76 protein-coding genes (1 of these 76 running past the window's edge) are annotated in these 54,002 nt (G+C 53.7%); 71 read left to right on the top strand and 5 right to left on the bottom strand.

Going from position 1 to position 54,002, the window contains the following annotated elements; all coding sequences use genetic code 11:
• The first annotated feature begins 223 nt into the window (after positions 1–223).
• The 38 genes from P5706_RS36055 to P5706_RS35870 all read left to right on the top strand — a co-directional run bounded on the left by P5706_RS36055 (position 224) and on the right by P5706_RS35870 (position 26,090).
• A complete protein-coding gene (locus tag P5706_RS36055) occupies positions 224–733 on the top strand; it encodes a hypothetical protein (RefSeq protein WP_078465987.1) in 510 nt (169 codons plus the stop codon).
• 157 nt (positions 734–890) lie between these two features.
• On the top strand, positions 891–1,154 hold the full coding sequence (locus P5706_RS36050) for a hypothetical protein (protein ID WP_078465986.1): 264 nt from the start codon (positions 891–893) through the stop codon (positions 1,152–1,154).
• A gap of 66 nt (positions 1,155–1,220) precedes the next feature.
• Positions 1,221–1,553, top strand: a complete 333-nt coding sequence (locus P5706_RS36045) for a hypothetical protein (RefSeq protein WP_078465985.1) — start codon at positions 1,221–1,223, stop codon at positions 1,551–1,553.
• Between the two features lie 60 nt (positions 1,554–1,613).
• Positions 1,614–2,261 carry a hypothetical protein gene (locus tag P5706_RS36040; RefSeq protein ID WP_078465984.1) on the top strand — a complete coding sequence of 216 codons (648 nt, stop codon included), beginning with the start codon at positions 1,614–1,616 and terminating at the stop codon, positions 2,259–2,261.
• A gap of 77 nt (positions 2,262–2,338) precedes the next feature.
• A complete protein-coding gene (locus P5706_RS36035; protein WP_078465983.1) occupies positions 2,339–2,695 on the top strand; it encodes a hypothetical protein in 357 nt (118 codons plus the stop codon).
• Positions 2,696–2,820: 125 nt separating this feature from the next.
• Positions 2,821–3,099, top strand: a complete 279-nt coding sequence (locus tag P5706_RS36030; protein WP_078465982.1) for a hypothetical protein — start codon at positions 2,821–2,823, stop codon at positions 3,097–3,099.
• A 264-nt stretch (positions 3,100–3,363) separates the two neighbouring features.
• Positions 3,364–3,774 carry a YoqU family phage-derived protein gene (locus P5706_RS36025; protein ID WP_078465981.1) on the top strand — a complete coding sequence of 137 codons (411 nt, stop codon included), beginning with the start codon at positions 3,364–3,366 and terminating at the stop codon, positions 3,772–3,774.
• Positions 3,775–3,866: 92 nt separating this feature from the next.
• Positions 3,867–4,808 carry a hypothetical protein gene (locus tag P5706_RS36020; protein WP_078465980.1) on the top strand — a complete coding sequence of 314 codons (942 nt, stop codon included), beginning with the start codon at positions 3,867–3,869 and terminating at the stop codon, positions 4,806–4,808.
• 114 nt (positions 4,809–4,922) lie between these two features.
• Positions 4,923–5,708 carry a hypothetical protein gene (locus P5706_RS36015; RefSeq protein WP_078465979.1) on the top strand — a complete coding sequence of 262 codons (786 nt, stop codon included), beginning with the start codon at positions 4,923–4,925 and terminating at the stop codon, positions 5,706–5,708.
• Positions 5,709–5,795: 87 nt separating this feature from the next.
• Positions 5,796–6,395: a hypothetical protein gene (locus P5706_RS36010; RefSeq protein ID WP_078465978.1), complete on the top strand. Its 600-nt coding sequence runs from the start codon at positions 5,796–5,798 to the stop codon at positions 6,393–6,395.
• A 272-nt stretch (positions 6,396–6,667) separates the two neighbouring features.
• A complete protein-coding gene (locus tag P5706_RS36005) occupies positions 6,668–6,997 on the top strand; it encodes a hypothetical protein (protein WP_078465977.1) in 330 nt (109 codons plus the stop codon).
• A gap of 136 nt (positions 6,998–7,133) precedes the next feature.
• Entirely contained in the window at positions 7,134–8,051 is a 918-nt protein-coding gene (locus P5706_RS36000) for a hypothetical protein (protein WP_011923144.1), read from the top strand.
• Between the two features lie 50 nt (positions 8,052–8,101).
• On the top strand, positions 8,102–8,428 hold the full coding sequence (locus tag P5706_RS35995) for a hypothetical protein (RefSeq protein ID WP_011923145.1): 327 nt from the start codon (positions 8,102–8,104) through the stop codon (positions 8,426–8,428).
• 67 nt (positions 8,429–8,495) lie between these two features.
• Positions 8,496–9,185, top strand: a complete 690-nt coding sequence (locus P5706_RS35990; RefSeq protein ID WP_011923146.1) for a hypothetical protein — start codon at positions 8,496–8,498, stop codon at positions 9,183–9,185.
• 344 nt (positions 9,186–9,529) lie between these two features.
• Complete coding sequence (locus tag P5706_RS35985; protein WP_078465975.1) at positions 9,530–10,012, top strand: hypothetical protein; 483 nt, start codon at positions 9,530–9,532, stop codon at positions 10,010–10,012.
• 20 nt (positions 10,013–10,032) lie between these two features.
• Positions 10,033–10,344 (top strand): hypothetical protein, encoded by a 312-nt coding sequence (locus tag P5706_RS35980; protein WP_078465974.1) that lies wholly within the window; start codon positions 10,033–10,035, stop codon positions 10,342–10,344.
• 955 nt (positions 10,345–11,299) lie between these two features.
• Entirely contained in the window at positions 11,300–11,656 is a 357-nt protein-coding gene (locus P5706_RS35975) for a hypothetical protein (protein WP_078465972.1), read from the top strand.
• Between the two features lie 396 nt (positions 11,657–12,052).
• Positions 12,053–12,385: an Arc family DNA-binding protein gene (locus tag P5706_RS35970; RefSeq protein WP_011923151.1), complete on the top strand. Its 333-nt coding sequence runs from the start codon at positions 12,053–12,055 to the stop codon at positions 12,383–12,385.
• Positions 12,386–12,927: 542 nt separating this feature from the next.
• Complete coding sequence (locus tag P5706_RS35965) at positions 12,928–13,563, top strand: hypothetical protein (RefSeq protein WP_078465970.1); 636 nt, start codon at positions 12,928–12,930, stop codon at positions 13,561–13,563.
• 46 nt (positions 13,564–13,609) lie between these two features.
• Complete coding sequence (locus P5706_RS35960) at positions 13,610–13,963, top strand: hypothetical protein (protein WP_078465969.1); 354 nt, start codon at positions 13,610–13,612, stop codon at positions 13,961–13,963.
• Between the two features lie 90 nt (positions 13,964–14,053).
• On the top strand, positions 14,054–14,629 hold the full coding sequence (locus P5706_RS35955) for a hypothetical protein (RefSeq protein ID WP_078465968.1): 576 nt from the start codon (positions 14,054–14,056) through the stop codon (positions 14,627–14,629).
• Between the two features lie 76 nt (positions 14,630–14,705).
• On the top strand, positions 14,706–14,972 hold the full coding sequence (locus P5706_RS35950) for a hypothetical protein (protein WP_078465967.1): 267 nt from the start codon (positions 14,706–14,708) through the stop codon (positions 14,970–14,972).
• A gap of 298 nt (positions 14,973–15,270) precedes the next feature.
• A complete protein-coding gene (locus tag P5706_RS35945; protein WP_161952149.1) occupies positions 15,271–15,423 on the top strand; it encodes a hypothetical protein in 153 nt (50 codons plus the stop codon).
• A 101-nt stretch (positions 15,424–15,524) separates the two neighbouring features.
• Complete coding sequence (locus tag P5706_RS35940) at positions 15,525–15,794, top strand: hypothetical protein (RefSeq protein WP_078465966.1); 270 nt, start codon at positions 15,525–15,527, stop codon at positions 15,792–15,794.
• Between the two features lie 31 nt (positions 15,795–15,825).
• Positions 15,826–16,014 carry a hypothetical protein gene (locus tag P5706_RS35935; protein WP_078465965.1) on the top strand — a complete coding sequence of 63 codons (189 nt, stop codon included), beginning with the start codon at positions 15,826–15,828 and terminating at the stop codon, positions 16,012–16,014.
• Positions 16,015–16,065: 51 nt separating this feature from the next.
• A complete protein-coding gene (gene rpoH / locus P5706_RS35930; RefSeq protein ID WP_078465964.1) occupies positions 16,066–16,935 on the top strand; it encodes an RNA polymerase sigma factor RpoH in 870 nt (289 codons plus the stop codon).
• 361 nt (positions 16,936–17,296) lie between these two features.
• On the top strand, positions 17,297–17,452 hold the full coding sequence (locus tag P5706_RS35925) for a hypothetical protein (protein WP_161952148.1): 156 nt from the start codon (positions 17,297–17,299) through the stop codon (positions 17,450–17,452).
• Positions 17,453–18,132: 680 nt separating this feature from the next.
• Positions 18,133–18,453 (top strand): hypothetical protein, encoded by a 321-nt coding sequence (locus P5706_RS35920; protein ID WP_078465963.1) that lies wholly within the window; start codon positions 18,133–18,135, stop codon positions 18,451–18,453.
• Between the two features lie 25 nt (positions 18,454–18,478).
• Entirely contained in the window at positions 18,479–18,922 is a 444-nt protein-coding gene (locus P5706_RS35915) for a hypothetical protein (protein ID WP_078465962.1), read from the top strand.
• A gap of 154 nt (positions 18,923–19,076) precedes the next feature.
• Positions 19,077–19,451, top strand: coding sequence for a hypothetical protein (locus tag P5706_RS35910; protein WP_153045977.1), 375 nt, complete (start codon positions 19,077–19,079; stop codon positions 19,449–19,451).
• 586 nt (positions 19,452–20,037) lie between these two features.
• Positions 20,038–20,283 carry a hypothetical protein gene (locus tag P5706_RS35905; RefSeq protein WP_078465959.1) on the top strand — a complete coding sequence of 82 codons (246 nt, stop codon included), beginning with the start codon at positions 20,038–20,040 and terminating at the stop codon, positions 20,281–20,283.
• Positions 20,284–20,313: 30 nt separating this feature from the next.
• The gene (locus P5706_RS35900) at positions 20,314–20,853 is read left to right on the top strand and encodes a hypothetical protein (protein WP_078465958.1); all 540 of its coding nucleotides are present in this window, start codon (positions 20,314–20,316) and stop codon (positions 20,851–20,853) included.
• A gap of 86 nt (positions 20,854–20,939) precedes the next feature.
• Positions 20,940–21,422, top strand: a complete 483-nt coding sequence (locus P5706_RS35895; protein ID WP_078465957.1) for a DUF2968 domain-containing protein — start codon at positions 20,940–20,942, stop codon at positions 21,420–21,422.
• A gap of 2 nt (positions 21,423–21,424) precedes the next feature.
• Complete coding sequence (locus P5706_RS35890; RefSeq protein ID WP_078465956.1) at positions 21,425–21,796, top strand: hypothetical protein; 372 nt, start codon at positions 21,425–21,427, stop codon at positions 21,794–21,796.
• Between the two features lie 83 nt (positions 21,797–21,879).
• Positions 21,880–22,296, top strand: a complete 417-nt coding sequence (locus P5706_RS35885; RefSeq protein WP_153045976.1) for a hypothetical protein — start codon at positions 21,880–21,882, stop codon at positions 22,294–22,296.
• Positions 22,293–24,233, top strand: coding sequence for an AAA family ATPase (locus tag P5706_RS35880; protein ID WP_078465955.1), 1,941 nt, complete (start codon positions 22,293–22,295; stop codon positions 24,231–24,233). Before P5706_RS35885 ends, P5706_RS35880 begins: the two co-directional genes overlap by 4 nt.
• 67 nt (positions 24,234–24,300) lie before the next feature.
• Positions 24,301–24,861, top strand: a complete 561-nt coding sequence (locus P5706_RS35875) for a hypothetical protein (protein ID WP_078465954.1) — start codon at positions 24,301–24,303, stop codon at positions 24,859–24,861.
• A 254-nt stretch (positions 24,862–25,115) separates the two neighbouring features.
• Positions 25,116–26,090: a hypothetical protein gene (locus tag P5706_RS35870; RefSeq protein WP_078465953.1), complete on the top strand. Its 975-nt coding sequence runs from the start codon at positions 25,116–25,118 to the stop codon at positions 26,088–26,090.
• Between the two features lie 162 nt (positions 26,091–26,252).
• Here P5706_RS35870 and P5706_RS35865 read toward each other — a convergent pair whose 3' ends face one another.
• The gene (locus P5706_RS35865) at positions 26,253–27,059 is read right to left on the bottom strand and encodes a cold-shock protein (RefSeq protein WP_078465952.1); all 807 of its coding nucleotides are present in this window, start codon (positions 27,057–27,059) and stop codon (positions 26,253–26,255) included.
• Positions 27,060–27,206: 147 nt separating this feature from the next.
• On the opposite strand from P5706_RS35865, the gene P5706_RS35860 reads away from it, so the two are divergent.
• The 14 genes from P5706_RS35860 to P5706_RS35795 all read left to right on the top strand — a co-directional run bounded on the left by P5706_RS35860 (position 27,207) and on the right by P5706_RS35795 (position 37,146).
• Positions 27,207–27,671 (top strand): hypothetical protein, encoded by a 465-nt coding sequence (locus tag P5706_RS35860; RefSeq protein ID WP_078465951.1) that lies wholly within the window; start codon positions 27,207–27,209, stop codon positions 27,669–27,671.
• Positions 27,672–27,716: 45 nt separating this feature from the next.
• Positions 27,717–28,094: a hypothetical protein gene (locus tag P5706_RS35855; RefSeq protein WP_078465950.1), complete on the top strand. Its 378-nt coding sequence runs from the start codon at positions 27,717–27,719 to the stop codon at positions 28,092–28,094.
• Between the two features lie 170 nt (positions 28,095–28,264).
• Positions 28,265–28,519, top strand: a complete 255-nt coding sequence (locus P5706_RS35850; RefSeq protein WP_078465949.1) for a hypothetical protein — start codon at positions 28,265–28,267, stop codon at positions 28,517–28,519.
• Between the two features lie 35 nt (positions 28,520–28,554).
• On the top strand, positions 28,555–29,055 hold the full coding sequence (locus tag P5706_RS35845) for a J domain-containing protein (RefSeq protein ID WP_161952147.1): 501 nt from the start codon (positions 28,555–28,557) through the stop codon (positions 29,053–29,055).
• A 68-nt stretch (positions 29,056–29,123) separates the two neighbouring features.
• Positions 29,124–30,107 (top strand): hypothetical protein, encoded by a 984-nt coding sequence (locus P5706_RS35840; RefSeq protein WP_078465947.1) that lies wholly within the window; start codon positions 29,124–29,126, stop codon positions 30,105–30,107.
• 70 nt (positions 30,108–30,177) lie between these two features.
• The gene (locus tag P5706_RS35835) at positions 30,178–30,597 is read left to right on the top strand and encodes a hypothetical protein (protein ID WP_153045974.1); all 420 of its coding nucleotides are present in this window, start codon (positions 30,178–30,180) and stop codon (positions 30,595–30,597) included.
• A 170-nt stretch (positions 30,598–30,767) separates the two neighbouring features.
• The gene (locus P5706_RS35830; protein ID WP_153045973.1) at positions 30,768–31,124 is read left to right on the top strand and encodes a hypothetical protein; all 357 of its coding nucleotides are present in this window, start codon (positions 30,768–30,770) and stop codon (positions 31,122–31,124) included.
• Positions 31,121–32,785 carry an SNF2-related protein gene (locus P5706_RS35825; RefSeq protein ID WP_285685465.1) on the top strand — a complete coding sequence of 555 codons (1,665 nt, stop codon included), beginning with the start codon at positions 31,121–31,123 and terminating at the stop codon, positions 32,783–32,785. The genes P5706_RS35830 and P5706_RS35825 overlap by 4 nt, the downstream gene beginning before the upstream one ends.
• A gap of 59 nt (positions 32,786–32,844) precedes the next feature.
• Positions 32,845–33,372, top strand: a complete 528-nt coding sequence (locus tag P5706_RS35820; protein WP_078465944.1) for a hypothetical protein — start codon at positions 32,845–32,847, stop codon at positions 33,370–33,372.
• Positions 33,373–33,462: 90 nt separating this feature from the next.
• On the top strand, positions 33,463–34,197 hold the full coding sequence (locus P5706_RS35815; protein WP_011923180.1) for a hypothetical protein: 735 nt from the start codon (positions 33,463–33,465) through the stop codon (positions 34,195–34,197).
• A gap of 238 nt (positions 34,198–34,435) precedes the next feature.
• Positions 34,436–34,759: a hypothetical protein gene (locus P5706_RS35810; protein WP_078465943.1), complete on the top strand. Its 324-nt coding sequence runs from the start codon at positions 34,436–34,438 to the stop codon at positions 34,757–34,759.
• Positions 34,760–34,819: 60 nt separating this feature from the next.
• Positions 34,820–35,347 carry a DUF262 domain-containing protein gene (locus P5706_RS35805; protein ID WP_078465942.1) on the top strand — a complete coding sequence of 176 codons (528 nt, stop codon included), beginning with the start codon at positions 34,820–34,822 and terminating at the stop codon, positions 35,345–35,347.
• 648 nt (positions 35,348–35,995) lie between these two features.
• The gene (locus P5706_RS35800) at positions 35,996–36,493 is read left to right on the top strand and encodes a hypothetical protein (RefSeq protein WP_153045972.1); all 498 of its coding nucleotides are present in this window, start codon (positions 35,996–35,998) and stop codon (positions 36,491–36,493) included.
• 164 nt (positions 36,494–36,657) lie between these two features.
• On the top strand, positions 36,658–37,146 hold the full coding sequence (locus P5706_RS35795) for an Arc family DNA-binding protein (protein ID WP_078465940.1): 489 nt from the start codon (positions 36,658–36,660) through the stop codon (positions 37,144–37,146).
• Positions 37,147–37,366: 220 nt separating this feature from the next.
• Here P5706_RS35795 and P5706_RS35790 read toward each other — a convergent pair whose 3' ends face one another.
• Positions 37,367–37,747, bottom strand: coding sequence for a hypothetical protein (locus tag P5706_RS35790; RefSeq protein WP_078466155.1), 381 nt, complete (start codon positions 37,745–37,747; stop codon positions 37,367–37,369).
• A gap of 193 nt (positions 37,748–37,940) precedes the next feature.
• Between P5706_RS35790 and P5706_RS35785 the strand changes: the two genes are divergently transcribed.
• Both P5706_RS35785 and P5706_RS35780 read left to right on the top strand, forming a co-directional pair.
• Complete coding sequence (locus P5706_RS35785) at positions 37,941–38,747, top strand: N-6 DNA methylase (RefSeq protein ID WP_011923186.1); 807 nt, start codon at positions 37,941–37,943, stop codon at positions 38,745–38,747.
• Between the two features lie 69 nt (positions 38,748–38,816).
• Positions 38,817–39,077, top strand: a complete 261-nt coding sequence (locus P5706_RS35780) for a YebG family protein (RefSeq protein WP_078465939.1) — start codon at positions 38,817–38,819, stop codon at positions 39,075–39,077.
• 38 nt (positions 39,078–39,115) lie between these two features.
• Here P5706_RS35780 and P5706_RS35775 read toward each other — a convergent pair whose 3' ends face one another.
• Positions 39,116–39,379: a sulfurtransferase TusA family protein gene (locus P5706_RS35775; protein ID WP_078465938.1), complete on the bottom strand. Its 264-nt coding sequence runs from the start codon at positions 39,377–39,379 to the stop codon at positions 39,116–39,118.
• Positions 39,380–39,773: 394 nt separating this feature from the next.
• Between P5706_RS35775 and P5706_RS35770 the strand changes: the two genes are divergently transcribed.
• Positions 39,774–40,031 (top strand): hypothetical protein, encoded by a 258-nt coding sequence (locus tag P5706_RS35770; protein WP_078465937.1) that lies wholly within the window; start codon positions 39,774–39,776, stop codon positions 40,029–40,031.
• A 19-nt stretch (positions 40,032–40,050) separates the two neighbouring features.
• Positions 40,051–40,449 carry a hypothetical protein gene (locus tag P5706_RS35765; RefSeq protein WP_011923188.1) on the top strand — a complete coding sequence of 133 codons (399 nt, stop codon included), beginning with the start codon at positions 40,051–40,053 and terminating at the stop codon, positions 40,447–40,449.
• Between the two features lie 1,485 nt (positions 40,450–41,934).
• Here the strand turns inward: P5706_RS35765 and P5706_RS35760 are convergent.
• Positions 41,935–43,092 carry a replication protein gene (locus tag P5706_RS35760; RefSeq protein WP_078465936.1) on the bottom strand — a complete coding sequence of 386 codons (1,158 nt, stop codon included), beginning with the start codon at positions 43,090–43,092 and terminating at the stop codon, positions 41,935–41,937.
• Between the two features lie 219 nt (positions 43,093–43,311).
• Here P5706_RS35760 and P5706_RS35755 point away from each other — a divergent pair, with 219 nt between their 5' ends.
• From P5706_RS35755 to P5706_RS35720, 8 genes are all read left to right on the top strand, one after another.
• Entirely contained in the window at positions 43,312–43,602 is a 291-nt protein-coding gene (locus P5706_RS35755; protein WP_078465935.1) for a hypothetical protein, read from the top strand.
• Complete coding sequence (locus tag P5706_RS35750; protein WP_078465934.1) at positions 43,590–43,979, top strand: hypothetical protein; 390 nt, start codon at positions 43,590–43,592, stop codon at positions 43,977–43,979. The genes P5706_RS35755 and P5706_RS35750 overlap by 13 nt, the downstream gene beginning before the upstream one ends.
• A gap of 76 nt (positions 43,980–44,055) precedes the next feature.
• Complete coding sequence (locus tag P5706_RS35745; protein ID WP_011923192.1) at positions 44,056–44,811, top strand: hypothetical protein; 756 nt, start codon at positions 44,056–44,058, stop codon at positions 44,809–44,811.
• Positions 44,812–45,061: 250 nt separating this feature from the next.
• Positions 45,062–45,430 carry a hypothetical protein gene (locus P5706_RS35740; RefSeq protein ID WP_078465933.1) on the top strand — a complete coding sequence of 123 codons (369 nt, stop codon included), beginning with the start codon at positions 45,062–45,064 and terminating at the stop codon, positions 45,428–45,430.
• Between the two features lie 182 nt (positions 45,431–45,612).
• Complete coding sequence (locus P5706_RS35735; RefSeq protein ID WP_078465932.1) at positions 45,613–46,776, top strand: phosphoadenosine phosphosulfate reductase domain-containing protein; 1,164 nt, start codon at positions 45,613–45,615, stop codon at positions 46,774–46,776.
• Between the two features lie 11 nt (positions 46,777–46,787).
• On the top strand, positions 46,788–47,297 hold the full coding sequence (locus P5706_RS35730; protein WP_285685452.1) for a hypothetical protein: 510 nt from the start codon (positions 46,788–46,790) through the stop codon (positions 47,295–47,297).
• 462 nt (positions 47,298–47,759) lie between these two features.
• Positions 47,760–48,074: a hypothetical protein gene (locus P5706_RS35725; RefSeq protein ID WP_011923197.1), complete on the top strand. Its 315-nt coding sequence runs from the start codon at positions 47,760–47,762 to the stop codon at positions 48,072–48,074.
• Positions 48,071–49,159 (top strand): COG3904 family protein, encoded by a 1,089-nt coding sequence (locus tag P5706_RS35720; protein WP_078465931.1) that lies wholly within the window; start codon positions 48,071–48,073, stop codon positions 49,157–49,159. The genes P5706_RS35725 and P5706_RS35720 overlap by 4 nt, the downstream gene beginning before the upstream one ends.
• Positions 49,160–49,239: 80 nt before the next feature.
• Here P5706_RS35720 and P5706_RS35715 read toward each other — a convergent pair whose 3' ends face one another.
• Positions 49,240–49,695 carry a type 2 periplasmic-binding domain-containing protein gene (locus P5706_RS35715; RefSeq protein ID WP_153045971.1) on the bottom strand — a complete coding sequence of 152 codons (456 nt, stop codon included), beginning with the start codon at positions 49,693–49,695 and terminating at the stop codon, positions 49,240–49,242.
• Positions 49,696–50,679: 984 nt separating this feature from the next.
• On the opposite strand from P5706_RS35715, the gene P5706_RS35705 reads away from it, so the two are divergent.
• The 7 genes from P5706_RS35705 to P5706_RS35675 form a co-directional block, all read left to right on the top strand.
• Complete coding sequence (locus tag P5706_RS35705; RefSeq protein WP_078465927.1) at positions 50,680–50,871, top strand: hypothetical protein; 192 nt, start codon at positions 50,680–50,682, stop codon at positions 50,869–50,871.
• Between the two features lie 67 nt (positions 50,872–50,938).
• Positions 50,939–51,271, top strand: a complete 333-nt coding sequence (locus P5706_RS35700) for a hypothetical protein (protein ID WP_078465926.1) — start codon at positions 50,939–50,941, stop codon at positions 51,269–51,271.
• 63 nt (positions 51,272–51,334) lie between these two features.
• Entirely contained in the window at positions 51,335–51,943 is a 609-nt protein-coding gene (locus P5706_RS35695; RefSeq protein ID WP_078466153.1) for a hypothetical protein, read from the top strand.
• Between the two features lie 12 nt (positions 51,944–51,955).
• The gene (locus tag P5706_RS35690) at positions 51,956–52,780 is read left to right on the top strand and encodes a hypothetical protein (protein WP_011923203.1); all 825 of its coding nucleotides are present in this window, start codon (positions 51,956–51,958) and stop codon (positions 52,778–52,780) included.
• Between the two features lie 108 nt (positions 52,781–52,888).
• Positions 52,889–53,176, top strand: coding sequence for a hypothetical protein (locus tag P5706_RS35685; protein WP_234288206.1), 288 nt, complete (start codon positions 52,889–52,891; stop codon positions 53,174–53,176).
• Positions 53,154–53,804, top strand: coding sequence for a hypothetical protein (locus P5706_RS35680; RefSeq protein ID WP_177345122.1), 651 nt, complete (start codon positions 53,154–53,156; stop codon positions 53,802–53,804). Before P5706_RS35685 ends, P5706_RS35680 begins: the two co-directional genes overlap by 23 nt.
• A gap of 52 nt (positions 53,805–53,856) precedes the next feature.
• A protein-coding gene (locus tag P5706_RS35675) for a hypothetical protein (protein ID WP_078465925.1) crosses the window boundary here: on the top strand, positions 53,857–54,002 show its beginning. 229 nt of this gene lie beyond the right edge of the window; 146 of the gene's 375 nt are visible here — the first part of the coding sequence; it begins with the start codon at positions 53,857–53,859; the stop codon falls past the right edge of the window.

Genomic DNA, 54,002 nt, shown 5'->3' with positions numbered 1-54,002 from the left:
GGTTCGACCACCGTAGCTGACTGGGCCCTTTTCCGCGAGAAGGTACTTGAGTGGTGGGGGCTGGACATACCCGCCGACGCTATCTCTCCGGAATATTTGAAGCCTGAGACGTCGCCTGCACTTTGAGTGGAACTGCAATTCCTCTCTAACATTCATTCCTCGCCTGGTTCTGGCACACGGTTAAGCCAAGCATCCTGGGATCCTCAAAATCAGGAGGTGCCAAATGTCAGAACCAACGCCAGAAGCAACAACAGTGATGATGGCCCACGCTCTCATCAACACCCTCAAGATCGCAGGCTGGACCCTTAAAGCAGTCTGCAACTACTCTCACGACCGCCACCCGGTTCAAACTGCAGAGGAACTTGAGCCACTGCTTGAATGTTTCGATGTCTGCATTCTCGAGTTCTCACACACCACGTCAAGCGAAATACTGAGCAGGGTGCGGTTCGACAATTTTGCTGAACCCAAAGATCAGGTCTATGGCTGGGCGGAAACCGGGGCCCCTGGTTTTGCTTCCCTGCTTGAGGGTTTCGTCGCAGGTATCCCCACCCTGTTGCTGCAACGGAAACCAGACATTGGACTGGATGCTTTGCAAGTGTCGACGAAGTATTCAGCAGCAGGTGAGCATGGCCTGTATACGAAGGAAGACTGGAGATACGAGGTCTTGAATTGTGACACCTTGCAGGGCTACTGGAACTGGGTCGCTTCGAAAATTGAGTGTGCTCAATCCTAATTCAGCAACCACGTGCGGTCAGGCCCCCGGCATTCCGATCCGACCCTGAGATTCGTAGAGTTGAGGGTCTATCGGTCGCTCACTGAATTTCTGAGCGGGAGGGTTCTGGCACCCTTAATTTCGACGGAATATAGCTCATAAAATCAGGGAGCTAACCGTGAATAATCCTACCTCTACCGCCACATTCGCCCCGAACAAATCCACAGCTGAGGTGTACACCAATACCGGCTCACTCCCTTACGACTACGAGGATTTCGGGCTATCTCGCAGCGAGCTCGTGGCCAAGTTCCTTGAGGCTGGCGAGCACGAGCACTACCTGCGCTCGGACTGGAGCGCAGCAAACCCCGTTGGTGAACAAACAGTCCCCGACTATTGGGACTGGGTAATGGCTCAAATCGCTCAGGACGACGAAGACTACTAAGGCGCATCCACCCCTATAGTAACGGCCAGCCCTGCCGGCCCCTTATCGAATAGCTGGGAAAAGAGCATGAGCTTCAACCGGGAAAACATTTGTTGGCAGTCCAAGGATGGCAAGTGGTCGCTGGCGTTCTATGAGTGCTGGCCTATCAACGATGATGACGATGACCACGATTCTGAATGGGACGTCGAGTACGGGGACCAGTTTGAGTGGGTCTCAACCGGTCACGCCACTGAGGAAGCCGCTCAAAATAGCTGGCATGGCGCGAATCCGGGTGGTGGCTCAGTCATGGAATGGGGCGACGGGAGTGCGAAGGCATGCGAGCAGCTGGATGTTAAAGCGAAGTCCTTTCTGGCCAACCAAATGGAGCAGACCAAGCTGAATAGAAATCGCGGCTGGTGAGGCTTCTGCCACATCCAATCCAGACGGACTATGGGTCATCAACTTCAACTGGTGACCCATATGCAACTCCAGAATCTCAAAGGCAACCTGCTCAGCCTCTACCTCGCTATTGCACTTGAGCCCTCGAAGAAAGGCCTTATTCGCGCCCCGTGGGATGATTGGCAGTGCGACATAATTTTCAATCGCCGCGAGTTTGGACCTTTCGACACCCCAAAAGCTGTCAGTAACCCTAACACCCTCCTCGCCATCATGCCCTTGGTAGCTCAGTGGCAGCTGTCTAGCCGTCCAATCGGCACTGGCCGTTGGTTGGTCGAGACACCTGACGGTCAATCTTACATGGGCTCCAGCCTCGTTCACGCTTACACCTTGGCGGTGATTGGCACCAGCTTGGGGCAGGATCTTCCGGACTGGTATGAGGACCCGAACCTCCACGTTTCCGTCTTCCTGCCACCGTTTAACGTTGAGTACGGCACAGAGGGTCCGAACGCTTCGACCCCTACAGTATTGACTTTCAAGTCCGACAGCCATGAGTGGGCTACCTACGATGAGGCGCTCGCTAAGGCCAAGGCAATGACGGCCGAAGCGCTAGCCTTCAATTACACATGCGATGGGCACTCGTGGGTTCAGGTGCAACTTATGGATGGCACCGTGCACACTTTGTATCAAGGGGCCAGCACCCTTGGACTACCGGCCTGCACGCCCCCTTGAAAGCATTGCGGTACACTTCAACCACGCTGGCGTCGGCAAGACCGTCGCCGGCACGACAAGATTGTGAGGATAAATCAGTGACTCAAACGCTCAAGGCACATCTCTTCAGCAACAAGGCGAACCTGTTTTCCAAGGGTGGCGCTGGTAAGTCATCGGTGGCCGGCATGGTCGCTGCGGAATTCGCCCGCCCGAAAGGGCAATGGAAGCAATACTGGACACGCCACCTGCTCAACCTGTCGCCAGCAAGCCGATTGCCACGTGGTTTCAATCCCAGGCTGGTGGACCAAGTTACGCTGCAAATCGATGCTGACCCTGCTCCTGAATCTAGCTGGATCGACCAGAACAAGTCTGCAATCAGCGAAGCGGTTCAAAAGCTCGCACCGGCCGAGCCTGTGAAGAAACCCACCCGCAAGAAAGCAAAGCCAGCTGAGTAACCAACCCAGTAATTGTGGGGGTGCCTGTCCTTTGAGATAGGCACCCAATTGACTCGCTTTAGCCGCTTCTGCCACACCCCGTAGGGGCTGATGATGACCTCATCGAAACCTAACGGAGAAACACCATGGCAGCGCTCTATGACTTTCGCTTTCTGATCCGAAAAGTCAGCTTCGTCGGGAACCTGGTCATCGCCGCCAGCGGCAGCGATTCAGTCCTCTTCGAGGAATGCAAACAAATGACCTACCGCGACGCCCAGACCCACCTGGCGCATCTGAGCAAAGGTCAGTCCCAAAGCCACTCGGCAATCCTCAGCCTCAAATACCGGGATGACAAAAAGCCCCGCGGCTGGAATGGCAACACTCAGAACAGAATTGACTACGAAGCAACAAGCGCAGCAGCTTGAGGCGTGATTTTAGGCACCTCGGTTTTCGCTGGGGGGCCTTCCCTATAAGGGATAATGTCCTTTCCGCAACTACTGGGGGCTTTCCCTGCTCACCGATGCCGCGCCTGGTCAGACGCCCAGTCACTGATACCCCAGCGGCTTTTGGCCCGCACACGCGCTGCGGAGAATGCAGCCGGACGAGAGTTCGAGGCCATAGATGTTCTGCCAGAAATGCTGCCTTTCAGCTGATCTTGCCCTTTACCACATACAGTATAGGAGTCCGCCGTGACAACCTCCTCAGAGACTCAAGAGCATCGTCTCGCCATCGCCAACTCATTTCTAAACGCAATTGCCAGTCATGGCCGGCAGTTCTTCCTGCACAAAGCCAGCGGACGGATTGCAGAACTGAGCCTACACAACGAACGCGTACTGATCCTGGACGAGTACACCCAGAAAGTCGTTGATACGCACAGCGATGGAAGCTGGCCAGACTTCTGCCATGGGGGCGGATTGAGGGACTTCGTGCGGGCGATCCGTGACTTTGTTCTGTCGGGGGATCAGATCCGACATCAGTATTTTAAAACAGTCCCACCAGGTGAACGCGAGTTCAATTATTGGGGGTATGACAACGCTTCACTCGACCTAGTCCGAGAGGCTGGCCAACAGCTTGGAATTGTTACTGCAGGATCTTCCTGACCCGGTTCTGGCACGAGTGCATCTCGGCATATTGTTTTCGAAGGGCTGACTTAACGATCAGCCACCCCATCCTTTAAAACCGAGTTGAGCCAATGACTTCAGCAACTACGTCCGTAGACAGCAACGACAGCGACCATTCACTGAATACACTCCAGGCCCTAAAGCTGCTGTGGCCTTCACTGAAGCAGACAGTGGAGCCTTTTCTCATTGCCTCACCGGAAGTCGATAGAAGCGCCGCCGAAAGCTTCCTCGCTATGCTGAACTCAACTCACATTGCGGAGCCCTCCAGCCCGGCCGCATGGGATATCGAGGGCTTCAATCACTGCATCAGTCAGGGTTCCAAGGCGATACGCCAGCTGCTGAATGATGGGCCCTCTGCAGGCGGATGTCAGTCCTTCAACGCGGAGCACTGCATTCAGATCGCAAATGAGTTAGTGCATCAGGTGGATATCAACCGAAAGGCATGCACCTCAGGTAATCGGGCTGGCGTTACTATCCGTCCCGTTCAGGACAGCTCGAATTCAACTGAGCAGGGCCGCTCTGTCCCTGCTTACAAGTTCGATCGTCTGGTTCAGCATGCGAAAGCGCAGGATAAAACGATCGCCCGACTGCAGGCTGAGCTCAACCTATACCGCCTGTACCAGAGTGATGAGCCTTCCATCTGGGTCTGGCAAGGTGATGGAGAAGACCACCCCGAATCACTGGGCTGCCCAATTCTGATCCAGCCGGCCGACCTCAAGGCCATCATTGATGCCCCTTCAGACGAAGGCTTTGTGCTGCGAGCTGCAATGCACCAGGGCCGCCTTGGACGTGTGCCACTTAATTCGCGCTACTACCTGGCAGAGTGCGAGAAATGCGGGTGGCTTGGCAGTTCACAAGAGTGTGCTTCCTCGCCATCTGCATCGGGAGACGATGGAATTCCATGCCCCTGCTGTTTCCGAGACGAGCTGAGCGAGATCGATACGGCACGGGCTTTGGAGCTTCTTCAACTTGTCGTTTTCGGTGCCAAATCGAGCATCGGGTGTCCTTCCTGATCCGTAGTCGTCATTAGCATGGAATTTGATCCGGAATTCCATAACATGGTTTTGGGTTGCAGAGAGGGCGCTATTCTTCAAAATGAGGCATCACTAGTTCATTGAGATCCTCACATGGAAAGCAACCCAACAATATTTGCAGCGGCATCTGATATCACTGTCGATGCGAGCGAGCGTGGGCCGATAAGACTTTTGGCTCCGGGTTTTGCTGTTGAGATCGCAAGCGGCTATGGCAGCCTCAGCTACTCACTCCGCTCTCTGGACGAGGTAGATACCCGCCAAGGGTACGAGCAACCTCTCTCTTACGTGGTTGCCGACCACTCCGGCTCGAAAACAGTTGCTCATTTCACTACCCGTGAAGAAGCAGACAAGCTGATCGAAATGATATCTGTAGCTCGCGACCTGGGTGCAAAACGCAAAGCCGAGGATGAAGCCGAAGCTCGCAAAAAGCTGAACCCTTTCCGGAGAACCCTGTTCAATATCGCTGAAATGTTAAGCGCAGCAGTGCTGATAGGCTTCATCGGTTCTGGTGCAGCAAACATAGGTTGGAACGTCGCGTCGCCATTTGTCTCCCGAATCACCGGCGTTCCAACACCAGCCGAGCAATACTCCATAGATCGGACAGACTCCCTCGACCAGATCAAAGCTGCCGTTCAAGCAGTACCGTTGATTATGAAGGAAGTCAGGAACGCCCGAGTGAATGAGCAATTTCAGAACCTCGTTGATACATCCGACGCGCAGGTCAGAAGTGAGTTGATCCGAATGCAGATGTTGCCGTCTACAGAGGCTGATCGAGAAACTCACGACCGCAAGCAGATGCTCGAGCACATCCCACCTTACGCTCGTACGCAAGAGCAAGCGGCTGAGCTGGATGCTGCGCAACCTGCAACCGAGCAATAGGTTTGGGGGGCCGGCGATTCAGCCTCGCTGGCTTTTGGCACGACCGAATCACGATGAACATAAGGTCTCACTGATTCAGGAGGCCCTATGAAGCCAATTCAACTGCTCGTTATGAAACTCTGCACTGGCCCCAAAGCGTTGATCATTGAGCTTCCTGCGGAGCAAGAAGCCTCGTGCCTTCAAGCAAGCTTCCTCACTGTCGCCCTGAACATCTTGGCCGAGACCGGGCAAGCAGTCGCTGTCGTTGAAAACGGTGAAATGCGCCACTGCGCCCTTCTCAGTCCAAAAAACAATCTTGTGTTGGACTCCACGGGGATTCGCCCGCTCGAGCAGTTCAACGAGTATTGGCAGCGTATGACTGTCGGCAAAGCGACCATTCAGCAAATGACCATTGCAGACCTTGTATCGCTTTGCCCTCCCGAATCTGGTTTTTTCGCCCGCGCGCTGTCGAGCTTCGAGAAGGTCGTCGTGAAGCACTTGCCAATTACGGCGCTGGCACCGGCGATCGTTGGCTATCAAGTTCACAGCCGTGACCAAGAGCATTGGGCTGATCGACCCAGCTTTGAGATCCTCTCAATGGAAATGGCTCATCAAGATTTGGTCGAGGCCCGGGGGTCGCAACCCGACGCGGGCTGGTTGATGGTAGCGATCCTTGATGGAGACATTGAGGCCCCAACTTTTGCCTGACATAACTGATCGTTCGCGTTCCTCCCCTGATTAACTCCTTCAAGCACGATTCACCATATGCCACCTAAACAACCGACTGCCGATTCTGTGCCTCAAGCAGACGACATCAGCACTTTGATGTCCAGGTTTGGGCCAGACACATTCCAACGATCGGGATACTGGATCACAGGACGGCACCGACTTGCGTAGCTGAAGTGATCAATTTTTGGGGGTTCTGGCACACCATGACATGACTGAAGATGACTTATCACTCAACTACAGGAAGTCCACACATGGCTAACTCTCTCACCATCATCCTCACCGAATTCAAGACCCTCGGTACTACCGAGACCCACTGCGGCTACATGGCCATGGACGATGGAGTCGAAGCTTGCTGCCGGGTTTCCGATACGTGGGAAGGCTTCAAGAGCAACTACCCCACCCTTGAGTCACTGATTGATCAAGTGATGGGGGAGCAAGTCTTTGAGCACCTGCAGGTGTCGTACACGGTTCAGGGCCTGGATATCGAGGTAGATGGAAATCACGGAATGTGCGAGCTGAAAGGAATCAGTGTGGTGGGGGCCGAGTTTCTTTACGGCCCGAACGCTGCGCTGGCCGCCTGACCGCTTGAATTGAATGAGCCCTCCCAACGTGGAGGGCTTTTGCTTTCTCGAAGGAAAATTTCATATGTTGCCGCTTCTGGCACACCTTAGGTGACAGGAAAATGAGCCCATTCTGAAATTCAACGGAGACTCATTTATGAAACCCACCTACACCTGGACTAATCAAGCTCTCGCGCTCCTCGGTACTGATACTGATCGCGCTGTAGCCGCAAAGCTTGGGATTACCATTGGTGTCGTCTCCAGCAAGCGTACTCGGCTCAACATCAAGCCATCCCGGTCCAAGGGTGCCCCGGAGCATGGGGCGCTTCCAGCCGCGCCTAAGGCTGCTCCCAAAGAACAATCTACACCCAAGGTCAAGTTCTGGACGGTTGATCGAATCAAACTCCTCGGCACTAAAAGTGACTATGAACTCGGCAGGATCTGGGGCGTGAGCAATAAGCGTGTCACTAAAAAACGGGCTCAGCTGCAAATCTCGGCTTTCAACACCCACGCCCGCATTGAGTGGACTGAAGACAAAATTAAGATGCTCGGCACCATGCCGGACAAGACGCTGGCCAAACTACTTGGGGTCAGCCGGAGCTGCGTAACCCTTCGTAGAAGTGAACTTAAAATCCCTGCCCTGGTAACTCAACAAGAAGTGGTATGGACTGAGGAAGGCCTCAGGTTGCTCGGGACGATGTCCGATAAAGACGTCTCTTCAGCGATAGGCATCTCGAGCAGCTCCGTTGCCTACAAGCGCCAGCAACTTCAGATCGGCGCTTTCGTTGGTGGTCGGGCCAGTAGCTGGACACCCGAACGTGATGCAATCCTCGGCACGATGACCGATCGGGAAGCTGCAGATCAACTGGGCGTAACCCTACAGACAGTAATGTTGCGGAGGAACGCATTGAGCATCGAAGCTCAGACCCCAAAACCTAGGCATCAGTGGACTGAAGCACAGGTGCAAAGACTAGGTACCGTTCGAGACTCCGTGCTGGCCACAGAGATTGGGGTTTCGCTCAACGTGATTGGCAACAAGCGCAATCAACTCGGCATTGAACGCTTTGCCGCTTGAGCCCCTCGACAATCTCAATAAGCTGCCCGCTGGCGCACCAAGGAAATGAAATGGCACCCTCGACCGAGGAACTCCTCAAGACTCTTCAGGAAATGCACCCGGAATTGAAGTGGGGCACTTACCCTCTCAGTGATTACGACATGTACGCAGAACTGGATGCGCCCGAAGTGCTCGTGTGCTTCGGCAGCGAAGACTTAGATCTGGAGTACGGACTGGTTGACCCCTGCTCGACCTTCACTGGAAAACGCTGCCTCCCGGCACACTGGGGGATCTCTGGCGAAGCCGCCGAAATGATCCAGGCCCACAACAAGGTGTTTGTTTCCAAATACCCGAACTTTGACGGACCAAGGGCCAGCGGCGAAATTCGCGAATCTTAATTTTCAAGAGCTTCTGCCACGCGCAACACACTATGACAATGATGACCATCAACTAAGAGGGCGCATCATGCGAAATCAACCAGATTCAGCACAAACACTGAGAGGGGCGAAGGATGTTGGATCACTTGCCCCCCTGGATCGCATCCGCTTGCGCGCTCAACTGGGGATGGCCGACGATGTCACTGCATCTAACATCCGTCGAGCCACAGCACTGCTGATTCAGCGCATTGCCGACTACTACACAGTCATCCAGTACACGGGCCCTTCCTACGTTTACGGTAGGGTCAATAGCGATTACCCCTCAGCTCTCAAGGCTACCGCCAGTCACAACTACATGGATGGCTCTTGGAGTTATCGAGAGATGACTCCTGCTCATCCGACCTGCACGAATGAGTCACTCTTCAATGAGGCTGGCTGGATGTGCATCGACACAGCATGCCGCCTGGCCGCCTGGGAGATGTCTGAAGAGGTACCAGAGGCTCGCCCGATCCTCGACCAAGCCCGATATGCGGTGAAATCCCTTTGCGAGGCACGTGAAGTCTCAGAGTTGAACTGGCAATCATCGCGCCGGCGGTTGGGGACACCGGGCATTCAAAAGGTCATCAAGCGCATCACCGCAAAGCTCCGATTCGTCCGAATTGGCAAGGGTGCAGTCAGGCCGGTCGTCATCCCACAAGAGTTGATCTCAATGGTCAACTCTTACCGGAATATCACTGATTGGTCTGCTGAAGATCAACAAGTCGCACTCGCCGGGTAACGGCATTTTATTCACCCACTTAACGCAGGTATCAAACATGAGCAGGATTTGGACGGTAGTTCGTTTCCCAAATGGCAGCTGGAGCTATGGCGGGTCGCCAAGCGATCCTGACTATTCGGAGTGCGATATCTACTCAATTGAAGCTGTCAGCCCTGAGGCGGCAGTCAAGTCGGCTCAGTCAAAACGCTCTGCGAGCCTTCGCAAGGCAAAACGGCAGGCCGATAAGGATGCATCACCGCCGGCAGCACCTATCTGCTAATTCTGCGGGATTGTGGCACACAGAACATGGCCACAGAATTACTCCATCAAGCAATGACTTGGTAACAACTGAGGAGGCAGAGACCATGCTGAAGAGCGTCAAGAGAGTGTTGGCCAGGGCGTTAGACCGAGCAGGCCTTGCCGTGGCATCTGCGGAGCACGCGTATAGCCACTTCGGTGACGATTTCACACGCTGGACGGTGTGCACGCATTGGGCGGAAGGTTTCTTTGAAGGTCTGGCCATGGGAATGAAAGAAGTGCGCTCCCACCAGCCCTCCTTCAATCCCGATTACCAGCCAAGCGTACGATTCAAAGTGGCAGGCAACAATCTGCTGGTTGAAGTGGACTTGTCCACCGCCGACGGCACCGTTAAGCCGGTTCTGAGCACCCTGAGCTACGGCGAGGCAATGGCTGCCGCATCGGGACTGAAAACGCTGCGCGGTACCGGTGTATTTGCACTAAATGACGAACAAGCTGCCGCCTTCATTCGCGCCACAGAAGAGCTCAAGGCTGCCCGTATCTACGAACCACCAAGGTCGCACAGCACTACTCGCCCGGCCACTCGATAACTGACACAGAGGAACACAATATGATCCAGGCACCAACCATCAACACTCAAGCGGCTCAAACCAACCTGACAGCCATCGCAGCCTGCATGGACGAAATGGCAATTCAGATGATTGAATCTGCCGACGTCCTGCGCACATCGGCAATGACCAGCGTCATCGGTAACTCGATTGCAGTGACCGTGAGCGGCATGAAGGATCGTGCACATCAGATCCAGGGTATGACTGCCGAATTCCGCCTCTCCGGTGACATGGCAGCTTTCGATGCAGCCTGCCAGCTGGCAGGCTGGCATCCAGATCCACAGGCACTCGAAAACCTTCATGGCGGTCATTGACTGTGTGGCGTGAGCCCGCGCAGTCCGTATTACTCGCTGCTAACCCGTGGGTGAAGGTATGCGCCCTGGCTTTGACTTGGCAATTTGGTGGGTTGGCCGCTTGAAACAAGCCTGCGAGAACCTGCTCGATTGCCAATATTAGAATTCAATTTCCGGTGGCATCGCCGCCATCTTTTAGATATACCTGTTCCTAACGCAGCCACCAGGATTGGCTGGGGGCATCCGCCTCCCGGCAAAAAAAATGAGTAAAACCGGAATTCTCGACAGCAAGGACTTAGCTAGAGGGGTCGATATCGCTTCATCTCTGGACTTGAGATTCGAATCCAGGCGAGAGAGGCGAAAAGCGCGGATCCACCTGACCCTAATCATCGCAACAGCTGCAGTGACCGCAGTTAATCTGCTACCCGGGTTCCAGGCACCACTGATCTGGGCCGGCTGCGCAGTCTCAGCTTTACTCCTCGCTCGCAGACTCCCCACGGTACGATCCTCACTTCGCAGGACGGCGGCCACCAAAGAATCAGCTCTTCAGATCCAGTCTCTCCTGATTGAGTCTGGCCATGACGAGCAAGCTTTCGCATTCAAGGTCTCCAAGTTTCAACCCAAAATGCGTGTTCGGGTTGTTACGGTCACCAAGGACAACTGCTTATCACTACGTACCTACAGCGTGATGCCGGGCTCAACCGCAACGCTGGAAATTGAGAACCGCCAGGTCTACGTCAAGAGCTGGCTGGGTAAGACCTTTGGAGATAAGTGGACCCAGCTGGCACAGGACCGCGGTATCTCCACTCCGAGGGCTCGATCTCCTCAGCTCAGATTTAAAAGCCACCCAGCAAACACCCCTGGAATGACTCATTAATCATGGACTAATGCTTCCTGAATTATTCCCACTAGGTGGTTCTGGCACATGCTGGGAGACCTGATGATGGCTCCATCAACTTACAGATGGAGTCATCACTTGAACCAGCTAATCAATCTCGCCACCCGCGAAGGCATAAGCTCTGCTGAGCTATTCGCTACCTTTGACTCCGACATCGCCGGCGAGACCTTCACCTTCGCGATTCATCGTCACCTCTCCTCCAGCACTCACATCAAGGTATCTGAGCTGCACACCGGTATGGGTGTTGCTGAGATCCCCTTTGAAGCCCTGGTACCTACAGAGTCGCCAGTCTTTGTGGACACTGAGCTTGCTTTGCAGGGCCAGAACGCCCTTGAGCAGCTCATCAGTAACCGTGGCGAGCAACTGGTCGCCAACGTTCTGATCAACAATCGGTTGGTTGCACAAGTGCTCAACGAGCGCGGGCAAATGCATTGAAGGCCACTCGACTGTGGGTACCTGAACCAGCGGACGCATGGATTGGCTACTGTCGGTATGAACCTAGTGCAGGCGGGTGCGTTACTCACTTATTTCGCTCCGCCGGGACAACAAGCCTTTGCGGCGTAACCCTGACTGAAGACACAGGGCAAAACTATGCCGTAGCCGGATCTGTCAGCTGTAAGCGCTGCACCAGGATCATGGTGAATGCGCTGAGCACGTCCAAAACATCCTGAAATTCGGGAACCTGTTTTGGCTGGCGTTTCGGCTCCATATCAATACTATTTAGCCACTAGGCATACGGAATAATGATATTTCGGGGTGCTGGTGGCACGCACAAACAAGCCTAAAACTGTGCGACATGAGCCGAACTCGACGGCATGAAAAGAGGAACACATGATGACCACACCCAAGCTAGCACCCTTCAATAGCCGCACAGCTGACAAGTTCGTTGTCCGCCTCCCTGACGGAATGCGTGAGCAGATTGCCGACATAGCCAAAGTACACCATCGAAGCATGAACTCCGAGATCATTGCCCGCCTGGAGACTAGTTTGGCGGAAGAATCCCAAGCAGCCGCAATTCAGGTTGATGCCTCCAGCCTGACTGCAGGCGAGAAGCAACTCATTAAGGCCTTCCGGAACATGCATGGCCCGCACCAGAAAGCCATTCTGGAATTGATGACCATCAAGCCGGCATTAACCGAAGTTTCCCAGTCGCGCGTTGCCTAACACCAACTCGCACAAAGCCCGGAAGAACCTCGTAAAACGAGCTAGCTCCGGGCTTTTTTATGTCTATCAATCGCCACCACCGACGTCCCGCTCAGAAATAAGGAGAAAGGTATGGACCACGATTTAGAGCACTGTGACAATTGCTGGACCGAACTCGAAGCTTCACAAATTGGACTGTGTGATAGCTGCCAAGGCGAAGAAGGAGTCATCGCTAAGGACGCAGGGCCCTCCGTAAACATCATCAAAGCGGCTTTTCGAGACGCCAGCTTTTTTTCCCGGCCAGACACCAGATTTTCCAAGAAAGCACACATCGTGCTGGATGGTTCAAATCCCGCCTGTGGGCTTCGAACAGTGCTTTGTGACAAAGAGCCAGCAGTGGGAATTTCAAAGTTCCTCCGGTGCCAGCGAAAGGGTTGCTGTGAGCACTGGCCGACGGCGGTTCCGGAGGACAAGGAGTTCCATTAGGCAATTCACCTCAAGGGCTTCTGCCACATGAAAGACCAGTTGACCATTGCTCCATTAACTAACTGGAGCAAGTCCTGATGAAAACAGCACAAGCCACCCCCCTAAACCTCAACCAGGCCTTTCATCTCTATAACGCTCAAGGCGTTGTCCGAAATGTGAGCGCTCGAGCTCGGGTTTGCATTCAGGGCCGATCGGAGCAATTTGTTAAGGTCATCCTTCTCGCTGATTACACAACCTCCTATTGGGATCCTAAGCTCGCAAGCGCATATGCAGTTGCTGCAACGTTTGTCCTCGACGGGATTTCCGAGCGTTCCTATCAAAAGGCTGTAGACCATGCCATTCGACAACACGGGCGAGGCCCAAACGGCCAAAGCCAACGCTCTGAGATGCAGGCGCTGTGTGACTTGATCGCGAGCGGGAGCGCGGTGTGCATCCAGCGGGATGTCGACCTGATCACCACCCTGCAGCAATGCAATCTGCTTGTTCCTGCAATGGAGGCCACTTTGGCTGCTATCCCAGCCCAGACTATGTACGACGCCGATCGTACTGTTGCTGGGATCAAGGGAGAGTTCACTGCTGATCACGTATCGCAGCTGGTAAGCATCACCATGGGTGAAGGCACCACTAACTTCTCCCGCGAGCGTCTCGAACAGGAGTCCAAAGGCGGCGAGCATGCCAACTGGCGGTTCGAACAGAACAAAGTGGCCGCGTAGAGCATACCAGGGGGCCCGGCGCCCTCCCCAAATCAGGGAGGTCTTCATGCGCAAGCATCATCCACCGTTCGCCAAGCACGCCCCGCACATCCAGGCCGCTCTCGATCGTGCCAAACAAGAAAAGGCCGATGGCGTGATATCAGGTTTTCGACTTGTGCATGATGGTGCACAGCTGCTGCCAAAGGCCGGCGGCTTCACATACGGCCGAATCGGCTTTGAAGACGAAACACCCATCCAAACAACTCGGATCAAGACTGTTGGTGCCGATATCATCACGACGGACAGTGGTCGTCGCTATGTCATCGCCGATTACCACGACGACGCCGCTGCCGATCTTAAAGCATTGAGAGCCAACATCCGGAATCGAAAGAAGAACCCAACATTGGTTCTTGCGAGCTAGAAAACCCGGGTGAATTAAATCTGTTCCGCCCGCTTCTGGCACACGTTGGACGCTCTTCTAATAGGGGTATCAACTAATCAGGAGCGCAACATGGAACACATCATCACCCCAGGCAACAAGTGGATTCCCGCGGCGAAGATCGTTGCAGAGACACCAACCACGGGTGACGAGAGCGGCTTCTACAAGCGCTTTGCTGGCGGCATCCTCTTCTACTCCCTGGATGGACAGGTCTTTGCCTGCTTGGTCACCAATCGGCATGGAGAGCGCTTCTTCGTTACGGCCACTGCGAGGGTTGAGGGCATCTTATTCATGCACAGCACCTGCAGCATCACGGAAAAGAAGTTAGGGCTGACTGGACTGGGCCTTCGGGCAGAGCTTGAGCTCGCTTCCAACATCGTCGATGAACTGGACTTCCTCAAGGCTAACGGCACCATGCTCAAGCTTGGTGTGACCTTCGACCAGTACGTTGCCATGGCCAACCGCGAGACAACCACGCAGGAGTGCCTGGCAGCATTTCATGAGGCTGGCCTCACAACTGAACTGCAAGGGATTGAAGACGACGGCTACCTTCTGGCAACACGTCTGGGCCGCACCATGCTTCACGCCGCTGGCTACCAGAATGCGAGCGGCATGTGGGTAAAGACGCCAGACAAAATCGCAGCCTAAGTCCACGCGGGGGATTCTGGCATGCCTGAATCCCATTCAATCTTCAACTTCTAGCCATCCAGAAAGTGAGCCAATCATGAAATATCTGTTCTGCAACCGCGTGAACTACACCTGGGCCGGGTTCGTACTGAGCATTCTGTTATCGAACGTTGCCGTCCTCGCCCTGCTGCATACCGGTCTGATTCAGGAAGCGCCGAACGAAACCGTTGCATTGGTTTTTGCATCTTTGGTCGTAACCCCGCTGATGCAGCTGGCTCGCAACACTGGTATCCCGATGCCGACAAAAATGCGAAATGGTCACTTACTTGGGCCGATGCACGCATCTTCATGCTGGCCTTGCTGATGGACTGCCTGGCGCGCAGTAGTGCAGCTGCGCTGCTTAGCATGGTGAGCTCTGTTGACCCCTTAACCCCGGCGCTCACCCAGGGCTTGTCTTGGGTAGCTTATGTTGTGGCCGCGGTCCTGATCGGGCGATATTTGACCCAGCGTATTCAACCGGCGCCGTTGCTTGCTAAAGAAACCCGAGTTTAGAGGGTTTTGATCCCCAGTTTGGGTAGCACTCAGAGCGCCTGGGTCAATAGACTGAGCCGAACAGCAATTTCATTTTCGACACCGACTTCCGGGAACTGGAGGAACAAACCATGAAGGATTGGGTATCTTGGGATCGTAAAGGCCGCCCAGTAACTGGCTTGATTGATGTCCGCTACAACGACGGAAAGGAGTTTTTCAAGAAGCTCGCAGAGGATTGCTATTGGGGCACCGACAGCCTAATCGCATTCTGGCGCAAGGCTTAGGATCCTCAAGTTCGCGCGACAATCCCAATCTAGTTGAAGGTGGTTCTGGCACACCCAGGCTCACCCCACAATCCCCTCATCAACTTCTGAGGGAACTAAAAATGCAACTGATCGACAACATCAAACGCTCCATTCAGGCTGGCATCGCTCTGAAGAACTTCAAGGCAGCGAATGGAATGGATGGCCGCATGTGGTCGGCCGATTTGATTATCAATGGAGTAAAAGTCGGGCATCTGGTGGACCAAGGTCTGGGACACCTCGATACGTCATGCACTGACGAGTGCGGTATCAGCTGTGTGCTCTGCACTCAAACAATCAGGCTACGACCTAGCACCGGGAGACGACTTCCCTCTGCCCGTACCTACCAATGACTTCGGTTTTTTTGAGGAAGCTATTGGGCTTATGGCCGCAGAGTTGGAGGATTTGAAGGCTCTGAGGAAATCGATCAAGCAGAAGATTGTGTTTGAGCTGAGCGACGGTAAAACATACGAGATTAAGGCCGCATACACCTCGATGCTTGGCGAACTTGTACGCAAGGAACATGGCGACAAGCTGACATGCATCATCAATGAAGAGCTTGCCGCTCTCTAAGTAGACTGCCCGCCGGGACGGCGGGCCACCACTCTCTCCAGGAATGCAACATTGAACACTTCAACACTATCTACCAAGGCGGCAGCCCAGATCCCGATGGTCCCGGGATCGAACCTCGATGCTTATTTGACCGTGATTCACTCGATACCAAACATGAGTGCCGAGGAAGAGCGACGTTTGTCTGAGCGACTTGTAGAGCACAATGACATGGACGCAGCGCGCCAACTCGTTACATCCCAGCTTCGCTTTGTCGTGCATATCGCGCGAAGCTACTCAGGATATGGGTTGCCTTTAAGCGATCTGATCCAAGAGGGCAACATCGGGCTGATCAAAGCCGTGAAGCGATTCAATCCCGCAGCTCAGGTCAGACTCATCACTTTCGGAGTCCACTGGATTCGCGCAGAGATCAACGAGTTCATTATCCGCAACGGTCGAATGGTTCGCCTGGCGACCACGAAGGCTCAGCGAAAGCTGTTCTTCAATCTGCGCAAGCAACCCCGGTCCCGCAACTGGCTTACTGCCGATGAGACGAGGCACATCGCCGACACCCTCAATGTGAGCGTACTCGACGTTAAGGAGATGGAGACGCGCATGGCAGGGAACGACACGTCGTTTGACCCTGCCGCAGATGCAGATGATGAATCGGCATACCTCACCCCGGCCCATCAGATTGGAGACCACCGTTACGATCCTGCCCATCAGTACGAGAGTGAGGCCGACACTTCGACAGATGATTTGCATGAGGCGCTCAACAGTTTGGACGAGCGCAGCCGAGACATACTTGCGCAGCGATTCCTTTCGGAGAGCAAAGCGACACTCCATGACTTGGCGACCAAGTACAACGTATCAGCTGAGCGTATCCGCCAAATCGAAAAGCTGGCCCTAGCCAAGCTCAAGGTCGCCATTCCTCTGGCAGCGTAACCCTGAAGGTAGACTCAAATTGGAAATCAAAGACAAAATTCAGTTGGCAAATTGGCTCAGGAGCGGTGCCACCTTGGCGGAAGTCGAGCGCTCGCCTACAACAGGCCGGGTGGGTAATCGAAGGTTCAGCTCACGGGCTGTGCGAGCCTTCACGTTACTCTGGACATGGTCAGCGCCTCGCTTCGGGGGGCATGCGGGGCTTGTTCAGGACAACTTCTATCACCGATGCGGGCATAACGCCCTGGTACGGCGCCGCGGAAGAGCACTGGCAATAGCCGCCAAGCTCTCGGCTTAAACCTACCCACTTCTGGCACGCGGGGCTCCGACTGAGAATTACGGTTCTCACAAAAGGAGCCCCAGGATGAACAAGGTTACGTTCTCTCCAGATGCCCGCCTGAACATCACTATCATCACAGCGGATGAGTGCAAAGGCATCTATGGCATTGCCAATTACGGTGGCCGCCGGCAACAAACCCCAGTTCAATGGGTACCTTCTGAGCCAGCGCTCCAGACCTAACAGGTCAACTTTCACCTATCAGGATCAAAATGCTCCGAAGGTCATGAAGAGATCGACGGTGACACCTGACGCGAGCTTGAGGCGAACGGCGAGCGATGAATTCCTCAGCCTGCTACTCAAAGGGTAATGCGCCGAGGAAGCGGCCAACCTATGTAAGGCCACGCTCTGACAGCTCTAGCTTCATGTTGGTAGCCCCAGGTTCAAGCCAGGCTTTAATGCAAAGTCCTTCGCTGCACGCGTGTAAGCTAAGGCCATGTGCCAAGACAGAAGTCAGGAATACCTCATGTCCGATCCAGCCGTAGCAGCCGCGCTATGCCTCTTGCTTACCTGCACGCCCGCACTTGCCCAGAACCCAGCACGGGGTTGCGTTCTGCTTAACCCTGTTCAGCCCAACGTAGTCACAGCCAAGGATTTATCGTCAAAAGATCTTTGCACCCGCGACGGGAAGGCCATAAGTTCGGTCAGCGTCGGTAACTCCCAAGCTTGGGAAGGCAAGCTTGTACCACCCTATAACCGCGTAACCATGCGGGCTAAAGGCGAACCCGTCGAGACGAACGTTACGTTTCAGACTCCCAGCGCGACCTACCAAGTCCACATAAAACCATAGGTTGATTGTCCCCGGTTCTGGCACGTCAACATCGGCGGTTCAATGGAGTAAATCACTTCTAGGAATTGCTGCGATGTCATACGATCCGGACCAAACCATCGAGCGGATGGTCAACCACACGGCAGAAGTGGGCGGCCATCGATACCGTACGGTTCGTTTGAACGGGGGGAAAATACCTCTTTGCACGGCCACGTACAATTACCAACAACTGGATGAGACCAAAGAGATGGTCGCAAGGCGGATCGCCGCACTTTGGAACCTGACTCAGGGAATCGGAACAGCAGATCTTGAACATCTGGTTTCAAAAGGAATGACACTCTCCAAACTGATGGATATGGCGCTGGAGAATATCCGCAACAGGGGTTCTGCCACACCTGGTAAGGCCAAACAATAGGCCCATCAACCAAACAGGTGACCCCATGAAGTCAGCAGCACAGCAAACCCCACTGTTCTCCTCTTCCCTACTGGTGAGTGCCGGCATCACAGATCTGTCGAAGATTGTCAGCCTATCCTTTGACCTGCAGCCGCAGATCAATAAGCGCTCCATCACCTACCGCGAGCAAACGACGGTGTATGTTGATGACATGGTGGCTCAGGTTCGCCTAGTCGTAAAGCTCAAGGTTGAAAGCAAAAAGCGTGGGGCTAAGCGAGTCCAGCTGCCGGATAGTTACCCTGACCTACAGGTGGCGCGCCTGGTGGGCTACGACCCTGTGAAGCATGTCTGGGGGACTGTGAGTCATACAACCAACACCCTGCCTGAGCCAGAGCTTCATGAAGCCTGGCAGGCGCATCAAGAACTTGAAGCTGTCCGAGCCGGCATGAAGCAGAACGACCCTTACACTTGGTATCCCATCGCTAAATAGAACGCGAAGACCGCACTAGCAGGGCTCGCCCTGTTTTTGGGGGAAGGTTAGGCACAACCGCCTTACCTATCCTGAAAACCGCGACCCCATTTTGGGTTTGTCCTTGCCCCTCCGAACCTCATCATGCGTCGGCCCTAACGTCAGGTACGTATTAATGAGAAGCCCCACCCTTAACAAAGCTCGCCTGCCATGGAGGCGAGTAGCTCTCTCCGCCATGATGATTGCCCTCCCGGCCTATGCAACAGCTAAAACGTTGGAGGTACAGAACCTCCAGCCAATAACCTCGGGAATGAATGGAATTGTTGTCCTCAAGGTAGTGGGGTCAGCATCTTCCTGTACCTATATGGGGAAGCTGGTTCAAATAGCAGCCGGCCAACCGAATGAGAGATGGGTCGTAAAAGCTGATCAGCGCGTCTGCCTAAAGTCGGCGCGTGGGGATATGACGATGGCAAAGGTTGAAGCCCTGGCTCCAATCAACACCTTCCCGATTCCGAAAGAGAGCAACCTCACCCTTTACGTCCGGGAATAGGTCAGCGAACACACTGGGGGCGGATAAAAAGATTCCGCATGCAGAATCTTTCTGTGAGGGTTGGGGCACATCTGTTTACGGTTAAGACTTACCGCTCAAATTCAGAACGAGTAATGCGTAATGGGACATCCAACCGCCTACAAGACCCTATCTGGCCTGCTCAGGGCCACGGAGAGGGTATTAAGGGACAGCCACCAATCGATCCGCCACACATTCGATGGTTTGTCCCGGGGGATGTGGCTCAAGAACGCTGAGTATGTTGCCGATACCCAGTTTGGGGATACCAGCGGCGTTGCTGAGCTACGCCGTAAGTGGTCCACGAGCCGGCCCCAGGACTTGATAGGCGGGAATGCTCTCTTCGGAATGCCCTTGCCTACACGGGAGTACGCAGCTGGCGACAATATACCTGGCTGCGGATTGGTCCAGGATGTCCATGGCGAACAGCTCAAGATCAATGGGCAGTGGTATCACAAGCGGTGCTTTAACTCCAAGGAAACAGCATAGAAACCCGGCACCTATCGTGCACCAATCCTTACTGTTTCAGCACACCGGCAAAGATGGAATTCAGATTTCAGGAGCTTCACCAATGAACCGCACCACCACTCTGCTGCTTGCCGCAGTCGCGTCAGCTGCAACATTAAAGCTGATCGCGAAGACCCAGGCTCAGGGCACTGACGTAATTCTGGCCACGGCGAAGATGGTTCGCAACGATATGCTGGCGCTTGAGGCGCATGTCAACGCTACCGGTATTGATGTGGGCCAAAACCCACTGTTCCATATGGTCCAGCATGACTATCCGTCTGCAGGCCCTTTAGCAACTCTGCCGGCATAAGCGTAGAACACATAGCTGAGGTACCAACAAATGACCGAATTCAACAGCCAGTACGACCGTGCCGTCTGGTCTCAGAAGCTGGTCACTTACTACTTCATCGACGTCAACATGCTCACGCAGGCAATCCATAATGCCCTGCCGATGCCCGCGCGGGCAGCACACCCGCCCGAACACATCGCCGCCATGCTCACAAGTGACTTGGCCATGTTCCCCGAGCGCGGAGCGGGCTGGTACCGCAGCGTTGGTAGCCGGGAGTTCCTGGGGATCATCCTGTTTGTCCGACGTTTCAGCCGATGGATGAAGTCTCTGGGCGCCTCGTTAGGGTATGACGTCGACTCTATGCTTATGGAAGATGACTGGGTGGATTCACTCCCAGAGCTCCAGCCCGTACTTTGGGGGCTGATGGATCGTGTCCGCTCGGACCTTCAATCCGCGAAAGCGATTACTGACATCGGGTCAATCGAGGCCGCATTTCAAGTGCTGATTCGTTCTGTGGACGCGGGGGAGCACCCTCACCAGACCTTTGTAAGGGCTGAGAGAGTCACCCAAGGACTTCGGCTAGTTGGTTGAGAGCAACAGTAGGGCTTCAACGCACCACCCGGTTCTGGCACGCACCAAGTTGCCGCATGCTGGCTTCATATTCAACGGAGCCTGACATGAAATACCCAAGCCCGCCCCAACTCCAAGCCCTGTACGAAAGCAACGAAGAGCTCATTCAGAACCTGACTCAGCAAATGGTCATTTCTGCCCAAGACATTCAGGGCATCAACAAGAACATTCTGACCCGCCTGGCGAGTGATTTCTGGGGAATGATCTCTTCTAACGCACGGGCTGAGATGATGAGTCACAGCCACCACTTTGTGCGTAGCTGTGCCCGGATAGGGCAGCAAGATCTTGAGAAGGCCCTGGCAACACCAATTGCTGACCTTTCAGAAGGACACCTCGTAATGCTGCGGCAAGACCTCTGTCGGCGAGCGGCTGAGATGGAAGCCGATCCCGTCATCCAAAAAGCGGTTCTGGTTCGAGGTTCAGCTGAAAACGCTGATCTGGCATCCTTGAATGTTCAGTTACACGCCGTGCGTTGTCGCCTGGCCGCAATCGGTAAGCCCGAATCCCCCAAAACCTACATTTGGATCTGAAAATGGGTACGTTTGCCGCTCAGACACGCAATAGCATCACCTTCGGTGTGAAGGTGCAAACTCGCACCGCCCCGCGCACCCTGAAGATTCGTTCGGTGTTCACCCGGCACAGCCGGGCGGTCACAGATCGGGAGTGCTCCGCAGCTGCATCCGACATTGCCCTGACTCTGCGCCAGCAGCTGCCTGTCCAATGGCTGCTTGAGGGTGGTGACAGTTTCGATTTTGATCTGGCTGCCATCATCGACGGCCTTGATGCAATCAAGCCATTTGGCTACCCAGAGGATCCACCAGGTTTAGCCCTTGATGATCTGAACGAGCAGCTAGCCAAGCTGCTTGATTGGGCTGACGATGCTGAGATAAAGCTCATTCCCTGAAGCTTTACCCATGATCGACAAGCACGGCTTCTGCCACACTGTGATCAGGGGCAATGTGTCTCATCAATTTAGAGGCATTTCCCATGCATAACCGGCTCAATCATTCCGAAATTCACATAGTGCGCGAAGCGGCCGTAATGGCAGTTTTCAGTCTTTATGGATATCTCGGTGCGGGCGCGCGTCTGATACGCGCTCTTGAGGCGCTTGCTGGGTCAAAGAATTACGTGGCAAGCCCATTCAACGAAAGAATGGACATTTTCCAGGTTTCAATCTTTGAAAAAGGCCCGGATGCCCTGTTACGCCTACAAGTTGTACACTCTCCGGACCATAATTCAGTGCACCAGTTGGCTTCGCTACCAGCTGATACACCTGGGTACTGGACCGCGGTATTGGAAGCCACAGCACTGAATGGTCCCTTCAGCTTGGTCTCACTAACGATTGAAGGCCAAGATATGAATCTGAACACACAATCGACGCTGTCAAATAGCTCAGCACAATGACACCGAAACTTACTCTTTTCCTACCGCTGGAAATCGACAAAGCCGAGGAACTTGCTGCTGTGGACTCACGGTCGGCTGAGTTATTCCACCAATGGTCAGTTCATGAAATCGCTAGTGCGGCTGTAATCCAGAACTCAACTGCTTTTGCTGGCCACAACCTCAGAGCTGACAAAACCGAGAAGGCTCTAGCCGAACTCATCAGCATCGGCATTCAGGTTGAGCGATCCAACGGCCAGGGTGAGTTTGGTCGGCTTATGGCCGAGCGCTTCAACCGAGATAACTTCAATACAGGCCTAAATGACCTTAAACGAATCCCCGCACGTCTTCTAGATCCCGAGCTGATTTCAAAGGGCGGTTTTGTTTTCCCCAATGGGGAGTGGAATTTTGAATTTAAGCGCCAGCTGTCAGCCCAGTTAAATCCCTTCACTGAGAAATTTGTTACTAATGACGGGAAAGAGTTCACCCTGACTAACCAGCAGGCCCGCACCTTCAGCGTTTTTCGAGGTGAGCTTGATGAGAGCATGGACGTCCAGGCACTGGCGGGGACAGGGAAAACCTATCTGATCGAGCGGATGGTCGATAGCCTAAGCAGGTATCGCCCTCTTCTCCTAGCGTACACTCAGGTTCAGCTCCAAGCCCTGATGGCTCGCATTGGTCCAAATCGTGTAACTGGGATGACTTTCGGGCAACTAGCTACCGAGTGTCTTGAGCGAGACCAGAGCAAGCCATATCGCCGGGCAGGTAAGCGCGCATGGTCTACCCACCAGCTCGCACCCTCACTGGCTGCTGAGCGCCTTGGGTTTGGGCCAGTAGGTTCAATGGCACCCTGGCAAGTGGCCCAGACATGCAACCGCATGGTGATGAGGTTCTGTTTTAGTCGGGACACAACGCTAGATACTCGCCACATCCCCCCATTGGATACCAAACTATCCGAGTTGGATAAAATCGCCTTAGCTCAATATGCCCAAGTGTTCTGGCAACAAACTATAGAGCCTACGGATCCTCGGATTGAAATGCCTCTGCGTGGTTACCACCGAATCAAGCACCTGGCGCTGGCGCTCGATACGTTCATAGACCCGGGCTACACCCACATCATCATTGACGAGAGTCATGACCTCACGTGGCCCATGTGCGCATTCCTGGATCGCTGCCCACAGCCCGTGATCACTCTCGGCGACGCATGCCAGAGGCTGGATGGAAACCTGAGCAAACGCTCGCCGGCTACCCGAAGCCGCGAGGTCGTTCACTCCATAAGGGCAGGTAGGCAGATTGAGGGTGTAGTGAATACCCTGATCGACCAGAATCCAGTGGTTCGAGTTGCCCACATGGAGGGCAGTCGAGAGCGTGACACCAAAGTCATCTACTACGACAACGCCGAGATCCCAACCGAGCCGGCCACGATACTCTGCAACTCCGAATGGGGCCTATTCGAGTGGTTCCAGCGCTTAGGCAATGCCGGGGCAAAATTCAGTCTTCTGCCAGGCGCAGACAAAGCGTTCAGGCTGTTCGTGCTTGATTGCATCGAGCTGTTCAACAAAAGCGTTCGGCCGTCGCACAGTGCACTGTTCAAGTACACAAGCTGGGCGTCCCTTGTGAAGGACATGGCCAAGGATGACCTGGCCTTTATCCGTATAGAACGCATGCTCAAGAAGGGTTACAAAGCCACCGATTTCGAAGCATCGCTTTTGTGGCTCGATGCTACTGGCCGCGCCCCTATCAAACTCGGACGAGTTGCGGATGCTCGAAACGCAGAGGTCGACACTGTAATGCTCGCACCTGACCTCTTATCGAGGATTGAGTCCGGCGACCGAATGGGCGCTGCTAAAGCGCTGGCTGCCATTTACACCGGCGGCACTCGGGCACGCTTCAAGTTAATCGTGCCTGGAGAGGTTCGTGATTGGGCTACGGATCTGTCTGCGAAATCCAAAAAATCCTGACCCCCCGGTTCTGGCACTACGTGGAGGACTCCATCATAGGCACTCACCTAATCACTGAGGCATCTGTATGACGGAACGAAGCACACCAAAGACCGCGGAGATGATGCAACAAGTGCTGGCAAAAGGGTGGGCCCCTGATGAAAACCTACCAGCAGAAAATCTCGAATTTGTGCCCGTATGGATTTACTCGTACGGTTACGAGGCTGGTTGCAGGCTCCACGGCCAAATGTTGAAAGCTATCTATGAAAATGGCCTACCACAGGATTTCCTGTCCTCTCTCACCCTGAACGCCGGTGATGAGTACGCTAACAAATTAGCGATTTTCGATACCCGTTCATCAGGTGCTACAGAAGAAGACAAGCAAAACCTGTTGGCTCACATGTTCAACTTCACCCGTGGAACACGTCTCTGGGGCACACTTCCCTCGTACACCATGGTTCCAGGCGTACATGTTGTTGTGGTCGACTGGAACACCCGCTCCAACGGACACGTTCTCGTTCAAGCAGGTGCAATCCAAGCTGAGTTAATGACACCACATCAAGTCACCAACGCAGCCCAACTTGCGATGGAAGCTCACCTTGCACGCCACCCTAGTGATAGACCTCGCAGCAGGGCTCATGCCCATTGAATTTTGGCAACGTGTTTTGGGTAGTTGTGCTGGCACAGTGATGTTTTAATCAATTTGCCCAGGGGTGGGCATGCAAGTCACCAGCTTCACGGCCTTGAGCACGTTGCTGGAGATTTCGAAGCCTTCGGGCATCCCCTAAATTTATCGGCCCACGCCTACACCCCCAGGCGTGGGTTTTTTTTGGCCTGCGATTCTGGCACGCCGCAACTAGCTTGATCATTGGCCTCAGTCAATTAGCCATCAGGATCCAGATCATGAACACTGCCACCAGCAAATCGAGTTGCACCATTCCACCTAAATTAGATGAGCGCGAGACCGAAATGCTAGCGACCCGTGTCCGCGCTGCGTGTTTTGAATCACTGGGTTGCGCTGATATGTCGTACGCCCGGGCGGGCGTTTCGTTTGAGCAGGACGGACGCTTTACTAAGGCCAAGCACAGTGGCTTTACGGTTGCATCTATGATGGGTCGTTTCTCGAAAGAGGTGCTGCTCAATACCATCCGCTCGAATATCGCAGATAGCACCCGCCAGGTCGCGAATGAAGTCTTCCCCAGACTGAAGAACTCACTACTGCTTCCGCGGGGCCACGTTATCGGCTACGACGTCGACGCAAGCGTGCTTCAAGTAGCACAACGAGGTAGTCGCAGGATCACCGCCTATGTGTTCCGGCCGCTGGGATCTTCCGGGGATTCTTTCTACAGCGAAATTCACTTGGATTTGCAGGCGTGCCAGGCACAGATCACTTTCAAGATCGGCGACCGGTGGGGCGGCGGCCCTACAATCCTTCCGGCTAACCAAGGGACACTTCAGGCCGACACCTATAGCGAACTATGCGAAATCGTGTCACTTACCTTTAATGGGGCTTATAGCGCACACCTTGCTGGAAAGGCTGATTCAGATCCTCAAGTCGAAACGTGTCCAGTGTGCAATGGTGCTGGGGACAAGCGGATCGGTTGGACGAGTCGTTACAAGTGCCGTGCATGCGACGGATCTGGCAGCTACCCGGATCCAGTTCGAGTGGCTGGCCTACTAGACTCACGAGAAGCCCAAGCGCTGTTTTACGCAATAGACGCAGCCAGTCATCGTGACGGCATGGTCATGGCTGGATTATCAAATCTTGGTCTGGTTAGCGGGTGCCGTAGTGGAGACAACGCTTCCCACCTTACTGAACTGGGGATTGAAGTGAAGAAGGCGCGCGAAGTTTCTGGCGATTCGGCGAAAGTTGGTTGAACCATGCCCGTACAGCGGCAGACGCGCGACGAAAAAGAAATGGGTGTTTTGGGTGGTCATTCAAGAACAAGCCGTTACTCTGTAGAACAGGTGCCAAGGATGACACCCAGTCTCATCGTGTTAAGTAATCCGCGTCCCCTCCGCGGTCCTGAGCCGGATGACCTACTCCCCTGGGTCATCCGGCCTTTTTTTGTCTTCAATTCGGTCAGCAGCCAACCGCCCCTTGATGAACTTCACCCCTTGCCGGTAAAAAAACAGACAAGAAAGCCCAAGTATCTTGAGTAGGGTTAGTGACCAAGACCAAATTAGTCCCAGGATAAACTTGACCTTTGCGGGTTCTATCAATCTAGTTTCGTTTGCCGACAGCTCCCACGTTTCGCTTCGAGGGACTGTCTTGCTTTGCCACCAGTCGTGAAGATCCTGCATCTGCGCTTGAGACTCCATGATGGCCGCTGGATCTGAGCTGAGTCTGACGACTTTCACAATGGCGTACTGACCTGTAAAGCGGTGCATGGTGAAGCGGTAATTACTGCATGCGGCTGAGTCGGTGTACTTCTCAAGCGAAGCAAAGATCACAGCATTCGCGCCATTCTCCTGAGCCTGAGCCACCAACATCCCGCGTGCTAGATTGGGATCGTTCGACTGTGCCCAGCCATCCCCGGTGATCATCATGACCTCCATCCCTTTCGGAGCACCGGATTTCGACCAAACAAAATTGTCGGGATTGGTATAAATCAGGGTTGGTCCGATTCCTGGAAGAACATGCCTGGCCTTCGACCCTTTGGGGGACGGAGTAGGAACGAAGGTCACTCGCTGGCCGGATGTCAGAGGCTCGCCACCCTTGACGTCCTTCTGATGGACGAAATATCGCTCGCCATCATCACCGCTGATGAAACCGTAGCCTTTCGAGGCAACAAAACTGATCACCTCACCTTCAATACTGCCGGCAGCGATATTTTCCTGATCCACAAACACATCCTTTAAATCCGATGTGGGGGATTCTACCGGCACTGAGCTGACACAACTCTAAACGTGGTTGTTCTTTTGCTAGGGGGTTCTGGCACATGCGAGGAGGCATGAATATGGCTCCACCAAACACGCACTGGAGCTGTCACCATGTCCACCACCACACTCTTCCCATATCACCCAACTACAGGCCTGCGCCTGGAAAAGACCATCGAGTTCATTCCAGCTGGCGTACCTCAGCAGATCTTCAAAGAGGCCGGCAAGACGCAGTTCGAGTTTACCGGCGGCTCGCAGCTGAACTGGGACGCATCTGAAACTCAGCAGGTGGGTGATGATGTCTACCTCGCGGACTCTGATGGCACCGAGTGCCTTCTTAGCGAAGCAGTTTGGAGTGAGATTGAGGGAGATAGCATCGCTATTGAAATCCCCGGCACTCACACCTCAGTGGTGTGTGCGAACTCCCTTCGAGATCAACTGCGGGAGCTCGCAAGCTCCGCTCGTGAGGCTGTGCTCGACGTTGAGCAGGGGACTGATCCAGAGGCATCTACCATCGCGCTGAAAGCCCTGCTTGTGAAACTCGGCCTGTGGGAAGAGTTCGAGCCGGACGCTGAATAAACAGATGGCTGTGGAGCCTGCGGGCTCCTTTAATCTGGAGGAAACATGACAGCTACTTCAACACTACAAAATGAGCCAGCATCTGCAGCTCATGTCCTGATTTTTGCTGATGTTCACGATCTTGGTAACATTTCGGATGGATTGATTGGCCCAGAGTTCTACCCTTCGGCCCACGCGGCATTGATGCGGTTTGTTGGGTATGCCCTCCCACATATCACTGCAGATCAATCGCTGTTTGATTCATGCGCTGCACGACTTGCCGCTGAAGGGCACGGTGAGTTCCAGGAACCCGGTTCTCTGCAATTTGAAAACGTGCAGTCTCTTCCCACCGTCGCACTTGAAGTGTTGGCCGACACATACGCCAGCGCCAGGCAGTGGGATAGCTACCAGTGTTTCTTCAAGATCGCTCGAATCCCAACCTGACCGACCTCCCCTCTTGCTTATCGCTTCGCCACGCCAGACGGTTCGAGGGGAGCTCAATTCCTCAAGACCACGCCACACAACCAGAAGTCCTGAAAATGCTGCCTCGTTTTGGCTGGTGGCACAAAGCCTTTCCACACACAATCCAATTACCAACTCATGAGGGCAGGACAATGACATTCGACCTGACGCGGTTTCTGGAAAAAGCTGGCACTGTCGCAGGAATCTCCGGGGCTGTGCTCTTGTCGTTGAATGTCACCTACTCCTCTTACGGTTACGTGTTGTTCTTGGTGAGCAGCGCGATGCTTGCTGGTCATGCCGGTAGAATAAAAGCTCGCTGGCTGCTCACCTTGCAAGCCTGCTTCCTGCTGACAAACATGAACGGCATCTATCATTGGATCCTTTTGCCCGCGATGGGTGGTCAGTAGCCGCCTGCACTCTCCAAGAAGACATGATTTCGAATATGCGTACCCATTATCACAACCTGCAGGTCCAAGAGAACGCAGATCAGGCAATCATCAAGGCTTCTTACAAGGTCCTCGCTCAGCGCTATCATCCTGACAGGAACTCTGACAACGCTGAGGAAGCCAGCCGGATATTTCTGATCATCACAGATGCTTATGAAATACTCTCTGAACCGGATAAACGCTCGGTTTACGATGCAAAACTGAAGGCAGCACGCAAGTCTGCACTGGCAGCGAAATCACACAGAACTGAGCAAGAGCCGCGTCCCGCCCCACATATTCCCGAACGCGTAGCACCGATCTCTGCGAACCCCGCCGGACTTCTAGACCTCGTGGCGAACACTCAGATGGGGCAGAAGCTGCGTCGGATGATGAGACGAGTAGCGGACAATCAGAACACCCCACCGACAATCAGGTGGCTGCTAAACCGGCCGGTACACCTCGTTGTTATGCTCCAAGTTATCGTAGCTGCCTACCTATTCAAAGACGTCATTTTCTAACCAGGTCTGTCGGCTTCCGAGCACAAAATTGATCATGGCTAAACGTTCACCAGATGGAGCTTCAACTTATGGGCAAACGGATCATCTATGAGATTGGCCACCCGGCCGCGGCCACTCTCTACTCCAATTCCAGTCACGACAGCCAAGACCCTGAGATCTTGTTCTATTCCCTGATGAAGGATTTCATCGGCCGGCCTACAGCGCTTGTTATTGAGCTGCTCAGCCTGTCCTACCAAACGTCTTCCGGAGACAACCTGGCGGGTGATCCTCTATTCACCATCGCCCAATACCCAGGCGAGCGTGAGTATGTCCTGATTGGGGATGTCGACTCGGGAGCCGTGACCCGCCGGGAGGACGCGTACGTCGGTCTGGCACCACTCCCAACCTCATTTGAGGCGAGTGTGCATGCTCTGTTTAACCGGTTCCGCAAAGCTGCGGTACCGACCGCATACAGTTCGGTTGAGAGTGTTCGTCAACATCTTAATGAACTTGGTAGTAGCTTGAACAAGGTCATGAGCTCAGACAACGATGACTCCGTAGTAGCTGATGCTGCATCTGCCCTTCACTTGGCCTTGGTTGACCTGCTTGCTCGCCGGGGTATCGGCCTTCAGGCATGGTCCACGGATGCACTCATGGAGCTGAAGTCAGGCAGTACGCGCCAAAGCCTTACAACGGCAGCCCCTCAACACAGACCTTGGATGCCCGGCAGCACTCTAGCCTTTGGTGAGGAATACGGCGTCCTCTATCGTGATGAGGAGGAAACGCTACAGGTGGTTGTCGAAGAGGGCTCCGTGGTCGTCTGGCAGCGTGAGGTTGACGGTGAAATGGTGAAGGTTGAGCAGCACTACGTTCCCTCAGATGTCGACATGAAAAAACACTGCTTAAACCTGGTGCCGTACAAAGGGTTCACCTGCATTCACTTTGGTGATGGTCGGGCCGTATTCACAAGCGGCGAGGTTGAGGCAAGCTATCGAGTGAAGCTCGGATCAGGATGGGAGCTCGAAGCTTGGGCGGGCGTCAAAGTGGATATGGACCGGGCATTGATGCACTGATAACCCCACATGGGCTTCTGCCACAACCATTACACCCCGATTATCAATCACTCACTGATCGGGGCTCATCATGAAATACATACCTACAACTTCTGTGCTGGAAGTTAAACCGCAGCCTTCTACCGCGGTAACCAGCGATGAGGCCCATGCCCAAGAAATCCGTTCATCACTGAGTGTCGACGCTATTACGGCTGAGCGCCATTCCTTAACTGAGATATCCAAATCCAGGTACGAGACGGGTGACCGCGCAGGACTGGCCGAACCTTCAGGGCACTACATGGCGGGTGATTCTGCAGGATGCACAGTATTGGACTGGATGACTGCAGCAGAACGCTTGCGCTTCCACCTGCTGGGCTTAGCGTTGCCGTCTTTTGGTGAAGAACGGCTGGCCGCCCGCTCCCGTATCCAAGAACGCATTGCAGCGAGGAAACGCAATGCTCTGACCCGTAATTTCAGTTCCTCGCGAGAGCAGGCTGCCGAAATCTGTTAAGTAGTCACAAAGCATTGGCGAATTTTCATGCATGGGTTTTGGATAGCCGGATGCCCGTCGTTAAGGTGTACTTGAACGACTATCTCCCATGGTTACCACATATGCCAACACACTCCGTTGTGGGCACGGCTATCGACAATGACGAGCGGATAACGGCTCTTCGACTAGCCATGTCCAAGATTGTCAGGTTCTGCTCCAGTCAACGCGTCGCGATGAAAGATGAGAAGGTCGCCCAAGCCCAAATGGAGACTCTACTTCTCGGCGCAGGTTTTGACATCAAACGCGAACACAGACTTTCAGCCCAGGACATCCCCGATTTTCTTATCTCAGAATCGGGCTTCTCAATCGTTCTCGAAATGAAAACCCGGTGCCAACGGATGAAGATCCTCCGCCAACTAGAGCGCTATTCAAAGCACCAAAGCGTGGACGGGATCATCCTGCTCAGCGCTACAGCAATTGCCATTCCACCGCAGATCAGTGACACCCCCGCCATCTTCGCTTCAATGGGCCGGGGGTGGCTGCGATGAATACCTATGGCAAGTTGACCCTGACAGACAGTAAACGTCAGTGGCTGCTTGAGGGGTTAGCTCCGCACGTAGCGATCCGTCTCAAGCAGATTTTCCCGCGAGTATCGAAAACTCAGGTTGATTGCTTCACGTTCCCTAATGATCTGGAGCATTGCAGCGATCTTGAATGGTTTGCCAGTCGCTACCCTCTCGACATTTCGGATTCTGCAGCCAGGGCTTTGAAAAAGGGCCGCAAAGGCTTTCAGGCTCGGAAGGCTGAACTCGAACAGATCCTCCTTCCCAGCTTCGTTCCGTCCCCATGCTCAGGATTGAAGCCCGCATGCCAGTCACGGCTTTACCAAATGCAAGCTGCTGCACTCGCCCACGCTACCGGCACACTTCTGCTGGGGGACGACATCGGACTCGGGAAAACGGCGGCTACCGTGATGTGGCTGCTGAATCCGGCATGTAGACCCGGGTTAGTGGTTGTGGACACTCACCTTCAGAAACAATGGCTGAACAAGGTAGAGGAATTCTCTGATCTGTCGGCGCACATAATCCGGACCGGAACGCCCTACGACCTCCCGCCCAGCGACGTCTACATCATCACATACGGTAAATTGGCCGGGTGGGTTGATATGTTCAGAAGTCGTTTTTTCAAATCAGCTTGCTGGGATGAGATCGGCGGCCTTCGCAAAGGCCTGGAGAGCGTCAAAGGCGAAGCATCGAACGTGCTCGCCCAGAATGTGGACTTTCGATTGGGCCTATCAGCAACACCGGTGTACAACTTTGGGATTGAGATCTTTAATATTTTCGAGATCCCTCAGACCGATGTGTTAGGTACTCGTGGAGAATTCATTCGAGAGTGGTGTAGCGATGGCCAGCACGTATCAGACCCAGAGGCGTTGGGATCTTACCTTAGGGAACAGAAGGTTTTCCTGCGGCGCACGCGAGAGGATGTAGGACGACAGCTGCCCCAGGTCAGCACGATGGTTGAGGACATTGCCCATGATCAGAAGGCTCTGAAGTCGATCGAAGAGATAGCTCGAAAGCTAGCCCTTAGGTACCAAACTGGCACTTTCGAAGAGCGTGGTCAGGCCGGCAGAGAGCTCGACATGCTCGTGCGCCAGGCCACTGGCATCTCGAAGGCTCGATTTATTGCTCAATACGCGCGCATGTTTCTGGAGGACAATGTGCCCATTGTTCTTGCAGGCTGGCATCGGGCCGTCTACGACATCTGGAATGAAGAGCTGGCCCAGTGGAACCCCGTTATGTACACGGGGAGTGAGTCGCCCAAGCAGAAGGAAGAATCCAAACGTCGCTTCCTAGCGGGAGAGTCGAATGTTCTGATTCTGTCACTGCGCTCCGGGGCAGGCCTCGACGGGCTACAGGCTCGATGCAGTGTTGTGCTGCACGGTGAACTGGACTGGCCGCCCAAAGTGCACGAGCAGGTCACAGGAAGGCTAGACCGCGAAGGTCAGCCCAACCCTGTGCTATCCATATTCCTTGTGTCAGAGGATGGATCAGATCCTCCGATCATCGAACTTTTGGGAGTTAAGGCTGCACAAGGCACAGGTATCACTGACCCCGGCCGAGTCTTTGAGGCGAATGTGCCGGATACAGGCCGCATGCGACTGTTGGTAGAGCGCTATCTGCCTAAAAACGCTCAACAGGCAGCCTAAGGGTTCTGCCACGCTGGGCCAGGTCTAATCATGGGCGCGTCCAATCATTGGGAGCGCCCATGAAACTTCTGACTTTCCACCACACCGATAACGGCAACTGCCGGGTCTACTACAAAGACAGCATGAAGCAACTGGTCTGCTTCCAACCGTCACATCTCAAAGGCCAGTTCGGTCTTCTCGCCTGTTCACGCGACGGCGAACCGTCCCACAACATCGAGGTCAGTGGTTACATCATTGACCGATTTCCCGCGGCATCCGATGGTGCGACCGCAGTTCAATTCCGCACCTGGTACTTGGCGTCAGCCTCAGAATCGCAACGTGTTTTCGTAACGTTCTACCCAGAGGTCTGGATTCAAGACAATGCCACTGTGGCGGACCCGGGTGAAACGCAGATCGATGTCACGGCCGCCATACTTGACATGGGTATGCTCCAAGCGCTGAAGCTGAAGGACAACGACGACCACTCCGACGACCTGAGGCTAGCAGTGGAGGCGCCGCAATGGGTAAAAGACTGGCCAGGCCCTCACCGGGTTAGCTGTGAGAGTGCTATCCAGGAACACTTTACTGAAGACATACAAGCATCCTGATTTACCTCGTACGCCTACTCTTCCAGGGGTTCTGCCACATCATTTCCGATCTGAAAATAGCCTCATTCACTACATTGAGGCTTCATTCAGATGATCAGCACTTCCAGCCATGCCACCCCTACCCTGTTGCAGTCCGGTCTGCCCCGGGCTGAACTGATCACCTCGATCGCGACCCTTTACATGCAGAGCATGCACGCGAAGTGCGCCGGCCAGCCTGCGGACGTCCGCGAGTACCACATCGGCTTTGCAGAGAAGGTTTTGAATAAAGATTTCTACGGCCTTGAGCACATCTGCAATGGACTGAATTCAGTTGGCAAAGAAGTGTTCTGCACAGTTGCAGGCCTGAAACTTCCTAAGGCCCAAGGAGCTTCACGCGAAGCCCTCCGAGCATGGTGTGGTGTAAGTGAATTGGACGACGATCTGACGAAAGCGAAAGCCCGGCTTGATCACGAGCTCAAATCTGCGCAGCGGGTGTTCAAGGAGAACATGCCGGCGATCATCACAATGATCGAAGGCTGGTATAGCGCTGGTTACGTCCTGCTGATGTCTCAAAACAAGCGCAACTACATCGCGAATCGTGCTCAGACCCAGGGACGCGACCTTTCAACGCGCGGTCTTCACGGATCTAAGTTTCGACCATACCTTGAAGCCTACCTATCCCTTCAAGCGCTTCGCGTCCAGAAGGGTGAGATCACTGAACCCGAATACCAGCCACCTACAGCTGTCTCGGTAGTCGCACCAGTGTCGGAGCCAAAGCCAACAAATGAGCCAGCCCATTCTGCCCCTGAATCGAGCGCTCCTATGCAGCATGGTTTCTGCTTCTGATCCCAAAGCACATCCCAAGGGGCATGCATTCCATGCCCCATTTTGGATTGTACTCAACTCTCATTCTCATGTCTGACCCACGCCAATTCAAGAATTCGCTGATCAACCCTACGCAAGCCGCGCTACTGATTAAGGGCCTCGGTCTGCGAGTTTCGATCCAGATGGATGACCAGGCTTGAGGCACACGCTAATAGCAAGACAATGGGTGCACTCAACTTCTGAATACAGAGAACCGTCGATGAAATCAGTGCCCTATGAAGCGTTGGACAATGTAGGTAAACCATTTAACCGATCTGCCAGAATTATCTCTGAGCTGCCATGGCGTGAGCGTAAAGCCGCTCTGAGTGGTGCCCTGGCTGCGGTTTCCGAACAGGTAGGCATTGCACCGACAGATCAGATCTACTTTGGCATCCCAGTGTTTAACGCTTTCGGGATGAACGCAAAAGAGGCGCGTCAGCACCCAATGGCAGCCCTGCTGATGACTTCCGGAGGCGATGTTGGTCTTGAGATGGTCGCTGGCTTTATGCCTAGTGACGCTATCAGTGGAGTCATACATAGGTAGCTTCTGGCACGATATAAACCACCAGAAGATGTGCGGTATAACCGTTATGGAGATACCGCAATGCTTCCCCCTCGACTGCTCAATGGTACGACCCGCGCTTTTACGATCGAATGCCTGATCCCTACGGCTTCAATAAATCGCGACCTCACCCTTCTTCCAGAAAGCCGCCAAATCATGCGCTTCGTGTTGCCCGACTGGCAGCGTGCTGAATGCTGGGACCGTGAGAAGAAGGTTAGCTTCATCGAAGGTGTTTTTTTAGGCTTCGGAACCGGTTTTCTCGTTGTAAACGGCCGTGAGTGGGAGGGAGATTCTGCTAAGCCGGCTCCCATGGCTGGATGGTTGCTGGATGGTCAGCAGCGAGTATCGGCCGTGCGTGACTTCCTTGCCGGCGAGTTCCCAATCTTTGGTGACATCTACTGGTCAGATATTCCCCGCGCCGATCAGATGCGACGTTTTCTACACCATCCATTCCCTCAAATGGAGATCGAGTACATCGGTGACGAACTGACCTTGAAGTCGCTCTACAAACGGCTGAACAAAGGCGGAGTTCCTCACACCGAAGCCGACATGGCGCGCGTGGACCAGTAGTTTGCTGTCACATCACCTCAGTGCGGCTCAGGACGCCACAGCAAGAAGATCAAGCGAGCCCCCATGACCTCATAAGCTCTTTGCTACTTCGAAACCTGCATGCCTAGTGGAGGTCTCCTTCAAGCTGTAAGGGCTATGCCTCAATCAACCTAACTGTGGACATCCGTTAGCTATGCCCCGGTTGCGAGATTCACATCAGCACCTGGTAGCTGGACATGGTAGCGACTGGAACGGCCGAGATCGCAAGAAGCCCTTTATCGAACTGCTAATACTTGATGACTTCGTTTCCTCACATAGTCATGGGGCGACGACTACGCCTTGGCAGCCGCAGAAATAGCAGCATGAGGATTCACCGTAGATCTTGATGCGAGTACCGTTTGGTTGCCACGTGAATAGAACAAGATCGACCACAACCGCGGGCAATTTGCGCGTGCTTCATATCGCACGCGCAGAGCTTTAATCTCCATAGGCATTGAACTATGCAACAAGGATCGAGCTGGCTATGAGCTAAGCCTTATGGATGTCCGTGGAATTAGTGAATAGGCGCTTTCGTTGTATTTCACAGTTATTGAATCTCTCAAATGACCCGCTTCTGGCACACCCTAAAGCCACTGATTCTGGTGCTTCCTAACAGCAGAGCACCTGATCATGTTCGAATCATTGCGCGCGGCAAAAGCTGCAAAACTCACCCTCGGAAATCTTAAGGGACCGTCATCCAGTCCTGGAAACCGAGAGTGGTCGTGCTCACTCCTTTTCTTTGGTGCAATTGTAGGCTCTGCATCAGGTTCTGAGCGCAATCGAGAATTCACCTTGGTACTGAACAAGGGGCTTCAAGAACAGATCATTGAGAATCTAGTGAAGCATGGTTTCAGCTTGGATCTCACGCAGATCCCCAAGAATGCAATCCGCCCCACAAATCCAACTGACTTCATGCGCCTGGCCATTGCCCAAATAGCCGATGAAATGGACATCGTGCGTGAATTGCGTGAGGCCACTGCAAAGTCGACACTGGTAGTGTTCAACTCAACTCCAGGAAAAGTTGAGGTCTTCCCTTACATCTTCACCCCTGAGGTGAAGAAAGGTTTGATTGAGGCCTATGGTGAATCAGAAATCGAGTTCCTGAACGAGACACTCAAAGGCCTCTGAATGCAAAACATCTGCTGAAACCTATTCCCCACATGAACAAAGCGCCAAACTGCCGTAGAAATCCGACAACAGGCAATTTGGCGTCATGTTCTTGACTGGAAAAATGATAAGGTTCAGCGGAGAATGCGCCCAGTTTTATTGACTACCGACCTGAGTCTGACACCATGAATAGCTCGACCAGCCTGACATCAACCCCGGATTCCGCATTCCCTGCGGCCCCGTCGCGGACGGCTGAAAAATTCGTACTTCGTATTCCGATCGTGCTCAAAGAAGCTATCGAAGAGGTGGCTCGACGCCAGTTCCGCAGTTTCAACAGTGAAGTGGCACTCGCAGTTATCAGCCAATTTGAGAGTCATCGCCGGCTGATCACAATGCGCAACTCCCTGGCCACCCGGCTGGGCTCAGATGTGGCTGACGAGGTGCTTTTAAGGTTCCAGCGGATTGATCCTGAGGAAGGCACCGTACAGGGTTTCAACATTCGCTTTCCAGAAGGCTTGCGGGATGAGGTTAAAGCATCATCGGCCGACACCATGAAGATTGCGATTGCCAATGCTTGTGCTGACTGGGTCTACTACAGCCAACAAATTGAAGCACTTTTGAAGCGATGTGAAGATCCTGACATTCAATTCCCCTCGGCAGTTGTCAAACACTGATCCGCGCGGGCTAAATGCGGCCCGCCTCTCATCTCCTTTGACCGTCCTTGCCTCTCTACGACCTGCCTCCCGCCTTTCTCACTCTTGCCGGCCTCAAGCTATGACAATGTCATTAGCGCCATCTGCAGCCATCTGTGAGCACCGACCTGACCCTTGCGACTATCATGAGCAAAGAACAAAAAAGGGGCTCAATCTGAGACCCTCTTTGATCTGACTGAAATCACATACCAGCGGCTTTCAGGAGTGGGTTACTGGAGCTACCATTCCCACCATTGGTTTTGTAAGCGTCCAGCAACTTACCACTCTTCGACCATTCAAAGACGGTCGCTTCGGCTTTGTTTTTACCTACGAAAGGAATCGCGGTAATGAGGTTATATTCGTATCGCCAAATTTCCTTGGAAGAGATTTCACCTTTTGAAGATGGATAACCGATTTCTTTAACAACTTGCTCTTGAGATGCGCGAGCAGTTTTAAGTTGTTGAACTTTCTCTGGCGCGACGAAAGTCCCAGTTTCGTAGTCAAGAGGTGACTTTCCGTTAGCGCAACCGCCCAGGACGGCCAAGGACAATACAGCAGCGGCAATTAGTGCAACTTTCTTCACGAATAGATTCCTGTTCAGATCGGTACCTGGCCGCTTCATTGCGGCCAGGTAGCAGGCATGGATGACGCCCACTACTCACGATAACGGCACCTTGTGAATACGGCGAGCCAAAATGCCGTAAGCAAAATGGTGGTTCTGGCACTCAGCCACTCGCTAGAGACTCACTCCTATAGCTCAATCATGGAGTGCTTCAATGCCCAGTACCAAAGAAAGCCTTGCGACGATGTCTAGCATCATCAGCTCTGTAGGCTACTACCCAGCCAGGAGCGTATTCGCCGATTTTGTTGAGATGGCCGCAATCGCGATACGCAATTCGTGCGACCAATCTGCGCGTGATGTTCGGGAAGCCCGCTATCTAACCCTCATTGGCAAGTACAAACCACAAGATCAGCCCAAATTCGGTGAGCTACTGCAGCATCTCGTTCAAGCCCTTGATTTACAGGCTGGTGATCTACTCGGCGAGCTCTACATGCGCCTCGGGGTATCGAATGCCGATATGGGGCAATTTTTCACCCCACCCTCTATTTCAACCGTGCTTTCAAAGCTCGCGATGGATACCGAGCATATTCAAGCACAGGTGAAGCGCAGAGGTTTCGTGACGCTTTCGGAACCCGCAAGCGGATCTGGTGCCATGGTCATCGGGTTTGCTAATTCAATGCTCGAACTGGGTATCAATTACCAGCAACACCTGCACGCCACCTTGATCGATCTCGACATACGCGCCGTTCACATGGCCTTCATTCAGTTGAGCTTGCTTCACATCCCGGCCGTTGTGGTACACGGCAATACCCTGACGCTAGCTGAGTATTCTCATTGGCATACCCCCTCACATGCCATGAATCTCTTTGACTACAAGCTCAAGCGCGGTTTTTCACTTGAAAGCGAGATGGGAATCGCCTATCTGAAAGAGGATTCAGCTACGCAGCTTTCTGAATTCACTTGTGGGGTTTTGGCACACACAGCCGTAGACAATAATTTTGTACAGGCTAGCAACCTGTAGCGTTGAGCAGAGAACCCTACCTGCTGAATCAGTTTCCGACTAAAAGTCATCACATAAACGAGGCCGATCATGGCTGTAGAAACCTTGTATCGCAGTACCCGAGACCTGGAGACAATCTTCGTGGAAAAAAAGCTGGCAGATCAACATGATGCGATGCTTGAGCTTGGCGAAGCACTCACTGCGGCACTGATTCAGAATGTGCCTGGGTTAGATGAAAAAATGGGTGAAGAAGTAGGTATTTTCATGGCGAAAAATCGCTCGGCCTTTGCTTCAGCTTTCAAGAATAATCCGGCTGCATTGCTTGAGATTGGTCGAGAAGCTGAGGGTTGATCGAGTTCGGTACGGGCTGAAGGACTGCCCGTACCGCTTCATTCCCTGCGCTGGATCCTCAACCAAAATCCGAACACTCCACCTTCTTCTGCCTCTCCTATCAATTCGTGGCCAGTCTGTTGAGCAAAGGTTTTGAAGTCCCTCTTGCTCCCAGCGTCGGTCGACAAGACCTGCAGTACCTGCCCTTGTGACATTCGATTGCATTCGAGCCGAGCCTTCAGGATCGGTATGGGACATTGAAGTCCTCTTGCATCCACGATGCCGTCAGGGTCCTGGTATGGGTCTGGATTTGTGGCAGCCATTGCGCCGAGTCCTTAGTACTTGATAGTGCGCCCAGTGTAACCCGCATTCGCCCGGGGGGCTTCTGGCACGCCCCCTTCAAAATGATGATGACTCGGTTAGTGGCCAAGGCGACTTCGCCGTCCACATCGTTTTTTTATCACCACTCGGTATGAATGATTTCCCGAGATGAAATCTGATGGATATATGCATGAAACTTCAAACCACTCTTTTACCCCCCTTGTTGACTCCTACGTGTGATGCTGCCCAGCTTTACGCTCAGCACAGTGACCTTAAACACAAGCTTTGGCGCTCAGCCCATACCGATCATTTCACTCGTACCGAGCGAGATCAAATGCGTGAGGCGCTGGCTGGCCTCAGTGAGGCTCACCGATCTGTCACAGGGGCCCCGTTGAAATGATGGCCAATCGCTTATACCGACGGTACCAGTGCGTCTTTGAAGCTGGTGAGGATAAGCTTGATCTCGAAGTCACAGGATTGGATTTACGTCATGGAGCAGTACATTTGCTCACTTCTGATGCCGGCATGGCCATGGCCCTCAAGCATGCAATCAGTGCTGATGTTCTGCATGAGATCCCAGGTAACCTTGATCCGTCGTGCTTGGTCAAAGGCCTAGGTTGGGCCACTTGGATCAAGCAGACTTCAACGATCTAACCAGTGTGGAGACAACGCGATGTCATTAATCAGTAAATCGGCAATCCAGGCTGTTCGTGATTACGTTATCGATGACAATGGTGGGCGTCTCGAGACAGATTATTTTGGTCACCAAGTAATTGCTGCTGCAGAAGCGCATTTAGTCACATTGGAACGTCAGTCGAGCCCCCCCATTCCTCTGCTTGAGTTCTTCGAGAGGAAAGATGACATGGGCCTGGGCCGGCTCCGGATGATCATGGATGGTGACGCTGACGTGATCATCGAGGTGATCAGCACAGAGGGTGAATCACTAGCTCTAGAATTTTGCACCTCGGTCACAGGAGGTGGTCGATCCCCAAAGGTGCGTGAAGCGCTCTACAATCTTATGAATGCGATTCGCGATGAGAACGAAACCAATCCTATTTTTACTGGAAGATAGTGTCCGATGTTTTCCTGCCTAGGTCCATTTTCTGATTTTTTCGGGCTTTTCCTGTTCACCGGTTGCGAAGCGTGTTGTTGTTTTTTTGGTTAAAAGGCTAAGAGCGATTAAGAACGGATAGGTCGATGGATTTCAGCCTACGGCCCTTGTGCTACGTGGATCTCAGCTAAAATTCAGGCCCTGCATACCTACATCATGGAGCGGAACAGACCTACTACTTAGGGCCCTCCAGACCTACAACGCTTATTTTTGGCCTGCTTTTATCCACAAGTTTATCCACATTTACCCCCTTCCAGCACTTCCAATGACCAGTTGAGCCCACCAAACCTACAACCCGATTGAAGTTAATTGGTGGATCTGGAAAGGCTCTCACCTGTGCAGCGCACCAAACCTACAACTCTGCAGCAATTCAGGAGGTTTTTCTTCTGGTGTCTGTCGCCTCGAAATCGGTTGGGCGCATCAAACCTACAACCTGTTGCGTTTCGGGCCCTGCAAACCTACAACTTTTTCTCAGTTACACACAGGCTTAGCCACAGCCCTCCCATGAGGAACAGTATCAAGCTATATCTGGCCTGAGTTGTAGGTTTGGTGCGCTCTTTATCTGGGCAGTTCCAGCGTGTGGTGTTGTAGGTTTGGTGAGCCCTTGTTGGACCGTCCTATGGCTTTCAAGGTTGTAGGTATGCTGCGCTCTACTTTTCACCGCCCAGGTGAGGGCTTTGACTGCACCAATCATAGGTTTAACCGTTCAATTCCAGTGGCTTACGTTATTGTCTTAATGCCAGCTCGGCTGTTGATTCTCCCGCCCGCATTCGTTGGCCGGCATGTACGGGTTGGAGGTTTGATGCGCCCTATCTTCTCGCAAGTGCTGGGGTTGGAGGTTTACTGCGCCCTAAATTGCAACCAAGCGTGCAATTTCAATGAAATTCTCAGTTTTCACTAATTAGCCAGGATTCAGTGGGTTACGGTACATAGCTCGATCTCAAGGTATGTATCATTCCTAAGCATCTGATATTAGTGCCTATGCAAATCGACCGTTGTAGGTTTGCTGCGCCCAATCTCAGAAAACTCAGCCCACGTTGTAGGTTTGATGTGCCCTATTTCTTCACCATCACTCCCACCACGGCCACATAAATTGGGCTCAAGCCGTTACCCCTGAGGGGCTGTAGACCAGACATGACATCAGCCTACGTGGTCTAGGTTTGAGTTTGTCCTGGACGCAGGTGGGGTGTTGGGGGAATGCTGCAGGTTGGATTGACCGCCGTGGGTTGTAGGTTTGATGCGCTGCATTTATGAGGTAGCGCCGGCGGGTGTAAGCAGGAATAGGGTTGTAGGTTTGTGGGGCCCTATCTCATCGAGACTTGGCCACATCACTGTAGGTTGTAGGTTTGGTGCGCTCTAGATGGCAACACAATGTTGTAGGTTCAGTGGGCCTGACCTAGTCCGACCCTGCATTCGTTCACGATGTTGTAGGTTTGGTGGGCCCGATCAGTCGAACACTTGGTCGGATCCGTCCTCAGGGAATGAGCCCTCTGCGCCAATGTTCTGCGGAGCCTCAGCGGAACCTTCAATGACATTTTTCCCCTTAACCGCTTCTTTAGCCTCAGCGATGCCTATCTTGCCCTTGATATCGCTAGCCTTCTTGTTGGCCTTCATCATGTGTTTGATGAAATTGTCGTGGGGTAGGATTTCAAATTGAATATCCTTGGTGACCCTCTTGTCATGATCGTCTTTGATCATCACTTCGTTCCACCCAGGCAGGATCACATTCTGTTCGGCGAGGCTTTTCAGCGCTGTGCGCATGGCCCGCATGTTGTCCTTCATACGCTCTGAGAGACCACGAGGGCTCTGCTCTAGGAAGCTGACCAACTTTGGCTGGTAAGGATGGTTCAGCGATGCCTGGGTCCAGTAATGGGAGATGCGCTTGTAAATGTAGCGAGCAAGGTCGGACTTCAGCCCCATCGAAATGCTGTAGTCATACATCCTGAACGCCTGCGTTTTTACCCCCAAGGTCACCAGCGGGTGAAAAGTAGCAAAGCACCTTGCCGACCCATCGCTCAGATAGTCTTCGCGTGTTGTGATAGCGAGTTTTGGCAGCAGGTTGCCCCGGTAACTGTTCCGCCCCTTACCCGAGCCTGTTGAGCACTCGAGTAGTGATGAACTCATGACATCAAGAGCCTCTTGTACTTCCTGGGCGCTGTAAGAGTGCTTCGTTCTGGCCAGCTCTTTCCTAAGCTGGCTGATGGTGAAGTAAACTCCTACCTCTTTATCGTCTGGCGACTCGAAGGAATTACCGTTCACCGCAATCTTCCGCAGTGCTTCCTCGACGATCTCCTCTCTTGACCCAGGATAGAGCATGACGCTGACCGTCTCGCCGTTATCGTTCGTCCGCTCAACAACGGCCGGCTTGATCTTGATCGTGTACACCGCCCCGCGAGATTTTAACTGCCGGGTGATAACGCTGTTTTCTCTAAGGTCGAGTTCAGTATTCGCCCAAACGTATTTCGGTAAGGCGTCATAAAGCTCGATCGTATTGCTGTAGTCAGATTCCGAGGAGTCTAGAAGCTCAAAAAGGGCGAGCTGGGGTGTTTTGTCTGTAGCTTTGCTCCCAGTCTTCGCAATACCCTTTTTTCCGGTGCTAGCCATCAATTGCTCCTCAGCATTCTGCAAAATACGATTTGCCCAGATTCGTTGAGTAGAACCTCGGTTTACGAGTTGAATTTTTCCATTCTACCCGGTGCAGCTCTTGCCCGCACTCAAGGCCTGGCCGATCGCCTGAATGACCTTAACCCCCCCTGTATTCAGCTTCTGCCACACATTCTCTGCCTCCACCATGGCTTCCCAATTTTTAGGCAGGATTGATCCATGATTCAGGTCCGCATGAAACCCCAGTCGAATATCGAATCCTCAGGCTGGTTTTCGCGCCTCAAGCAGCTCGACAAGGGCTACACCTCGACCTCTCGGGCAGAGGCTTTCGGTACCATCGTCCACTTGGTGAAGGTAGGGAATGCTTGCCTCAAGCTCAAGCAAGGTAGTAGCCGATCCCTGCGATCAGAAGTCAACGAAGACAGTTCAGAAGTGAAAGCGATGCTTCAAGATCTCACGTCAGTAGGTGCCCTTTTCCCTATTACCGAGGCGAAGTCATGGTCCCTTTGATTTGCATACTTGCGGCCGCCGGTTTTGGAACCGTTGCTGAAGGATTGCTTCCATCTGCTGAGCTCAACGTTCCGCCCCTCAGCATAGGCAAAGTGTTTGACTATTTCCCCTACTGGCTCGGTGGTGTGCTCGCGAGCTGTTTCTCCCAAGTTAGTCCAAAGGCTGCAGTGATTTTTGTGATCATTCATTCCCTGGTCGTGGTCATGACTGCCGGCATTCTCCGGTTCGCCTCCACGTCGTCAAAGACACAAGCCCAACTTGCAGGATTTTCCCCTGCCCTGCTGGTCTGTGGTGGTCGAATACTGATGGTAAAGTTGACCTTCATCCTGATGATTGTCTTCACCCTAGCTCTGTCGGGCATCCATCTGGCGCTTTGAAAAGCGATACATCAATTCGGGTAGTGGCACGACACCGTCTGCTTGATTATGTGCTCATCGGATTGAGGAGACGTGGATGAGCACCAATTTATACAACGGCCGTATTCTGAGGAATGCAACTCTCAGCGATGCGCTGGCCAGGCTTAAGGATTTGCGCCCCGAGGCAGTGACAAGGGCACAAGCTGCAGTGGCACAGCTCATAGCTGCAAAGCGGTACTACTGGGCTGACATGGACCAGAACTTCATCCCCATTCCACGTAAGGAGTACGGCAGCTTCTACTGGAGAGTCCTTGACATCCTCAAGCAGCAGCGCATCAAGGTCGAGGGTGAAGGGATACGCAGCGTGGACTGGGACTTTACATTCCAAGTAATTCTAATCCCCCACCATGAGCATGTACTTGCGCTCTATTACCTTGAAAACAACCCAGGGTTCACGCAGATGCTCACCCAAGCGGGGTTTGCGGACTTTCACTATCAGAACGCTACTGACGGCCCCGATGACATACCGTTCTCTGAGTGGGAAGCCCGGTGTATTGCCTGGGACGAGGCTATGCCTTCCGGGGTGCCGGCTCATGCTGGGTTGAAGTACCAGGTCGTCACATGGACTGACATTGGCCTGACTCTACAGAATCGTGACTTGATCCTCAGCACTAGGCCTGAAGACGACGCGCGCCGTATTCGGGTTGCCTACAACCTCATTGATCCAATGCCTCAAACTCCAGAGAGTAGGGACATGGGCATTTTCCAGCTAGCAAAGCAGGGGGAAGCGATTGCGCAGGCCAGAGCACCGCACGTGTTTCTGGCAACCGACGAAACCGTGAATGGCCAATAAAGGCTGATCCGATCTCAAACAATTTTCCCGTACATCTCCCATTTTGGCCAGGAACTGCCGGCACTACGAAAAAGTCTGAGTGGCGAGGCATCACTTCAATTTTGTGAAACCCTTCACAGAACCGACGAACGGTCTTAATAACTCGGTACTTCTGCCGAAAAGGGAGTCAGAGCCAGTTAAGGCCAACTGTTGTGCCCAAGGGCGCACGTGAAATGGATGAGGTCTTAGGACCTGTAGAAGGAAATACAACATGTCGCACTCGATTCTCGTTGCTGGACGCAAAGGTGAGATGGTAGAGGTAGAGCAGATTGATCTGTTCAAGCACCGTATTAACGAAACGGATTTCAACATATCAGTCCATGCGGAGCCGAGATCGGTCTGCTCTCAGGGTGATCGGCCATTGGTTGTGAGCCTGTATGAGACTGGCTGTAGAATCGCTAGCCTGTCGGCTTGCAACGCTTCAGTGGTGCTGGGCGGTGGAACAGGTTCAATCGACAAGCACCAGATACGTGTCTGCGCGCTTATCACTGTCGAGAACCTGATTGCGGAGATTGGAGGCATGCGCCTTTCATCACTGCTGGATAACTCGCTTTCAGAACAAAATCATTACAACCAGTAGCCGACCCTAGCTGATTCGCAGGATCGTTGGTGCTCGGCCTCAATGATCCTGCCCCTTATCCTACCTGTATTCATTCTCTACCTGGACAACCGACCTTGCGCTGAAACATCAGCCTAAAGGCTTCTGCCACTCTCTGGCCGACCTCACCATGGATCATCGAATCCAAGCCAGGAATCCACACCATGCTCGCCCTTCCCCCAGTAGCCACTACACCTGAAATCGACATTCTCCTGAAGCAGAAGACGGTTGTAGCCGTCGGCGTCAGCGGAGGAAAAGATAGCGTAGCGTGCCTGATTGCGGTCCATCGCTACTTGGACAGCATTGGGTTCGAAGGGCCGAGGTGCGCCGTGCATGCGGACTTGGGCTCGGTTGAATGGGAACAGAGCTTGTTCAAGTGCCAGGAGGTTGCCGACAAGCTTGGCTGGAAGCTTGAGGTTGTTAAACGTGCCGCCGGTGGAATGATGGAGCGATGGCTGAAGCGCTGGGAAAATAACGTTGAGCGTTACATTGATCTGAGTTGTGTCCAACTGATCCTGCCGTGGTCAACGCCCTCGATGCGGTTCTGCACATCCGAGCTCAAGAGCGCCGTAATACGCAGCCACCTTAAGCGCACTTACCCTGATTTTAATATTCTCAATGCCACTGGGGTTCGCCGCCAGGAATCGCCCAATCGAGCCAAAATGCCCATTGCCAAGCATGAACCTGTGGCCGCGCGCCGCGGCTTTGATGCTTATCAGTGGAACCCGATCATTGAGTGGGATGTGGGGGCTGTATGGGGCGCAATCGCCAGCGTGGGACTTGAGCCACATGAGGCATATACACGGTTCAACATGACAAGGGTAAGTTGCCGGTGGTGCATTATGTCGAGTGCTGGCGACGCTTATAACGCCACTTTGGATGAGGCCGGACATCCCCTATACCGGCAGATGGTTGATCTGGAGATTGATTCCACTTTCGCCTTCCAGAGCAACAAATGGCTCGGAGATGTAAACCCTTCCCTTCTGTCCTCAGAAACCTTGGGCCGCCTGGCTATGGCGAAGCAGGTATCCTTACGCCGCAAGGCATTAGAAGCCGCAATCCCTAAACATCTGCTCTACACCAAAGGCTGGCCAACCTGCATCCCAACATTTGAGGAGGCTACATTGCTGGCAGAAATTCGCAGCGAGGTAGCGGCGGGCGTGGGGCTTACCATCAAATGCTCCACACCCGAGAGCATCATTCAACGCTACGAGGAACTGATGGAACAGATGAGACTGAAGGGCGGGGTTGCTGCTGAAGAGGGTGAGAGCGCTATCCAGTTGATCCCGGCTCTACAGATCCAACCTCAACAGCTGTCCTTTTTATGAGATCGAGTGTGATGAATACTCAATGCGCCCTTCCTCGCGCGCTGCGCCGCATGCGAATAGACGCAGCCAGCATTGAGAGGCTGGAGATACCAGAGGCTGCCCTAGAATGCGCTGCATCCTGGGATATTGAGGTTGTCGCGTTGGATGACCTTCCCCTTCCTAGGACTGATCTTGCCGACTGGCTTGGCTGTGTCCAGGCCCACCCACACACCGATCCATCTTGGGGTGAGTCGATCTTCCTCACCCTGGCTGTTCAAGCTAACCACCTATTTGAAGTTATGGTGGCTCCTGGGCTCGTTACATCGATGACGGTCCGCCCGGGCGATGTGTTTGCGTTTTCGCCACTCAAGCATCACTGGCTGCGTCCGCAGGGTGATGACGGCTTTCTGTGCGTTCAGTGGACGATACCTAAATCGGACTTCGTGAAGACCTATCGGGAGATTAGGAAGGGGCTGGATGCCATTGGGGTTCGGTCGACCAAGGTTCCAGCGATCCAGAGCGCTTGGAAAGCCAGCATTTGAGAGGAAACGCAGTGATCCTTTACTTGTTTGCGAACCGAGCCTTGGAAAGCGCGGCGAGTGTTGCTGTGTTGTCGTCTGATGACTCTCACGAACCCCGACACCCAACGGAGAGTATCAGTGACCTTCCAGGCATCTTGAGTACGGCTACCAGTTGGTTGGTATGTTCTGAGCTCTGGCCCGATCGGCAGGAGAGTGACGCGGCTACCGTCGAGTCAGTGAGCGCCCCGGGCCGCTGACATGGCTGCGGCCGCACTCGGCCTGTAGCGTTGATTACGTGGGGCTGCGGTGGGTTGTCCCACGTGAAAGCTTGGAGGAAGAGGTCCAGCGCATTGTCCTAGGTGTCAGTGAGCTTGCAGGTAAACCGGGCATGTTGGTGCCTACCGACTAATTTTGGTACACAGGTTTTGGCACACGCAATCCTGCCTCACCATGCAATCATTGAGTATTGATGAGGCAAGCATTATGACCATGACACGCGTAACAACCCCCGCGCTCCACGTTCAGCATTACATCGAAATACCGTTCACATGGGCTGCTGACCGCATTGCTGATGAAGGCTTTCACTCTGATGTTTGGTCACGCATCGAGGCAGAGGCAGATCGACTCTGTGCTGCCTTGGGTCTGGAGCTGGACCCCGCTGGGGCTATTAGCGAAGAAGGCATTCGGCTCAAGGGAACCGACCTTGGGGTTGTACTGGCCGCGGGCTCGGAACTCGCTGAGTTTCTGTCAGCCCAATCAGGTCTCGTTTTCCTTAAGCAGGTCGAGGAGCGCTCGTGATTCGCCCGTTGCTTGCGGTTGCTTCCTTGCTTCTCTGCTGCTCTGTAGCAGCCGCGCCAGTGGCCCATGATCACGTTGATAAGCGGTTAATCCCAGCACAGATCAATTTCGTTCCCCCTAAGACCCCGCAGGACATACCTGAGGTCTACATCGATGGCTACATCCACCGGCCTACGGTCGAAGCATTTCGCAAGAACGGCTTCCTGAAAGACCGGCAGGTTGGATTTGTGTATTTCAATTCTCATGGTGGGGATTTGGTTGCGGCTATGGAGCTTGGCCAACTGATCCGGGAGCGCGGCTATTCAACGCGCATTGGAGTCTGGAATGGCCCTCATACCAACCCCAGTGCGGGTTACTGTGAGAGTGCCTGCCCATTTGCTTTCGCCGGCGGCGTGTTTCGGTTGATGGACGGTGAATCCAAGATGGGTGTCCACCAGTTCTTCAAGGCCAGCGGCGTAGCTGGGGATACGGACATAGCCACGGGCCAGATCACCTCTACCCTGCTTGCTAACCACCTCAGCAACCTTGGAATCGATCTTCGCTTGCTTGAGGTTGCCTCTAAAGCCGGTCCGGCAGACATGAATTATCTTACTCCGCTCGAAGCCTATGAGTTGGATCTGGTGAATGCAGGATCGCTAACAGCAACCTGGACCATTCGCGGTGAGCACGGGCTTGTGTACTTGATGGGTGAGCAGACAAAGATCACCGGTACCGGCAGGATCGGGATTTCGTGCAACTCTCAGGGTGGAGTATCGATGGGGGCCTTTTACAAGGCGTGGTACGACACAAGCGTGCTTGGGCTGATGGATAAGCTGTCGTTGATCGTTGACAACAAGCGGTTCTCAGTCCGTAACGGAAAGGTCGGTCCCAGTTTGAAGAATGGATTTTCTTACATCACCTTCGATCCCACCCCAGAGCAGCTGGCAGCATTCAGAGGAGGTCGAACGGTCGGTTTTTCGTATGAGAAAGATGCTACGGATTTGAAAGCTCAGTTCACTATCGACGTCAACGATTCACGCGAGATGATCGATAGCTTTGCTCAGTTCTGTTCTGGTGCGCGGCCCAGCTTTGCCGAGAAGATCTGACGGAGAAGACGCAAAAGCATTCCCCATGCGGAATCTAAAGTGAACGTCAGCCGGTTGCGTGGACCGGTTGACGCTTCCATTCAGCCTTTCTTGGCTGCCTTCCACTTCTGGAATTCTTCCCATTCTGCGCGTTGATCGGCCTCGCGCTTCAGATTTGCATCGAATTGCTTGATTTGATCAGCATTCAGCGCCATACGAACCTTGCCTTCTGAATCGGATCGTGCCGTCTGGATAGCCCCTTTCATAGCAGCCTTATCAGCCTCAGAGAGCTTGTCCAGATAGTCGCGATTTATCTTGCTGACAGCCAGGCGCTCATCGCGGCCGGCCTCACGAACTGCTTTGCGCTGATCCCTATTCAGATCAATGCCTAGGAGACCTGGACTGCCAGCAAAGTCACGGACTGGACCTTGGGGGCCAGCTTCGAAGTGGCCGTGCGAACCCTTAGGGCAGCAGTCAGAACCGTGCTTGTCGCCTGCCATTACCAGAGTGGGGCTCGCCGCTGCAACGAGCAGCAGAGCGATGATTTTCTTTCGCATGGTGAACTCCATAACCATTCCGGCAAGTATTACCGGAATCGAATTTGCACAATGCCACGTCGATAATGGTCTGCAACCCAAAACCTGGAAGCCAAAATGGTTCTGAGCTATGACATAGCCATGCCATGCCGCGGGCATCAGTCACAACTCAAAAATCGACCTTTCGACTAATATCTTGTCTTAGCTAATAAGGGGCGGTCAGCCCGAATGACTATGGAGAGATCACGATGGGTACCACGTATTTCTGGCTGAGAAGCCCGGCCGGACTTGCCATCATTGCCTTCGCATTGATTTTGCCAACCCTGGCCATAGCGACTTGGCTTGGGAATACTTCTGATTTTCTGGCTCTACTGGTGGGAATTGGGATCGCTGCAATACGGCAGCTAGCATGGATGCGCTGGGGTGATGGATCAGATTAGCTTGTGAATCCCGCGCGCGAAGGTGTTGACTCCTTTCGGGCACGTTAAGGTGTAGATATCTGGCCACTAGTTTCAGTTGGCCGCCCTTAACTCTGCCCGGATATAGCCCGCCCTGGAGGTGTACCGAATGTTCGACATGACCCTCAAAACGCCCTTCCAAATGATCACCGCCCTGTGCACTTGTGGCATGACACCCTGCGGGTTCCATTTAGCTCCGTCAGAGGTTGCCCTTTGAGGATCCTGACTCTCAACCTGATCGGCACCTACTTCCATCAGATCAAGGCGGGCACCAAAACCTTTGAATTCCGACTGCGGACTCCCTACTGGCGAACTCGGCTGGAAGGGCGCACTTACGACATGGTTCGGGTGTGCTGGGGATACCCCAATAAGGGGGATGCAGAGCGAGAGATATTAATCCCATGGCTGGGGTTTGAAGAGCAGACAATTGAGCATGAACACTTTGGTGATCTGCCAGTTGATGTCTTCGCAATCCGTGTGCGCGCAGAGGGGTCTGGCACGCCTAGAACGCATTGATAATGGGCTCACTCAACAAGGGAGCATCATCATGCGCAGCTTCATCTATAGCCTCGGCGCCGTTGTTATTCTGTTAGTGGCCATGGGTATGCAATATCTCTCGCTTACCTATGGCGCAGTGGTTGAAGGCTTCATCCGTGACAGCTTCGGCTGGATCTCGATAGTGCTGGCGTTTATCTCTGGTGGCGCCCTCACCGCCTTGGCTGCTGGTGAAAAACCCTAGCCTGTTTTGGATATGTGACGGTCGTACAGGGATGTAGCCTGTGCGGCATAGCAAATCAGGAGGTTGCATGAGCCAGCACTACGTTAAGGTCTACCACGCTCAAAGCAGCTGCTTAGTTCGCGTCCAACTGGGCTGGGACCGGCCTCTCCAAGGCTTTTACATGGTTGTCGAGAAGGATGGCGAGGAAGGTTTGGATGAGTTCGATGAAGGTATCGTTTACAGCAACCTTGACGACGTCGGGCATCCATCAGACCTTGCCCACTTCAAAGCGATTGCTTCGAAGCTCTCCATCCAAATACCCGATGTCATGTGGCGAGCTGCTTATCTTGACTCACAGCACAACACCATAGACAACCGAGTCTTCTACAACCTGGACGGCGACCTAGTGTCGCCGTTCTGACTCTACTTATGATTTTCACGATCGTCACACCAATCAATGATTGGGTTGAATGGGTTGAAGGAAATGGAACAGTTCATCTTGCAAGACTCCCGCGGGCTGATCGGTAGCCGGATAAGCTGGTGGCGCGAGGGTGGCTCATATACCACTGACCTCAATCAAGCTGAGGTTTTCACACGTGACGATGCGATGAGTCAGCACGCATCACGTTGGAGCGATATCCCTTGGCCGCTGGGCTTTGTCAGACCACGACACGAGATGGCGGTGGACTTCCAGTACGTCACTATCCATTGGGTCCCAAGGGGCGGAACTGAACTTTGCTATGTCGCGGCCAGGTTCCACTTTGACGGGAACGACATCTTCTGGCTTAGCGGTGATGCTCTGACCACTGATCTGACGAAAGCCTCCGTCTTTACCTTGGATGAAGCTTTTTCCCATTTTGGTAGCGAAGCCTCCGCATTCACTCGGCAGATCTGGCCTAAGGCTTACGTCGATGCAAGGGCACGCCCTGTTGCCTCGGCGGTGACCATGTCGGTTGATGAAGCTCTTGCTGGAACTGGCATCACGCTACAGCGCCCCCTTCCCCAGCGCCGAATGACGCCCAAGTGTGGAGGCTGTGGCCAATTTGTCACTGCTGATCAAGCTCCGAGCGGCATCTGCCGCCACTGCCGTTGAGGAACATCCGAGATGGAAATCCCGAATGAAGAGCGCGTACTGGCTCGGTACCGCGAAGTAGTGTCAGCACAGGGGTGCTTGGAAAATCACATCCTTGCCAAGTCGTCTCTGTACCAACGGCTATTAAAAGGTTTGCAGCCATTGGCTATTCGCCCCCCGCTAAACCATAGCTATCCCTGGTACAGCGTTGTCGAGTCTGACACGCCAGTCCCCCTGCCTTTCGGACCAACTGATTGGACACCTGAGTGGGATACACGCCATGGCGTTGCGATCTGTCAGGATGTTTGGGACCGGCTTCCTGGTGGTAATGACACTGATTTCTCCGTGACATTCCCGGGCTGGGACGCGCTTGGTTTTGTTTGGCGCATTTGGCAGGCCGATGAGGCTGCTGAGACCACTACGGCGCATCTTGTATGCTGGCACCGAGAAGACATCACCAAGCTCACAACTCCAGATCTGGTCGAAGCTGAGTGCCGTTGGCGTGCGGAGCGAGATGCTAGCTGGTTATCTCGAGCCGGTCAGATGAGCAACGAGGATTTGAAGGCCGCTTTCATCGCCTCAGGCCAGGCTGGAAAGGCAGGCTGTCGCTTCACATCGATCGTTGCCGATCAGCAAGTTGCACATCTCAGATTCTTGTCCAATGAACGGCAAGCCAAAGGTGAATCGGTCGAATTCACGGCTGAAGAGATCGAAGCCCGAGTAGCTGCGGACATGCTGAGCCTGCTTGGTGATACATGGTTGGTCAAAGACGGGCAGCTATTTCATCGTGGCTGGCAGATCCAGCGGATTACGCCTGCTGTGCTAGGTCCTGAACACTACCTGGCGGGTGCGAGCTGACGAGGATTCGGTGATCCTGGGCTGTTCGAAATAATCCTCTCTGCCTGCTCGTGGCACGCTCGGCCTTGGGGGAACATGGCATCAATACAGCCAACCGGACTTTCCCCCGTGATCAATGTTCAAAATACCTCAGCCCCTGCCACCACTCTGCCCAATTGCCCGGTCAGCCCGCTCGACCGCGTGACCTTCACACCAAACGAAATCTCCGAACTCGCCCCGGTGATCAGCGGGACTGTGTTCCAGGCTCTCGATACCAACCTCGGCAACTGGCGCGTTCGCATTGTGCGTGAAGGTGGACTTTTCCCACACGGGGTGTCTGCCAATGTCTACTCAAACCTCGGGACGTTCAAAGTCCACGGCGCATTGAATCCCGATGCTCAACCTGCTATTGCTTGAGGCTAGCCCGATGAAGACAACTAACGAAGCCCAGTCTACCGGCCTGGCTTTCATGCTTGCCGCCGCCGCCGGCATTGCAAAGTCCATTGGCGATCGACAAAAAAGCGCTGCGCTTAACGAATTCCTGATGTCCGCGATCCGTCTCAAAATGGGTTTTAACCCTGATGACGCCAACCGTCTCAATGCGCTCAGTATGTGTACCTGCGTGGGAGTCTTTCGCCCCTTCGACGAACATTTCTATGCCCAGTCCTGCATCTCTGGTGGCACCTTCGCTCGCATGTGGGAGAAGGTTCAAGGCTTAAAACCGTTCAAGGCTGTGCTGGCGGGCCAGCATGGTGAAATCCAGAGCAACATCCGTGTGGCCACCGGCGTAGCTGTGCTGCTCGATGGTAAAGATGATGACGAGATGATGCCCCGCTCCGATGACCTGCAGGTTTGGTGGGTTACCTCGGTGGATTGGAACAGCGACTGTATCAACCTGAGTCGTTATCGCATGCGCCCTGACGCACGTTATCCCTTCAGTCGTAATGACGCTCCAGCACGTCGCCTGAAGCTTTCTCGCGGCGACTGGGAGGCTCATATGGCTGACGTAGCCATTGCAAAGGATGCATCCTCACAAGCTGCCTAGGCTTCTGGCACAACCCGGGGCCGCTGATCATTGTGTTTTCTTAGGAGAACTTATGAACGACCAACGACGAATTCAGCTGATGCTGCGCAGCCCGAAAGCCATGATGGAGTTTGCCATCAATGGGAGACTGCCCCAGGTGTACACACCGGCCAGCCCACTAATCACTCTTATTGAGTCTGTTCCTGTCAGACTTCGGAG

Source organism: Pseudomonas sp. ChxA, from assembly GCF_030263855.1.
Lineage (GTDB): Bacteria > Pseudomonadota > Gammaproteobacteria > Pseudomonadales > Pseudomonadaceae > Aquipseudomonas > Aquipseudomonas fluorescens_CB.
This window is presented reverse-complemented; position numbering and strand designations above follow the sequence as displayed.

Coding starts and splice junctions, on each gene's coding strand:
- P5706_RS35845 (WP_161952147.1), top strand. CDS start 28,555: ATGCGTACCCATTATCACAACCTGCAGGTCCAAGAGAACGCAGATCAG.
- P5706_RS35810 (WP_078465943.1), top strand. CDS start 34,436: ATGAAATCAGTGCCCTATGAAGCGTTGGACAATGTAGGTAAACCATTT.
- P5706_RS35740 (WP_078465933.1), top strand. CDS start 45,062: ATGTCGCACTCGATTCTCGTTGCTGGACGCAAAGGTGAGATGGTAGAG.
- P5706_RS35870 (WP_078465953.1), top strand. CDS start 25,116: ATGAACACTGCCACCAGCAAATCGAGTTGCACCATTCCACCTAAATTA.
- P5706_RS35945 (WP_161952149.1), top strand. CDS start 15,271: ATGAAGGATTGGGTATCTTGGGATCGTAAAGGCCGCCCAGTAACTGGC.
- P5706_RS35775 (WP_078465938.1), bottom strand. CDS start 39,379: ATGGCTGCCACAAATCCAGACCCATACCAGGACCCTGACGGCATCGTG.
- P5706_RS35940 (WP_078465966.1), top strand. CDS start 15,525: ATGCAACTGATCGACAACATCAAACGCTCCATTCAGGCTGGCATCGCT.
- P5706_RS35885 (WP_153045976.1), top strand. CDS start 21,880: ATGCATAACCGGCTCAATCATTCCGAAATTCACATAGTGCGCGAAGCG.
- P5706_RS35875 (WP_078465954.1), top strand. CDS start 24,301: ATGACGGAACGAAGCACACCAAAGACCGCGGAGATGATGCAACAAGTG.
- P5706_RS35715 (WP_153045971.1), bottom strand. CDS start 49,695: ATGCGAAAGAAAATCATCGCTCTGCTGCTCGTTGCAGCGGCGAGCCCC.
- P5706_RS35860 (WP_078465951.1), top strand. CDS start 27,207: ATGTCCACCACCACACTCTTCCCATATCACCCAACTACAGGCCTGCGC.
- P5706_RS35825 (WP_285685465.1), top strand. CDS start 31,121: ATGAATACCTATGGCAAGTTGACCCTGACAGACAGTAAACGTCAGTGG.
- P5706_RS35920 (WP_078465963.1), top strand. CDS start 18,133: ATGTCATACGATCCGGACCAAACCATCGAGCGGATGGTCAACCACACG.
- P5706_RS35965 (WP_078465970.1), top strand. CDS start 12,928: ATGAAAACAGCACAAGCCACCCCCCTAAACCTCAACCAGGCCTTTCAT.
- P5706_RS35835 (WP_153045974.1), top strand. CDS start 30,178: ATGAAATACATACCTACAACTTCTGTGCTGGAAGTTAAACCGCAGCCT.
- P5706_RS36020 (WP_078465980.1), top strand. CDS start 3,867: ATGACTTCAGCAACTACGTCCGTAGACAGCAACGACAGCGACCATTCA.
- P5706_RS35730 (WP_285685452.1), top strand. CDS start 46,788: ATGAATACTCAATGCGCCCTTCCTCGCGCGCTGCGCCGCATGCGAATA.
- P5706_RS35955 (WP_078465968.1), top strand. CDS start 14,054: ATGGAACACATCATCACCCCAGGCAACAAGTGGATTCCCGCGGCGAAG.
- P5706_RS35695 (WP_078466153.1), top strand. CDS start 51,335: ATGGAACAGTTCATCTTGCAAGACTCCCGCGGGCTGATCGGTAGCCGG.
- P5706_RS35985 (WP_078465975.1), top strand. CDS start 9,530: ATGCTGAAGAGCGTCAAGAGAGTGTTGGCCAGGGCGTTAGACCGAGCA.
- P5706_RS35700 (WP_078465926.1), top strand. CDS start 50,939: ATGAGCCAGCACTACGTTAAGGTCTACCACGCTCAAAGCAGCTGCTTA.
- P5706_RS35890 (WP_078465956.1), top strand. CDS start 21,425: ATGGGTACGTTTGCCGCTCAGACACGCAATAGCATCACCTTCGGTGTG.
- P5706_RS35750 (WP_078465934.1), top strand. CDS start 43,590: ATGGTCCCTTTGATTTGCATACTTGCGGCCGCCGGTTTTGGAACCGTT.
- P5706_RS35915 (WP_078465962.1), top strand. CDS start 18,479: ATGAAGTCAGCAGCACAGCAAACCCCACTGTTCTCCTCTTCCCTACTG.
- P5706_RS35705 (WP_078465927.1), top strand. CDS start 50,680: ATGCGCAGCTTCATCTATAGCCTCGGCGCCGTTGTTATTCTGTTAGTG.
- P5706_RS35765 (WP_011923188.1), top strand. CDS start 40,051: ATGTCATTAATCAGTAAATCGGCAATCCAGGCTGTTCGTGATTACGTT.
- P5706_RS35785 (WP_011923186.1), top strand. CDS start 37,941: ATGCCCAGTACCAAAGAAAGCCTTGCGACGATGTCTAGCATCATCAGC.
- P5706_RS35820 (WP_078465944.1), top strand. CDS start 32,845: ATGAAACTTCTGACTTTCCACCACACCGATAACGGCAACTGCCGGGTC.
- P5706_RS35725 (WP_011923197.1), top strand. CDS start 47,760: ATGACCATGACACGCGTAACAACCCCCGCGCTCCACGTTCAGCATTAC.
- P5706_RS35950 (WP_078465967.1), top strand. CDS start 14,706: ATGAAATATCTGTTCTGCAACCGCGTGAACTACACCTGGGCCGGGTTC.
- P5706_RS36005 (WP_078465977.1), top strand. CDS start 6,668: ATGGCTAACTCTCTCACCATCATCCTCACCGAATTCAAGACCCTCGGT.
- P5706_RS35795 (WP_078465940.1), top strand. CDS start 36,658: ATGAATAGCTCGACCAGCCTGACATCAACCCCGGATTCCGCATTCCCT.
- P5706_RS35995 (WP_011923145.1), top strand. CDS start 8,102: ATGGCACCCTCGACCGAGGAACTCCTCAAGACTCTTCAGGAAATGCAC.
- P5706_RS35990 (WP_011923146.1), top strand. CDS start 8,496: ATGCGAAATCAACCAGATTCAGCACAAACACTGAGAGGGGCGAAGGAT.
- P5706_RS35760 (WP_078465936.1), bottom strand. CDS start 43,092: ATGGCTAGCACCGGAAAAAAGGGTATTGCGAAGACTGGGAGCAAAGCT.
- P5706_RS35895 (WP_078465957.1), top strand. CDS start 20,940: ATGAAATACCCAAGCCCGCCCCAACTCCAAGCCCTGTACGAAAGCAAC.
- P5706_RS35905 (WP_078465959.1), top strand. CDS start 20,038: ATGAACCGCACCACCACTCTGCTGCTTGCCGCAGTCGCGTCAGCTGCA.
- P5706_RS35880 (WP_078465955.1), top strand. CDS start 22,293: ATGACACCGAAACTTACTCTTTTCCTACCGCTGGAAATCGACAAAGCC.
- P5706_RS35815 (WP_011923180.1), top strand. CDS start 33,463: ATGATCAGCACTTCCAGCCATGCCACCCCTACCCTGTTGCAGTCCGGT.
- P5706_RS35980 (WP_078465974.1), top strand. CDS start 10,033: ATGATCCAGGCACCAACCATCAACACTCAAGCGGCTCAAACCAACCTG.
- P5706_RS35925 (WP_161952148.1), top strand. CDS start 17,297: ATGAACAAGGTTACGTTCTCTCCAGATGCCCGCCTGAACATCACTATC.
- P5706_RS35755 (WP_078465935.1), top strand. CDS start 43,312: ATGATTCAGGTCCGCATGAAACCCCAGTCGAATATCGAATCCTCAGGC.
- P5706_RS35850 (WP_078465949.1), top strand. CDS start 28,265: ATGACATTCGACCTGACGCGGTTTCTGGAAAAAGCTGGCACTGTCGCA.
- P5706_RS35805 (WP_078465942.1), top strand. CDS start 34,820: ATGCTTCCCCCTCGACTGCTCAATGGTACGACCCGCGCTTTTACGATC.
- P5706_RS35970 (WP_011923151.1), top strand. CDS start 12,053: ATGATGACCACACCCAAGCTAGCACCCTTCAATAGCCGCACAGCTGAC.
- P5706_RS35910 (WP_153045977.1), top strand. CDS start 19,077: ATGAGAAGCCCCACCCTTAACAAAGCTCGCCTGCCATGGAGGCGAGTA.
- P5706_RS35770 (WP_078465937.1), top strand. CDS start 39,774: ATGATGGCCAATCGCTTATACCGACGGTACCAGTGCGTCTTTGAAGCT.
- P5706_RS36045 (WP_078465985.1), top strand. CDS start 1,221: ATGAGCTTCAACCGGGAAAACATTTGTTGGCAGTCCAAGGATGGCAAG.
- P5706_RS35855 (WP_078465950.1), top strand. CDS start 27,717: ATGACAGCTACTTCAACACTACAAAATGAGCCAGCATCTGCAGCTCAT.
- P5706_RS35800 (WP_153045972.1), top strand. CDS start 35,996: ATGTTCGAATCATTGCGCGCGGCAAAAGCTGCAAAACTCACCCTCGGA.
- P5706_RS36040 (WP_078465984.1), top strand. CDS start 1,614: ATGCAACTCCAGAATCTCAAAGGCAACCTGCTCAGCCTCTACCTCGCT.
- P5706_RS35840 (WP_078465947.1), top strand. CDS start 29,124: ATGGGCAAACGGATCATCTATGAGATTGGCCACCCGGCCGCGGCCACT.
- P5706_RS35830 (WP_153045973.1), top strand. CDS start 30,768: ATGTCCAAGATTGTCAGGTTCTGCTCCAGTCAACGCGTCGCGATGAAA.
- P5706_RS35680 (WP_177345122.1), top strand. CDS start 53,154: ATGCTCAACCTGCTATTGCTTGAGGCTAGCCCGATGAAGACAACTAAC.
- P5706_RS35935 (WP_078465965.1), top strand. CDS start 15,826: ATGGCCGCAGAGTTGGAGGATTTGAAGGCTCTGAGGAAATCGATCAAG.
- P5706_RS35900 (WP_078465958.1), top strand. CDS start 20,314: ATGACCGAATTCAACAGCCAGTACGACCGTGCCGTCTGGTCTCAGAAG.
- P5706_RS35690 (WP_011923203.1), top strand. CDS start 51,956: ATGGAAATCCCGAATGAAGAGCGCGTACTGGCTCGGTACCGCGAAGTA.
- P5706_RS35735 (WP_078465932.1), top strand. CDS start 45,613: ATGCTCGCCCTTCCCCCAGTAGCCACTACACCTGAAATCGACATTCTC.
- P5706_RS35960 (WP_078465969.1), top strand. CDS start 13,610: ATGCGCAAGCATCATCCACCGTTCGCCAAGCACGCCCCGCACATCCAG.
- P5706_RS36055 (WP_078465987.1), top strand. CDS start 224: ATGTCAGAACCAACGCCAGAAGCAACAACAGTGATGATGGCCCACGCT.
- P5706_RS36015 (WP_078465979.1), top strand. CDS start 4,923: ATGGAAAGCAACCCAACAATATTTGCAGCGGCATCTGATATCACTGTC.
- P5706_RS35780 (WP_078465939.1), top strand. CDS start 38,817: ATGGCTGTAGAAACCTTGTATCGCAGTACCCGAGACCTGGAGACAATC.
- P5706_RS36000 (WP_011923144.1), top strand. CDS start 7,134: ATGAAACCCACCTACACCTGGACTAATCAAGCTCTCGCGCTCCTCGGT.
- P5706_RS36010 (WP_078465978.1), top strand. CDS start 5,796: ATGAAGCCAATTCAACTGCTCGTTATGAAACTCTGCACTGGCCCCAAA.
- P5706_RS36030 (WP_078465982.1), top strand. CDS start 2,821: ATGGCAGCGCTCTATGACTTTCGCTTTCTGATCCGAAAAGTCAGCTTC.
- P5706_RS35745 (WP_011923192.1), top strand. CDS start 44,056: ATGAGCACCAATTTATACAACGGCCGTATTCTGAGGAATGCAACTCTC.